This window comes from Streptomyces sp. NPDC059582 (assembly GCF_042735715.1).
Taxonomy (GTDB): Bacteria; Actinomycetota; Actinomycetes; order Streptomycetales; family Streptomycetaceae; genus Streptomyces.
The window spans coordinates 57,672-110,969 of the sequence record NZ_JBHWCC010000031.1; the positions used below are offsets into that span (position 1 = coordinate 57,672).

General features: G+C 69.5%; 41 protein-coding genes and 5 pseudogenes. 22 read left to right on the top strand and 24 right to left on the bottom strand.

All coding sequences use genetic code 11. The annotated features are described in order from the left end of the window. Positions 1-192 precede the first annotated feature (192 nt). Positions 193-369 (top strand): annotated as a pseudogene (locus ACFV0T_RS25055) (IS5/IS1182 family transposase); the annotation flags it as partial. A gap of 73 nt (positions 370-442) precedes the next feature. Here the strand turns inward: ACFV0T_RS25055 and ACFV0T_RS25060 are convergent. From ACFV0T_RS25060 to ACFV0T_RS25080, 5 genes are all read right to left on the bottom strand, one after another. Further along, positions 443-1,423 carry an alpha/beta fold hydrolase gene (locus ACFV0T_RS25060; protein WP_385783174.1) on the bottom strand — a complete coding sequence of 327 codons (981 nt, stop codon included), beginning with the start codon at positions 1,421-1,423 and terminating at the stop codon, positions 443-445. Between the two features lie 226 nt (positions 1,424-1,649). Then, positions 1,650-1,940: a hypothetical protein gene (locus ACFV0T_RS25065; protein ID WP_385783177.1), complete on the bottom strand. Its 291-nt coding sequence runs from the start codon at positions 1,938-1,940 to the stop codon at positions 1,650-1,652. Between the two features lie 169 nt (positions 1,941-2,109). After that, entirely contained in the window at positions 2,110-2,844 is a 735-nt protein-coding gene (locus ACFV0T_RS25070; RefSeq protein WP_385783180.1) for a hypothetical protein, read from the bottom strand. Further along, entirely contained in the window at positions 2,826-7,169 is a 4,344-nt protein-coding gene (locus ACFV0T_RS25075; RefSeq protein WP_385783183.1) for a protein kinase, read from the bottom strand. The genes ACFV0T_RS25070 and ACFV0T_RS25075 overlap by 19 nt, the downstream gene beginning before the upstream one ends. A 5-nt stretch (positions 7,170-7,174) precedes the next feature. Continuing rightward, a complete protein-coding gene (locus ACFV0T_RS25080; protein ID WP_385783186.1) occupies positions 7,175-7,837 on the bottom strand; it encodes a DUF7019 family protein in 663 nt (220 codons plus the stop codon). 671 nt (positions 7,838-8,508) lie between these two features. Between ACFV0T_RS25080 and ACFV0T_RS25085 the strand changes: the two genes are divergently transcribed. After that, the gene (locus ACFV0T_RS25085; RefSeq protein WP_385783189.1) at positions 8,509-9,207 is read left to right on the top strand and encodes a 2-phosphosulfolactate phosphatase; all 699 of its coding nucleotides are present in this window, start codon (positions 8,509-8,511) and stop codon (positions 9,205-9,207) included. A 290-nt stretch (positions 9,208-9,497) separates the two neighbouring features. On the opposite strand, the gene ACFV0T_RS25090 is transcribed toward ACFV0T_RS25085, so the two are convergent. Next, positions 9,498-10,361 (bottom strand): alpha/beta fold hydrolase, encoded by an 864-nt coding sequence (locus tag ACFV0T_RS25090; protein WP_385783192.1) that lies wholly within the window; start codon positions 10,359-10,361, stop codon positions 9,498-9,500. A 643-nt stretch (positions 10,362-11,004) separates the two neighbouring features. On the opposite strand from ACFV0T_RS25090, the gene ACFV0T_RS25095 reads away from it, so the two are divergent. Beyond that, positions 11,005-12,183, top strand: coding sequence for a N(5)-(carboxyethyl)ornithine synthase (locus tag ACFV0T_RS25095; protein WP_385783194.1), 1,179 nt, complete (start codon positions 11,005-11,007; stop codon positions 12,181-12,183). 108 nt (positions 12,184-12,291) lie between these two features. Continuing rightward, on the top strand, positions 12,292-12,648 hold the full coding sequence (locus ACFV0T_RS25100) for a hypothetical protein (protein WP_385783197.1): 357 nt from the start codon (positions 12,292-12,294) through the stop codon (positions 12,646-12,648). Between the two features lie 83 nt (positions 12,649-12,731). On the opposite strand, the gene ACFV0T_RS25105 is transcribed toward ACFV0T_RS25100, so the two are convergent. The 3 genes from ACFV0T_RS25105 to ACFV0T_RS25115 form a co-directional block, all read right to left on the bottom strand. After that, complete coding sequence (locus ACFV0T_RS25105) at positions 12,732-13,274, bottom strand: MOSC domain-containing protein (protein ID WP_385783199.1); 543 nt, start codon at positions 13,272-13,274, stop codon at positions 12,732-12,734. An 86-nt stretch (positions 13,275-13,360) separates the two neighbouring features. Then, positions 13,361-13,909 carry a GNAT family N-acetyltransferase gene (locus ACFV0T_RS25110; protein ID WP_385783201.1) on the bottom strand — a complete coding sequence of 183 codons (549 nt, stop codon included), beginning with the start codon at positions 13,907-13,909 and terminating at the stop codon, positions 13,361-13,363. Between the two features lie 25 nt (positions 13,910-13,934). Continuing rightward, positions 13,935-14,138 carry a hypothetical protein gene (locus ACFV0T_RS25115; RefSeq protein WP_385783291.1) on the bottom strand — a complete coding sequence of 68 codons (204 nt, stop codon included), beginning with the start codon at positions 14,136-14,138 and terminating at the stop codon, positions 13,935-13,937. Between ACFV0T_RS25115 and ACFV0T_RS25120 the strand changes: the two are divergent. Next, positions 14,122-14,214, top strand: a pseudogene (locus ACFV0T_RS25120) (IS5/IS1182 family transposase); the annotation flags it as partial. The gene ACFV0T_RS25115 and the pseudogene ACFV0T_RS25120 sit on opposite strands and share 17 nt — an antisense overlap. A 168-nt stretch (positions 14,215-14,382) precedes the next feature. Beyond that, a complete protein-coding gene (locus ACFV0T_RS25125; protein WP_385783204.1) occupies positions 14,383-15,129 on the top strand; it encodes a phosphotransferase family protein in 747 nt (248 codons plus the stop codon). Between the two features lie 149 nt (positions 15,130-15,278). On the opposite strand, the pseudogene ACFV0T_RS25130 reads toward ACFV0T_RS25125, so the two are convergent. After that, positions 15,279-15,458: pseudogene (locus ACFV0T_RS25130) on the bottom strand (hypothetical protein); the annotation flags it as partial. A 362-nt stretch (positions 15,459-15,820) separates the two neighbouring features. Between ACFV0T_RS25130 and ACFV0T_RS25135 the strand changes: the two are divergent. After that, the gene (locus tag ACFV0T_RS25135; RefSeq protein WP_385783206.1) at positions 15,821-16,051 is read left to right on the top strand and encodes a hypothetical protein; all 231 of its coding nucleotides are present in this window, start codon (positions 15,821-15,823) and stop codon (positions 16,049-16,051) included. 411 nt (positions 16,052-16,462) lie between these two features. Here ACFV0T_RS25135 and ACFV0T_RS25140 read toward each other — a convergent pair whose 3' ends face one another. The 8 genes from ACFV0T_RS25140 to ACFV0T_RS25175 all read right to left on the bottom strand — a co-directional run bounded on the left by ACFV0T_RS25140 (position 16,463) and on the right by ACFV0T_RS25175 (position 28,019). Beyond that, positions 16,463-16,963 carry a hypothetical protein gene (locus ACFV0T_RS25140; RefSeq protein ID WP_385783209.1) on the bottom strand — a complete coding sequence of 167 codons (501 nt, stop codon included), beginning with the start codon at positions 16,961-16,963 and terminating at the stop codon, positions 16,463-16,465. Positions 16,964-17,047: 84 nt separating this feature from the next. After that, entirely contained in the window at positions 17,048-17,893 is an 846-nt protein-coding gene (locus ACFV0T_RS25145; RefSeq protein WP_385783211.1) for a hypothetical protein, read from the bottom strand. An 845-nt stretch (positions 17,894-18,738) separates the two neighbouring features. Beyond that, positions 18,739-19,044 carry a protein NO VEIN domain-containing protein gene (locus ACFV0T_RS25150; RefSeq protein ID WP_385783214.1) on the bottom strand — a complete coding sequence of 102 codons (306 nt, stop codon included), beginning with the start codon at positions 19,042-19,044 and terminating at the stop codon, positions 18,739-18,741. A 97-nt stretch (positions 19,045-19,141) separates the two neighbouring features. Further along, complete coding sequence (locus ACFV0T_RS25155; RefSeq protein WP_385783217.1) at positions 19,142-22,528, bottom strand: S8 family serine peptidase; 3,387 nt, start codon at positions 22,526-22,528, stop codon at positions 19,142-19,144. Between the two features lie 993 nt (positions 22,529-23,521). Further along, complete coding sequence (locus ACFV0T_RS25160; protein ID WP_385783219.1) at positions 23,522-24,172, bottom strand: tetratricopeptide repeat protein; 651 nt, start codon at positions 24,170-24,172, stop codon at positions 23,522-23,524. A gap of 37 nt (positions 24,173-24,209) precedes the next feature. Further along, positions 24,210-24,539, bottom strand: coding sequence for a hypothetical protein (locus tag ACFV0T_RS25165; protein WP_385783221.1), 330 nt, complete (start codon positions 24,537-24,539; stop codon positions 24,210-24,212). 11 nt (positions 24,540-24,550) lie between these two features. Further along, on the bottom strand, positions 24,551-25,450 hold the full coding sequence (locus ACFV0T_RS25170; protein ID WP_385783224.1) for a PhzF family phenazine biosynthesis isomerase: 900 nt from the start codon (positions 25,448-25,450) through the stop codon (positions 24,551-24,553). Between the two features lie 460 nt (positions 25,451-25,910). Further along, positions 25,911-28,019, bottom strand: coding sequence for a SpoIIE family protein phosphatase (locus ACFV0T_RS25175; protein ID WP_385783227.1), 2,109 nt, complete (start codon positions 28,017-28,019; stop codon positions 25,911-25,913). A 1,185-nt stretch (positions 28,020-29,204) separates the two neighbouring features. Here ACFV0T_RS25175 and ACFV0T_RS25180 point away from each other — a divergent pair. Genes ACFV0T_RS25180 through ACFV0T_RS25190 form a run of 3 tightly spaced genes read left to right on the top strand, consistent with a single transcriptional unit; the run spans position 29,205 to position 32,007 of the window. Continuing rightward, complete coding sequence (locus ACFV0T_RS25180; protein ID WP_385783230.1) at positions 29,205-29,726, top strand: hypothetical protein; 522 nt, start codon at positions 29,205-29,207, stop codon at positions 29,724-29,726. A gap of 5 nt (positions 29,727-29,731) precedes the next feature. Then, positions 29,732-30,418 carry a DUF5987 family protein gene (locus ACFV0T_RS25185; RefSeq protein WP_385783233.1) on the top strand — a complete coding sequence of 229 codons (687 nt, stop codon included), beginning with the start codon at positions 29,732-29,734 and terminating at the stop codon, positions 30,416-30,418. Next, a complete protein-coding gene (locus ACFV0T_RS25190; RefSeq protein ID WP_385783236.1) occupies positions 30,415-32,007 on the top strand; it encodes a GMC family oxidoreductase N-terminal domain-containing protein in 1,593 nt (530 codons plus the stop codon). The genes ACFV0T_RS25185 and ACFV0T_RS25190 overlap by 4 nt, the downstream gene beginning before the upstream one ends. 208 nt (positions 32,008-32,215) lie before the next feature. On the opposite strand, the gene ACFV0T_RS25195 is transcribed toward ACFV0T_RS25190, so the two are convergent. Next, positions 32,216-33,979 carry a right-handed parallel beta-helix repeat-containing protein gene (locus tag ACFV0T_RS25195; protein WP_385783239.1) on the bottom strand — a complete coding sequence of 588 codons (1,764 nt, stop codon included), beginning with the start codon at positions 33,977-33,979 and terminating at the stop codon, positions 32,216-32,218. 465 nt (positions 33,980-34,444) lie between these two features. After that, positions 34,445-35,443, bottom strand: coding sequence for a LacI family DNA-binding transcriptional regulator (locus tag ACFV0T_RS25200; RefSeq protein WP_385783243.1), 999 nt, complete (start codon positions 35,441-35,443; stop codon positions 34,445-34,447). A 571-nt stretch (positions 35,444-36,014) separates the two neighbouring features. Here ACFV0T_RS25200 and ACFV0T_RS25205 point away from each other — a divergent pair. The 7 genes and pseudogenes from ACFV0T_RS25205 to ACFV0T_RS25235 form a co-directional block, all read left to right on the top strand. Next, complete coding sequence (locus ACFV0T_RS25205) at positions 36,015-37,997, top strand: hypothetical protein (RefSeq protein WP_385783245.1); 1,983 nt, start codon at positions 36,015-36,017, stop codon at positions 37,995-37,997. Between the two features lie 429 nt (positions 37,998-38,426). Continuing rightward, a complete protein-coding gene (locus tag ACFV0T_RS25210; RefSeq protein ID WP_385783248.1) occupies positions 38,427-40,037 on the top strand; it encodes an alkaline phosphatase D family protein in 1,611 nt (536 codons plus the stop codon). A 469-nt stretch (positions 40,038-40,506) separates the two neighbouring features. Continuing rightward, positions 40,507-41,175 (top strand): HAD family hydrolase, encoded by a 669-nt coding sequence (locus ACFV0T_RS25215; protein WP_385783251.1) that lies wholly within the window; start codon positions 40,507-40,509, stop codon positions 41,173-41,175. Between the two features lie 132 nt (positions 41,176-41,307). Further along, positions 41,308-42,471: a 4-hydroxybenzoate 3-monooxygenase gene (locus tag ACFV0T_RS25220; protein ID WP_385783286.1), complete on the top strand. Its 1,164-nt coding sequence runs from the start codon at positions 41,308-41,310 to the stop codon at positions 42,469-42,471. A 30-nt stretch (positions 42,472-42,501) separates the two neighbouring features. Beyond that, complete coding sequence (locus ACFV0T_RS25225; protein WP_385783255.1) at positions 42,502-42,804, top strand: methyltransferase; 303 nt, start codon at positions 42,502-42,504, stop codon at positions 42,802-42,804. Positions 42,805-43,225: 421 nt separating this feature from the next. After that, on the top strand, positions 43,226-43,822 hold the full coding sequence (gene thpR, locus ACFV0T_RS25230) for an RNA 2',3'-cyclic phosphodiesterase (RefSeq protein WP_385783258.1): 597 nt from the start codon (positions 43,226-43,228) through the stop codon (positions 43,820-43,822). A gap of 40 nt (positions 43,823-43,862) precedes the next feature. After that, a pseudogene (locus tag ACFV0T_RS25235) lies at positions 43,863-44,275 on the top strand (phosphotransferase); the annotation flags it as partial. Between the two features lie 178 nt (positions 44,276-44,453). On the opposite strand, the gene ACFV0T_RS25240 reads toward ACFV0T_RS25235, so the two are convergent. After that, entirely contained in the window at positions 44,454-45,476 is a 1,023-nt protein-coding gene (locus ACFV0T_RS25240; protein WP_385783261.1) for an ArsR/SmtB family transcription factor, read from the bottom strand. 121 nt (positions 45,477-45,597) lie between these two features. On the opposite strand from ACFV0T_RS25240, the gene ACFV0T_RS25245 reads away from it, so the two are divergent. From ACFV0T_RS25245 to ACFV0T_RS25255, 3 genes are all read left to right on the top strand, one after another. Then, positions 45,598-46,116, top strand: coding sequence for a DUF2690 domain-containing protein (locus ACFV0T_RS25245; protein ID WP_385783264.1), 519 nt, complete (start codon positions 45,598-45,600; stop codon positions 46,114-46,116). 561 nt (positions 46,117-46,677) lie between these two features. Then, positions 46,678-47,322, top strand: a complete 645-nt coding sequence (locus tag ACFV0T_RS25250; RefSeq protein ID WP_385783267.1) for a dihydrofolate reductase family protein — start codon at positions 46,678-46,680, stop codon at positions 47,320-47,322. Between the two features lie 923 nt (positions 47,323-48,245). Continuing rightward, positions 48,246-48,743 carry an Ohr family peroxiredoxin gene (locus tag ACFV0T_RS25255; protein ID WP_385783270.1) on the top strand — a complete coding sequence of 166 codons (498 nt, stop codon included), beginning with the start codon at positions 48,246-48,248 and terminating at the stop codon, positions 48,741-48,743. A 746-nt stretch (positions 48,744-49,489) separates the two neighbouring features. Here the strand turns inward: ACFV0T_RS25255 and ACFV0T_RS25260 are convergent. After that, positions 49,490-49,759 (bottom strand): WhiB family transcriptional regulator, encoded by a 270-nt coding sequence (locus ACFV0T_RS25260; RefSeq protein ID WP_385783288.1) that lies wholly within the window; start codon positions 49,757-49,759, stop codon positions 49,490-49,492. 627 nt (positions 49,760-50,386) lie between these two features. Here ACFV0T_RS25260 and ACFV0T_RS25265 point away from each other — a divergent pair. Further along, positions 50,387-51,307 carry a sigma-70 family RNA polymerase sigma factor gene (locus ACFV0T_RS25265; protein ID WP_385783272.1) on the top strand — a complete coding sequence of 307 codons (921 nt, stop codon included), beginning with the start codon at positions 50,387-50,389 and terminating at the stop codon, positions 51,305-51,307. Positions 51,308-51,331: 24 nt separating this feature from the next. Here the strand turns inward: ACFV0T_RS25265 and ACFV0T_RS25270 are convergent, their stop codons facing one another. After that, positions 51,332-52,201, bottom strand: coding sequence for an RNA polymerase subunit sigma (locus ACFV0T_RS25270; protein ID WP_385783275.1), 870 nt, complete (start codon positions 52,199-52,201; stop codon positions 51,332-51,334). Positions 52,202-52,574: 373 nt separating this feature from the next. After that, positions 52,575-52,859 (bottom strand): annotated as a pseudogene (locus ACFV0T_RS25275) (NAD(P)/FAD-dependent oxidoreductase); the annotation flags it as partial. Between the two features lie 231 nt (positions 52,860-53,090). On the opposite strand from ACFV0T_RS25275, the gene ACFV0T_RS25280 reads away from it, so the two are divergent. Then, on the top strand, positions 53,091-53,298 hold a 208-nt coding region (locus ACFV0T_RS25280), incomplete at its 3' end, for a transposase (RefSeq protein ID WP_385783278.1).

Below are 53,298 nucleotides of genomic sequence, written 5' to 3' on the forward strand. Positions count from 1 at the left end.
GGGGGCTGAAGGTAGAACCGTACGGTCCGGAGGTGAGCGCGCACGCTTCCCGTACGGGCTGCAGAGCCCAGTAGCCGAATGCGACCAGGGCCACGACCAGCAGGATGGTCAATGAGGGGCGGCGGGCTATCGGGGAAGGCATGACGTGATGCTATCGGCGCGTCACAAGCACCAGGTGAGCGCCAGGCGCGTGGCGTGGAGGCAGTGAGCCCTTCCCAACATCCGGTTGCGAAAGTGCGCGCATTGGTCGAACAAGCCATCGCCGGCCTCAAGACCTGGGAACTCCTCCGCAAGCTCAGCTGCTCGACCACCCGGTTCACGAGCACCGTCCAAGCCGTCCTCACCCACCATCTGGCCAGCCCGGACTGAGGATGGAAAAGGCTCCATGTCGGATGGCGCCGAGGTTCACGTGTTCGGCAGCCCCGGGCGACGCGCGAGCGCGTCAGCCGGGCAGCGCGGCAAGCCAGGCGGTCAGGAGGCGGTTGACCTCGTCGGGGCGTTCTTGCTGGATCCAGTGGCCGCAGCCGTCCAGGAGGTGGGAGGAGACCAGGCCCGGCAGCGTGACGGGGTACGCGTTGATCGCGTCGGCCAGCCATGTCGTGGAGGCGTCCAGGCTGCCGCCGATGAACAGGGACGGCTGGGTGATGGGAGCACCGTGGAAGGCGGCGAGGTCCTCCCAGTCGCGGTCCATGTTCCGGTAGCGGTTGAGCGCTGTGGTCAGGCCGGTGCGTTCGAACTCCCCGGCGTAGACGTCGAGGTCCCTCTCGCTGAGCCAATCGGGCAGCCGACCGCCGGGGAACCGGTCACGCAGTGTCGCGGCCCTGCTGACGAAGTGCGGATCGGGAGCGCCTGGGGCGGGCATGGTGTCGGCGGACAGTGCCGCGTAGAAGCCTGCGAGCCAGCCGCGTACATCGGGTTCGATCTCGGCCTCGGCGCGGCCCGGCTCCTGGAAGTACGAGACGTAGAACTCCTCGTCCCCTCCCATCTGGGCGAAGACGTCGCTGGGGCGGGGGCCACCGGGCGGGGTGTAGGGAACGCTCAGCAGTCCCACCGCGCGGAAGACTTCCGGCCTGAGCAGGGCGGAGTTCGCCGCGATGGTCGCGCCCCAGTCGTGCCCGATGACCACCGCCGAGTCCTCGCCCAGGGCGTGCACCACGGAGACGTTGTCCTCCACCAGGTCGAGCATCCGGTACGCGTCCGTCGCGGCCGGTTTCGAAGAACGGCCGTAGCCGCGGACATCGATGGCGACGGCGCGGTATCCCGCGGCCGCGAGTACCGGCAGTTGGTGGCGCCAGGAGTACCAGGACTCCGGGAAGCCGTGCACGAGCAGCACCAGCGGACCGGTTCCCTGCTCCGCAATGTGCGTCCGGCCTCCCGGCGAGGCAATCATCCGGTGTGCGATCTCGGCGATGTGCTGCGACATGCGTCTCCTTCGGGCCGTCGGTCCTGCTGTACGCCGGGACTGGCTGGCCCCGTACGCCGTTCCGTACGCTCAAGGCCGATCATGCGGAAGGCCTTGGCGGGAGGCGAGTCTGTTTGCCGATTCGGCAACCCCGTCCTGAGCGGTGACACCACAAGGTCGAGGACTCAACGACGTGGCGCGGGACGTCGAGCGTGGCAACACAGGTGACCAACGTGAAGTTTCTGGTTCAGCGGACGACGTTGTGAGTGAGAGCCGTCCTCAGCAGGGCGCGCAGGGGGGTGGTGTCGGGCGTGTCAGCGACGGCTGCGTCGAGGGCGTCGTCCATGCCCTTCTCCCACGCCTCGGGCAGGACGAGTCCCGGCTGCCCCGACCACGCGATGTCCGGGGTGGCGTGTCCGGCCTCGGCGAGGCGCAGGTGGACCATGCCCGCGAGCCCGTCGAAGATTCTGGGCCGGACCGGCGAGTTGCTTCGATCAGCTATCCGGTCGATCGGCAGCAGGATGCCGTCCAGGATCACGAACGCCTTACGCGGATCGTCCGCATCACCTCGGTGCGCATGCGAAGCTCCTGGCGCACACGGGTGGTCGTCGTCGAGAGCCCGTCCACCAGGTGCCTCGTCGTTGCGCAGGAACGTCCAACTTGCGGTCGGGCATCGGGATGTCGGAAAGCGTTCACGGTGGTCTTCCTCAGCCCGGTACTTCCACTTCGATACCGCCGATCCGGTGACTCAGTCGCCGGTCGGACCGGGTCCCGATCCTTCGGGCGCCTTTCAGGTTCTTCACAAAGGCCCTGCGCTGGGCCGGGCTCACGGAACGCCAGCTCAGCTCGAGGACCGGGCGCACCGGAGGGATGAGCCTCCGCACCCGCTCGTCGACCTGCGCGAGGCCGGTCTCGTAATCGTCGTCCGGGCGATAGACCAGATCGAGGTCGACCGACGGCTCGGTGCCGCCGGCCTGGTGGTGACAGGCCATGAGCCAGCGGGCGATCCAGTCGAGCGCGATCCGCACCGTGGAAGAGATCTGATCCTGCCACTCGCCGAGGTAAGGCGCGTTCACCGACTCCGCGGTCACTTCCTCCGGCATCACGATCAGCCCGCGGACGGCGGTGCCGAGCAGTTCGACGTGGATGCGCGGCCACCAGCCGCTCGCGTCGATCCGGAAGCGGGGAAAGCGCCCCGCCATGCCGATCCCCGTCCGCAGCTGAGCCCAGTTCATCGCGTCGACCGGTGGCCGGTCGGGCGTGTACGGCCCGGCGGTGCGATGCCCGAGCTGACTGGCGCGCATCATGAACACGGCCGCGAACTCGTCGCCTCGCAACGTCATGCTCACCGGGAAGAACGCCCCGATCTCCTCCATGAATACCTTGCCGGTGATCAGGGCTTCGACACTGGACCGACCCGGGATCATCGCCGCCTCCTCCATCGCCGCCGCGCCGGCTTCTCCGGCGCCGGCCTTCGCACGCTGTCCAGCTCGGTCTGGACGGCGAGCGTGTCGGGGTGGTCGTCGCCCAGCCACAGCCGCCGTTTCGCCAGCACCTCGCGCAGGACCGGCTCGGCGTCGCCGAGTCGCCCGAGTCGGTGGTGCACGCGCGCCAGCCCCAGCCGGGCGTCGAGCGTCCGGCCGTCGTCGCGGCCGAAGCGCTTCACGAGGCGGGGCAGCAGGTCGTCGTACATCCGTTCCGCTTCCGCCTGCTCGCCGCCGGCCGAGAGCAGGGACGCGAGCGCCGCGGTCGCCTCCAGGGTGGCCGGGTGGTCGGGCCCCAGGTCCTGTGCGCGCTCTCCGGTCACCGCCCGGACCAGCGCCAGGGCTTCCGGCTCCCGGTGCAGGTCGGTGAGGACCGCGGCCCAACCGAGCATCGCACCCTGGGTTTCGACATGCCCGGCGTCCCAGAGGTGGGAGCGGACGTCGACGACGAGTTGCCACGCGTGCTCGGCCGCGGCCAGTTCGCCCTCGCGGTGCAGGACCGGGGCGGCCTCGGCGAGCGTGACGAGGTCGTCCTGGAGCTGGTCGGCGAAGTAGCCTGCCCAGAACTCCTCGGACCGGTTCAGCTCTGTCTCCGGCCGCAGCAGCAGCGCGAGCCGTTCGGCCGTGCTCGGTATTTGTGTGGGCTCCCGGGTCGCCGCGTCCTCGGCCACAAAGTGCACGTACAGCCGATATCCGGTGTCGCTGCGCGAGAGGATCTTGTCCAGTTCGCCGGCGAGGTCCAGGGTGCGGGTGACCGCGTGCCGCTGCCGGTCGCCGAGGCGGGCGAACGCCTCGACGAGCGCCGGGCGGTTGTCTTCCCGGGAGGGCAGCGGGACGGCGACCTCGGCCCGTAGCTCGTCGAGCGCCGCCTCGGTCTCCGGCCGCAGGAAGCCGGCCGCCGAGCCGAAGTCGTACTCCCAGTCCAGGGCCCAGGTCAGCAGGCGCCCACTCTCGTCGCCGGCCAGGAGCAGGGCGCCGTCGGGGGCCAGCGCGACGTCCGTGACCGCGTCCGAGAAGCCGGTGAAGGCGCGCAGCTGCCGGCCCGTCGTGAGATCCCACAGCCGGACCTTCCGGTCCTCCCCGCCCGACGCCGCGAGCCGGAAGTCCGGTGTGACGGCCAGGCTCCGCACTATGCCGGTGTGCCCGGCCAGGACCTGGACGCAGCGAGCACCGGCGATGTCCCAGAGTCGTACGGTGCCGTCCACCGAGCAGGACAGCACCTGCCGCGCGTCCGGGCTCGGCAGGACGTCGACCACGGCGTCCGCGTGCCCGGTGAGCACCACCTCGCACTGCCCGTCGACGAGCCGCCAGACCCGCACGGTGGCGTCGGCGCCACCGGTGACCGCGAACAGGCCGTCGTCGCTCAGCCGCGCGGCACCGATCCACTCCTCGTGCCCGCCCAGCACCCAACGGAGCTCGCCGTCGCGCAGGTCCCAGATCTTCACGGTGACGTCTTGGCCGCGAGAGAGCCCGTAGCGGTGATCAGCGCCGACGGCCACGTCCAGCACCGCCCCCGGGTGGGCCTGCCAGCGCCCGATGGTGCGGCCGCTGCCGATGTCCCAGGCCGCGACCACGCCGTCGGCGGTTCCCGAGAGGGCTACTTGGCCGTCCTCGCTGACCGCGACGTAGTAGACGTGGTCGCGGGAGCTGGTGAACAGCTGGACGATCCGCCCGTCGCGCGGGCGCCAGGCGACGACCCGGCCGTCCTCGCCCCCGGACACCGCGAGCCGGCCGTCGGCGGTCATCGCCGCGGCGCTGATGTGGCCGGTATGCAGGCTGAGCGTGTGCAGCAGCTGCCCGGTCTCGACGTCGAAGACCCACACTTCGGCGGCGTTCCCGCCGCGGGCGAGCGCGCTGGGGCTGCGGCCGCTGAACTCCAGTGCCCACGACTGGTGGCGCTCGGGCACGATCCGGCCCGCGGACCAGGCGTCGGCGAGCTCGGTCCGGCGGCCGAGGGCGCCGAGCCGGCGCCACAGGCGCACCGGCTCCGCGTGGCGCCGGTGCCCGGGCAGGGCGCGGGCGGCGCGGATCCGGTCGGCCGCGTCGTCGAGCCGCCCGGTGCCGGCCAGCGTGGCTGCTTCCGCCAGCAACTCGGCCGCCCGGGCGGCGGTGGCGGCGACGTCCGGGGCTTCGTGCGGGCGGACGTAGCTCCAGGGGGCCGGCGGTCCGGCGGGCGGCAGGTGCCACACCCGCACGGACTTCCCCTCTGCGGTGACGGCGACCCGCCCGGCCGCGCTGAGGACGACCTCCTTGGTGTCGGGCGCCAGGTCCAGGGACAGGCGGCACCGGCCACTGTCCAGGTCCCACACCCGCGACGGCTCGTCGCGGCCGCCGCTGGAGAAGCCGACCGTGCCGTCCAGGTTGACGGCGATCCGGCCGAAGCCGGTCTTCAGCTCCCGCCGGGGTTCACCGGACCCGAGGTCGACCAGGCGGACGTCCGTGCTGCCGAGGCCGATCACCGCGAGGCGACCGTCGCCGCTGAACCCCGCCTGCATCAAGGTGCGGTCGAACCGGTGCACGAGCTCGCCCGTGCGGACGTCGTACACGGAATTCGTGTGGCGCTGGTGGTCGATGACGGAACACAGGGTGCCCCGGGCACCGAGGACGTCCGCCTTGCTCTCGAACTGCCGGACGTCCAGGGGTTCGCGCGTCTCGAGGTCCCAGGTGACGGTTTCCCCCTCGAAGCCGCTGGTGACCGCGTGCCGCTGGTCCGCCGTCAGCGCGACCAGGCCCACCCAGCTGGGGTGGCCGGGCAGCTCGAACCCGGCCGCGGCTCGAAGGTCGAGCACGAGCGCCCGCCCGATACCACCGCCGACGACCACGAGTTGCCCGTCGTCGCGCACCGCCACGGCCGAGGCGCTGTACTTCTCGAGCTCGAATCGTTGCCGGCACTCCTTCGCCGGGACGTCCCAGATCCGCAGCCCGCCGGAGCGGTCTGCCGAGACCGCGACCTGACCGTCCGGGGTCAGCGCGAGGGCGGCGATCCAGTCGTCGTGTTCGCCCGGCAGGACCGACTGCGCGGGGGCGGGCGCGGACTCGACCGACGCGAGCGCGGCGGCGGCCTGCGGGTCGCCGGGCGTCCGTGCGGCCGCGTCCCGCAGCAGCGCGGCCGCCGCGACCGGGTCGCCGCGTTCCCGGTGCACCAGCGCGAGCAGGTACTCCCCCACACCGTCAGCCGGATCCCCGAACCGCACGGATTCCAGTTCGTCGACCAGTTCGGCGTCGGTGATCACCCCGGTCCGCCACCGGTGCAGCCCGCGGTTGTAGCGGGCGTGCGGGTGGTGCGGATCCGCCCGCAGAGCCCGGGTCCACAGCTCCTCGGCACTGTCGCGGCGGCCGAGGTCCAGCATGGACAGTGCGTGGTTGGACAGGCCGTCGGCGAGTAGGGTGGCCGCCGCCGGGGCGCGCCGGGGGTACGGGCCGACTTCCCGCTCGTACACCCGGATCAGGCGCTCCGCGAGCGGCCCGAGCCGGCCGGGCCGCGCGGCCGGGTCCTCGGTGAAGCACTCACGCAGCACGTCGGCCACCTCGACCGGCACCGGCAGGACCGCGTCCGGGGTCCCGAAGCGGGCGAAGCCGTCGAGGACCCTGCCCGCCGCGGTCCCATCCGGGTCCGGTGGCCGGCCGAGGAACATCTCGAGGACGGTGACCGCCCAGGACCAGGTGTCCGTGGCCGTCGTGAGCCCGCCCGGCGACCGCGCCTGTTCGGGCGAGCAGTACGCGGGAGTCAGGCCGCCGCGGCTGACGAACGGATCCGCGTCCCCGGCGTCCTGCCCGGTGGCCATGCGGGCCCGGGCCATGCCGAAGTCGGTGACCTTGACCGTGCCGTCCCGGGTGAGCATCACGTTGGCGGGCTTGACGTCCTGGTGCACGACCCCGTTCTCGTGCGCGTGGTCGAGCCCCCACGCGGACTGGATCGCGACGTCCAGCAGCGAACCCAGGGGGTCGTTCCCGTAGAGGCTCCGGCTCCGGACGGCTTCGGCCAGGCTGCCGCCGTCCGCCCACTCCGCGAAGACCCGGGGCACGGCGTCGAGGGTGCGGACGTAGACGCAGTTCGCGATGTGCGGGTGCAGGCCCAGCCGGACCCACACCTCGGCTTCCCGTTCGAAGTCCCGGATCGCGTCCGGCGAACGGACCAGGGCCCTGCGCGGGGTCTTCACCGCCAGGTCGATGTCCCAGCCGCGGTGCCGGACCCGGTGCACCAGTCCCATGCCGCCGGTGCGCACCACGTCCAGGACCTCGTAGAGGCCGAGGATCAGGTCCCCGCGGTGCCAGGTCTCCATCGCCGTCAGTCGACGATGGCGACGTACACCGGCGTCCCTAGCAGCACCGATCTGGCCGTACCGTCCGGGCTGTCGCCGTGCAGCAGGCGCTTGGCCACGAACTCGACGTTCTGCGCCGGCCATCGCAGGCTCGCCACGGCGCCCTGCACCCGGGCGAGCGCGGCGCGATCGGCCCGGTCGAGGTCGCCGTCCACCGCGTCGGCGACGTACTCGTCCTCCAGGTCCGAGGTGACTCCCAGCCCGTCGAGCATCGACGACATCATCGAGCGCCCCACCCCGTGCGCCGCAGCGTCCGGCACGGAGTCGCACACGTGCTTGTACGAGCCGCCCAGCCCGACGACGGTACCCTCGCTCCGCCCGCCGAAGAACACCAGCGAGGACGTGGGATCGGCGGGGAACGCCCCCCAGCGCATCGGCAGCGATCCCCAGAAGAACTGACCGGGCTCGTCCACCGAGCCGAGATCACCGTGATCGCGCAGGTACTCGACGACGGTCTCCAGCCGGCCGATCCGGTCGTCCAACGGGCCCTCGGTCGTTCGCTTCGCCGACAGCACCGTGAGATTCACGCCCAGTTCCGTCGTGCGCTTCGCCCCGAACCTGGGGTCGATCTGCGGCAACAGCATGTTGATCTTGCTGTCGCTGACGTACACGTAGTAACTGAACGACATTGCCAGCTCCCTCCCAGGCATTGACCTGCCCCAGCGTAGCGATCACAGCCTCATGAGAGCCCTCAGATGCGTGGGGCGGGCACCGAGCGGTCGCGGCGCCCGCGCTCCGATCGAAATGGCGCGCACAGCGAGGGGACCAAGTCGCGATCACGCAAAGGCCCCTGGTCAACTGGCTGCGTTGGGCGCCGACTTCCGAGCTCGGGGGAACCGTCGTCACGGTGATCCCGATTGAACAGTCATGTGTGGTTTTGGTGTAGGTGGAGTCGGACATCGGCGAACGCTTTCCAGCATCCCGAAGCCGGCCGCGAGTTGGACGCTCCCGCGCAACGGCGAATCTCCTGGCGGACGGATTCTCGACCAAGATCACCCGTTTCCGCCAGGAGCTGCGCATGCTTGTCCACCCGTCCTCGATGGGTCTGTCCAGCCGAACCTTGCGGTTCCATACCGGTCAACTGGCCGCGTGGCAGGCGAAGATGCGGAACGGTGGCGACGCCTGACCGCCGGCCGCTCGGCTCTGCTCGCCCTCGCGCACCTCCGCCGCCCGTCAGTCCGACAGGCCGTCTGCCCGTCTGCCCGTCTGCCCGTCTGCCCGTCTGCCCGTCTGCCCGTCTGCCCGATGGTAGACAGACAAATCGGCCCTTCGTATGGTCCAGGGGCGTCAGAATGGTGCGATGGACCATCACTTCGTTGGCATCCCCGAGTTGACCGGCGTTCCTCGTGTTGCTGTCGTCATCGACGTCATGCGCGCCTTCACCGTGGCTGCCTGGGCCTTCTCGCGCGGCGTCGAGAGGATCGTCCTGGCCTCGACGGAGAGTGAGGCACTTGCCTTGAAGGAGAGCCACTCGGGTTGGCTGGCTCTGAAGGACGGAGCTCCAGCAGCGGGCTTCGACGCGGTGAACTCACCTGGCTTGCTCAGGTCATGCGATTTCTCCGGCCGCACGCTGGTGCAGAAGACGACGGCAGGGACCGTGGGCGCGCTGGCCGTCGCGAACGCGCCTCTGGTCTTGTGCGCGAGCTTCGTGGTGGCCGGCCCGACCGCGCGGTACCTGCAGACCAAGGCGTCCGGCCCGGTGACGTTCGTCGTCACCGGCGAGGGGGGCGAGGCCGACGAGGACCTGGCCTGCGCTGAATACATTGGCCGATCCATGGCCGGAGGCGATGTCGAGGCGGCCCCCTATCTCCACCGCGCGAGGACTTCTCGTGCCGCGGCCGATCTTGCGGGTGGGCTGCGGAGCGGATACCACCCAGACGATGTCGATCTCTGTGTGGAAATCGACAGGTTCCCCTTTGCGATGATGGCTCGCCAGGAAGAGTCTCTGACGGTGCTCCGTCCCGTTGCAGTGCCTGACTTGCCGTCCAGTATCCGCTGATCTGCTGGAACTTCGGACTTTCAGACGACAGAGCTCACCCGGGCAGGGCTGCCTGTGCCGCACTGGCCCGTCGTCCCGGAACAGAAGGACCACAAGGGCGCCCGCCGGCAACGGGGTTCCCGCGGCGGACCGCTTCCGGGTTTCGTCAAGGACCGTACAAAGATCGCAATACCGTGGAGCGGGCCATCGGCAAGCTCAAGCAGTTCAGAGCCGGCGCCACGCGACACGGCAAGCGAGGATACGTCTACCTGTGCACCGTCACCGGCGCCGCTCTCCCCATGCGGCTCCGATCATGACTCGGCAGGCAGGAGCGCGGCGATCTCACCCAGAAGCCGGGCCGCCGGTGCCGGGTCGACCAGCCACTTCAGGTGGCTGCTGGTGAGCGTACGGACGTCGTAGGGGGTCTGCGGCGTCAGCTCGTCGCCCTCGCGGATCATCCTGTCCTGCATGGCGAGCGGCACGCTGGTGTCCTCGGTCAGCCGGATGTACGTCTTGGGGATCCGCCCCCAGGTGTCGGCCTGCGCCCGGTCGTCGGGTGTGCCGACGTCGAGGTTTTCGTCGGGCTGGAAGGTGTTGAGGAAAACCATGAACTCCTCGTCCGTCCCGTCGGCGAGGAAAGCCGCCTTGAAGGCCGCGAGGACGCCGGGGTCGGCGGTGCGGAAGTTGGAGCGCAGCAACCCGAGTTCGGCAGGGTTCGCGACCATCGCGGACGCGATCCCCGTGGCGTCGACCGTGGCCATCTCGGGCTCGGCGTAGTAGGCGCTGACGTCGAGGCTGACGGGGCACCAGGCGGAGACGTAGACGATGCGGTCGATCAGGTCGGGCCGCTGGTTGGCAGCGACGGTGGCCGTCATGCCGCCGCGGCTGTGGGAGACGAGGATGACAGGACCGTTCCGCTTGGCCCGCTCCAGTATCCCGATGAGGTGCGCGGCGTTGTCGGCGAGCGTGACGCCCTTGATGGCCCCGGGCGCGGTGGCGAGCTCTTCGAAGTCCTGCGGCGCCTGGTAAGCGCGCGGGTACGTCGCGGCGAACCCGTGTCCCGGAAGGTCGACGGCGACGGAGCGGTGCCCGAGGAGGCCGAGTTCGGCTTGGAGCGGTGCGAAGGAGAAGGAGTTCGCGAAAGCTCCATGAACCAGTACGAACGTCGGTTGCATCTCTCTGCTCACTTTCTGGTCTCTGCGGCGTCGACGGCGCACGCGTCGCCCGTTCAGACGCAGCGGACACCTCACGGCCGAGGAACGAGTCGTCGCCCCGCGGCGCCCCCCCCATGGAGACGCCTTCGTGGAGGGCAAGCACCAGCGGTCAGCGCCGATTCCACGGGCGCAGCCTGCGAACAGCTGCCCATGGCTGGTGGTTCACAGTACTCAGTGAAAGATCAACCGCACTACTCGGACGAGCCCTTCCGTTTGTGCACGTCGCCACCCGTCCCCGCACGAATCTGACTTCGACAGACGGGCGTTCTCGTCACCGCTGTCGCGCCGGGACCAGTTCCACCATGGTCTGGCGTGCGGGAAATCCGGCATGACACCGGTGGAACCGGCCACGGCGATAGGGAAGCCCGACCACAACCTCGGAGGGGCGTCTGACGGTGCAGGTCATCAGCCAGACGGCCGGGTCATCGTCCCGCGCGACTGACGGGTCTCGCCGGTACTCCTGGAGTCCGGCACGGGCCAGGCGAGCTGAGAGGAAGCACCCGGTGCTGGACGATCTGCTGTGCGCCCGCGCCTGGCCCCGCCCGTCGCGACCCGCTCCCGGCTTGCCCCGGTGTGCTAAACAGAGAGCAACCAAAGGGGCATTTTGCAGCAGCTCACGCTCGGAATCATGTCGCAGACCCGCAAGGAAAACGAGCATCGTCTGCCCGTTCACCCCGCTCATTTCGACCGCATCGACGCCGGTCTCCGCGACCGTATCTACCTCCAGGAAAACTACGGAGAGTATTTCGGCGTCCCAGACAGCCGACTCGCCCCGCTCGTCGCGGGCTTCCGCACGCGCGAGGAACTCATCGCCGACTGCGATGTCATCCTGCTGGCCAAACCGCTCCACGACGATCTGGCGGAACTGCGCGAGGGCCAGACTTTGTGGGGCTGGCCGCACTGCGTCCAGGACGAGAAGGTCACCCAGACCGCGATCGACCGGCGGCTGACCCTGATCGCCTTCGAAGCGATGAATCACTGGACCCGCAGCGGCGCCTTCAACCTGCACGTCTTCCACAAGAACAACGAGCTGGCCGGGTACTCGTCGGTCCTGCACGCCATGCAGCTGACCGGCGTGACAGGGGACTACGGGCAGCGGCAGCGCGCGGTCGTCATCGGCTTCGGCGCGACCGCCCGCGGCGCGGTGACCGCGCTCAGCGCCTTGGGCGTGCACGATGTCGACGTACTCACCGCGCGTGGCGTCACCGCCGTCAGCTCCCCCATCCACTCCGCGCGGATCGTCCACTTCGACCACGACGAGGCGGACGACACGCTCGACCCGCGACGCAGTGTCGCGCTCACCGAGGACGGCCCGCTTCCGCTGGCCGAGTTCCTCGCCGAGCACACCATCATCGTCAACTGCGTGCTGCAGGACACCGATGCGCCGCTGATGTTCCTGATAGACGAGGACCTGCCCAAGCTGGCCCCCGGCACCCTGGTCATCGACGTCTCCTGCGACAAGGGCATGGGCTTCGACTGGGCCCGGCCCACCACCTTCACCGACCCGATGTTCACCGTCGGCGACCACGTCAGGTACTACGGGGTGGACCACAGCCCCTCGTACCTGTGGAACGCCGCGACCTGGGAGAACAGCGAGGCGCTCCTGCCGTATCTGGACGCCGTACTCCAGGGCCCCGACGGGTGGGACGCCGATGACACGATCCGGCGCGCCATCGAGATCCGCCAGGGCGTCATCCAGAACCCCAAGGTGCTCGCCTTCCAGCACCGCGCCGCGTCGTACCCACACGCCCACGAGGAGACCGGGGCGGTGTCGCAGCCGTAGCTGCGGAACATCCGGCGTTCATTCGTCCTCCCACCGCCGTCCCGAGTCACCGCGCTGCGGGCACCACCGGTCACCTTCCGTGCCCGGCCGCAGGACACACAACACACCATGCCGGAGTTCGCCGCACAGCGCGTGATCTCCAGGCACGTGCGGTTCAGCTCGGTGACGGCAGCGGCGGCCAGTCGATCCGGTCGCGGGCCGAGACACCGTCCGGCTCGACGACCTCCGGGCCGGCGCGGCGCGGAAACCCGGCCCGCGCCCGAACGGCACACGCCAATCCTCTCCCGCACCCTGCACAAACGGCGCACCGACGGCGTCACCGACCGCACGGTCCTGCCGGCCGAGAACCGCTCACGGATCCCGGCGGTAGGCCTCGTGCCTCTCATGCTCGTCTGGCTGAACGCGATGACGACCACCCGGCACCTGGGGGCAAAACCCGACAGCCGCCAGCGCCGGGTTACGTGACCGCTGACAGGAAGAAGCGGCACAGCGTCGTCACCCGGCCCTGGCCGTGTGCGTCGACACCTTCCGGCCTGCTCGGGAAAGGGTCAGACCCTGTCGAGGGGCCGATGCGGCTGGTCCGGGAGCTCCACTGTGATCGTGTCGCCGGGACGTACCACTCCGCCCACCTGGACGACGCTCATGATTCCGGCCTTGCGTACGATGTTCCCGCCCTCGTCACGGCCGACGACCTTCTTCAGCAGTCCGTCCTGGAAGTGGTCGATCTGCCGGCACGGATTACGCAGGCCGGTGACCTCCACGATCGCCTCCCTGCCGATGCGCAGCAGTGACCCGACGGGCAGGCCGAGCAGGTCGATGCCGCTGGTGGTGATGTTCTCGCCGAGTTCGCCGGGCGCTACGTCGAACCCCTCTTCGCCGAGCTCGGTGAAGAGCTCCTCGTGAATGAGGTGGACCTGGCGCAGGTTCGGTTGCGTGGGGTCCTGCGCGACACGCGAGCGGTGCTTGACCGTGGTGCCGGCGTGTACGTCTCCCTCCACACCGAGCCCGGTGAGCAACGTGATGCTGGCTCGGTTCGGCTTGGTGAAGGAGTACTCGCCGTTGCTGCTGACTGCCGTTACCGTCCCGCTCATCCCGCAAACCCCCGTTCGGTAGCGATGACCTGCCACGAGCTTAGCCCGCGGTCCTCCTGGAACAGCGCCCATAGATCAATCGCGAGTCAGGCAGTGACGGTCAAGAGAGTTGAGCGAGAGTCGACTCCAGGCACTGCCCGGCGCATGCTCGTCCGCGGCCACCTGTCCAGGCCGCGCGCTGCCTCGCGCTGGCGGATGTCACGCAGGCCGGGCGTGAGCTCGTTCTCGGTGAGGTGCTGGAAGCCGAGTCGAGCGTAATACGGGGCATTCCACGGGGTCTCGGTGAACGTGGTGAGCGTCAGGGCGGGAATTCCGGTGGTCCTGGCGTGCTCCGCCAGATGGTCGATCAGCAAGCGCCCGATGCCGCGTCGTGCACTGCCGGGATGCACCGAGACCTGCTCGATGTGGAGGTTGCCATCAACGTGGATTGCGACCAGGTAGGCCACTGGCGCGTCTGCTCGATCCACCGCGACCCAGGCCAGTCCCGCCTGGTGGTAGCGGTTCAGCTCGTTGAGTGGCAGAACGTCTCCGGTGGCAATCTCTGGCATGCCGACGTCGCGAAAGCTCGCGTCGGCAGCCTGCTCGATGTCCTGCAGCAGGGGCAGTTCGTCCACGTGTGCTGCTCGAATGCGCATGGACGCATTGTCCTGAGCCGGTGGCTCAGCGCCACCGAATTACCAGCACGTCATCGCCTGCCTGGGCTGCCACTTCGCCGAGGCCCGTGACATCAAGCGCACCTGCGACGACCGGTACAACCGCACGGGCGCCGCGAAGATCGTCAACGAGCACGCCACGACTTGCCACGCGCTGCCCCGCGACATCCCGGGACGCCCGGACGACGACGCCCAGCACCGCGTTCTTCACGCTCCGCATGCTCATCCGACGCTCGACGACCCGTTACCGCTGGGACGGCCGCCCCACGCCCCGACGCCTCAAGTGATCCATTTGCCAGTCGCTCTTAAGGACTCCTAACAAAAGTGGTGGGCTTGACCTGTTCAGGGGTCGGTGTCGTGCACGAGGCCGCCGGGTGGCGGGACGCGGTCAGCCGCGTAATCGCACGCGATAAACCCGGCGACGTCGGCGGCCATCCCCGGGATACTGGTCGCCCATGGATGAGGTCGAAGTCGTCGTCGCCCATTCCGAGCGCGCGACCCTGCGCGTCGGCGACGTGTTCCTGAAGGTGGACGCCGATCAGGCGCGCATCGACGCCGAGGTCGAGGCGATGGCCCTGGCGCCGGTCCCGACTCCGGAGGTCCTGTGGTGCAAGCCGCCCGTGCTCGCGACGGCCGCACTCCCGGGGACGACGCTTGGGCGCCTCGGCGGGCCGTCGACCGGGTCGCCGGCGGCGTGGGCCGCGGCGGGCGCCGCCATCCGAAAGCTGCACGAAGCGCCGTTGCCGGCCCGGCCCGGCAGAGCCGGCCGGAGCATCGTCGCGCTGGCGGCGGAACTCGACGACGAGTGCGAGTTGCTCGTGACGAACTGCCTCCTGCCCGCCGGCCTCGTCACCCGCAACCGCCAGGTCGCCGAGGCCGCGCTCCGACCTTGGACTCCGGCGTTCACGCACGGCGACCTGCAGATCGCGCACGTCTTCGTCGACGGTGACGAGGTCACGGGCATCATCGACTGGTCCGAGGCGGGCCAGGGTGATGCGCTGTACGACCTCGCCACCTTCACGCTCGGACACGAGGAGCGCCTCGCCGACGTCATAGCCGGCTATGGCACCGACGTCGACCTCGACGTGATCCACGCGTGGTGGTCGTTGCGAAGCCTGCTGGTGGTTCGCTGGCTGATCGAGCACGGCTTCGACCCGTCCGCGCCGGGCTGTGAGGTCGACGTGCTGAGATCCCGGATGTGAGTGCGCGGGCCCGACTACTGTGAGTGCGTTCTGACGCATCGAGCGCCTCCCTTACTCCCGACAAAGCGCGGTGCGCAGTCTTCGCCAGCAGATGACGGCGTAACCGAGGGTGACGAACGCGTGGTGGATGTCGTCGCGGATCTCCCAGCGATCTCGGTGTACAGCACGAACAGGATCCCGCACAGCCCCTTGCGACTCTCCAGACGCTTGCAACCTGGACGCCGCGGATTACGCGAAACAACCGGCAGCAGCGGCTCGATGCGCGCCCACAACTCGTCGTCGATCTCCTTCGGTTGGCAGCGGTTTTCCTCGTCTCGACCGGCTCGCACCCTCCTTCGGTCAGCATCAACGAGAACTGACGTCCCGTCGTTCCTGAAGGTCCAGAAACCTCATTTTGACCATCCGAAGGAGACCTTCAGCACGGGCATGGATGGCCATGGTTCCGACTCCCTGAGTGCGGCGACCGCTCACAGTAACCAGAGGGCCTCACGCAGCGCCGGACCAGATCGAGGAAGACCGCGCGCGGTATCCAGGTCCTGCGGGCCAGATCACCCAAGATCCTGGATCGCCCGGCGCCTCCATTGATCTGGCCCACGCAGGTCGCCGTCGCCCCCTAGACCAGATCGCCTGAGACGGAACATGGGAAACTCTCGCTTTGCCGAGAAATCGAACATGCGATCTAATTATGGGTATGGACGCCACCTCCTTCCCCAGTGATCTCGTCCAGGCTCAGACGGCCTGGTACGCCACATACCGGGCGCTCGCCAACGCGCCGACCGCCCACGGCACAGCCGCTCACCGGCGACGTCTGCAGGAGCTGTCCCGGCTCATCGCCGGACACTCCTACTGGCAGACTCCTGCCGGAACGCCGGCGGCCCGGATGGCGCTCAAGGAGCACGCGCGGCAGCAGGCGCACGCGTGACGCGGGGCCCGTCGGCGGTGAGCCACCGTCTGACGCGGATGCGGGCGGCGGGAGCCGAGGTGGCACCCGCGGGTCGCGCAGCCGGCCGTGTCCGCGCTGCGGCCCTCTGACGATTCGACGCCAGCGCCGCGTGACCCAGCGGGTCCGACGTCGTTAAACGGTGCACCCCCGAACCGGGCCCCGGGGATTCCTCACCCCGGGGCCCGTGTGATCCCCTGATCCCGTGGTCGCGCCTGCGGTCAGCATGGTGTCCGCGTCCATGTGCCGCTGCAGGTCGGTGAGGATGTGACCGAAGATCACCCAGGGCAAGCACCACACCCAAGTCCTGCTCTGCCTCGCAAGACGCAGGGCCGGCGTCCTCTTCGCGACGGAACCTCTACAAACCACAGCCGACCGGCTCAGTCACCTGGCCTACGGGTCTACGGGTCTACGGGTCTGCAGGCCTGCGAGGACAACGATTCGATCAACCTCGACGTCGAAGCCGAGCACCGAACGGCCGGAGCCGCCCTCGGGGTCCATCAGCACCGGCTTGCCCAACCGCCGTCCGATCCGCCGAAGGAAGCCGCAGAACACATCAAGTCGATCCTGGCCCTGCAACTCCCGCAGATCGACGTCGAAGTCGACTACATCGTCGGAACGAAAACGGAAGATCGCAAGCACCTCAGCAGTCGGCCAGACCCGCAGGTGCGGGCACTCAGCATCCGCCGGGCGGCGCAGCACGGCCTCAGCCCGAGGCATCGGAAGCACCCTCTCTCCCTCGGAGTACTGGCACTTCCAGCCCTTCTCCAGGACAAGATCGAGGATCGCCTGCCAGTCCTCCACCGAGGCATTCGGGACACGCACGTCCGGCAACGACCCCATCAAGTCCAGGTCGAAGAAGGACTTCACGTCATCCCACCGCAGGTCGGTCACCCCGCCATGCTGCCCGGATCGCCAACCCGACGCACCCCCCGTTTCCCTTGGCCAAGAACGTAGGGACACCCCCTGCCGCACCGGTCAGCCCGGGCGCTCAAAGAGCTGGATAACACCCGCGAGCGAGAAGCACAGAGCTCCCAACAGCGTCCCCCAGTTGGCGACGTCCGCATTGACCAGACTCGCTGTGGCCGGCCGGGTGAAAGCCGCGATCGCCGACGCCATGAACAGGAGGGAACCGAACTGGTTGACCGCGACGATCCACCAACCAAGGCTGTGCGGGAGCAGGCCCCGCCGTCCGTGGCCGATCTCGACGAACCCGAGGTGCCCGGAGTACAGGAACAGCACACAGCCGATGATGTCAGGTGTCCAGATCAGCCGGTTGACCTGCTGCACGCTCAGGCCCTTCAGGAAGGAGTCCAGCAGGTTCACGGCGAACACCAAGGTGCCCGCGAACAGCACGAGAGTGCTCAGCCAGTCCACGCGCATCGGCTCATAACTCCACCACCGCCACCGGTGGGTGACCAACGTCGCCTGGCCGCCGACGTCATGCCGGGGCGCGTTGACCACCTGCAGCAGCGAGACATAGCCGCCGATGCAGAAGAAGAGGCCGCCGATCGCGTAGATCGATGCGCTCGTGGTCGCGTCGCCGGACCCGAACTGGGCGACACCGGCACCGGCCGCGAAGAGCAAGCCCCCGAGGATGAAAGCCGTGGCGGCGACGACGTTCAACCGGCACAGCCGGCGGATCCCCTCCTGATCGGCGTTCGTACGCCGAACGGTCGCCGTTCCTGCCGGGGAGACCGCCAGCACGCCCCTGCGCCGCGCGAGGCGGGACTCCCACACCGCCGTGCCGCCGTCGGCAAGGCGCCAGGTGAGTCTGGTGGTGAATGGTCCCGCGCCCTCGGCGTGCTGTTCTACCTGTCCCACGGCCTCGAGCCTAGATCGCGGCATGGCCGTCATCGGTAGGCGAAACGCGGCACGCCGTACGGATCTGTCGGCGAGGAATGCTGGATCCGAAGCGGCGACTCCGGCGGCACGAGGGCGCAGCCCTCGACCGAGCCACGCCGGCCCTCGGTTCCCCCGGAGTTCAGAGCGTCCGCACGGCTTGGCCGAGGTCGCGACAGCAGGGCTTCCTGAACTCGGCCTGGTCGCGTCGCCGAACCACCGAGAGGTGAGCGGGCCCAGCCAGAGACGTCAAGTTCCCAGCTCGTCAAGTTGTGGACGTCAGCCTGAGGTATGTCCTGCCGCCCCACGGCGTGCACCCACCAGGGCCTGCCCATCTCCTTCGCCCTGACCGGAGCCAAGGCCGACGAGCGCGAGACCTGCTGTGACCTCCCGGCCGCCGCACCCGGGCCTTGCCGCTGCCCGGCCCGAACAGACGCTGATCGGCGACAAGAACAACTTCGGCCGCGACTTCGGCCAGAACTCGCCGAGCAGGGAATCCAATTGCTACGGCCGACCCACAAGGGCGAACAGCGGCGGCGTGGCGGATCCCAGTTCGAGCCGCTAGGCAGGTCATCAAGTCGGTCAACGAGACCTCGCCCCAAAAATCCCCGATCGTCAGCGGGGAAGACCCGCCGAAGGCGCCCGCCCTGGCATGTGAGAACACGCTGCCTGGGCGATCATCCGAGCAGGTCACTGTGCAAGCCAGTGCAGAACGCACACCAGCCCGTTGGACGGCAGGCCGATGGCGACGGCCGCGCGTCACACTCGTGCGGCCGGAAGCACTCCGGTGGTCGGCGGCCGCTGCCCGGTCTGCGGCCGCGCAGACGTCACGTGCTGCCGACCGTCTCGGCGAACCGTGACCAGTCGGTGAAGTCCCAGTCCCAGCGGCGGCAGACGCGCTCCTCGGGGAGGTCGTCCCGCGAGGGATCGAGCAGCATCTGCTGGGCGTGGCGGCCGTCGCCTACGACGATGGCAAGCAGGCAGCCGCCCGGTTCCGTCAGCATGAGGGACACCTCGTTGTTGGTCATGGCGAACCGTGCATCGGGCCTGTCCACCTTCTTGACCTCGATCCGTACAGGCTTGTCCTGCGGATCCGCCCCCTCGACGTCGTAGCCGACGTTCTGTCCTGGCACGCGGCTGCCGAGACCGGCTCCGAGCATCGCACCGGCGACGCACGGCGGACGGGGCCCGCCGGACGAATCCGGCGGGCCCCGCGTGCCTGGCCTCTCGCTACTTGAGGAGGTAGGCCCTGATGACGGTCTCCTTGAAGGAGTTGCCCGCCGCGTCCACGACGTGGGCGCGCAGGCTGACCGAGCCGCCCGCGGCACGTCGCGGACTGTCCACTGTCACGGTGTGCTGCAGGCCGGATCCCTTGACCCTCACCGACTGCCACGTCCTGCCCTCGTCGTAGGAGACGTCGACGGTGAGGGTGCGGATGGGCGATACGGCGGCGCCGGCCGTGCGCTGGATCAGCACCGGGACGTCGAGGGCGCGCCCGGCCTTGGCACGGTTCCACTCGTCCAGTTCCGGCGACATGCGCACCGCGTACATCGGCAGGGCCTGGCGTGTCGCCGTGGTCTGCGACCGGAACCGCCATTCGGCCCGAAGGCTCGTGGAGACGGAGCTGGGGCCGAGGTCACGGTCGTGCTCGACCGTCAGACGGTAGTCGGCGGGGGTGGCGTCGGCCGGTACGTCGCTCATGCTCCAGTCCTCGGAGACCAGTTCGCCGTTGCGCCGCAGTTCCACCTTGGGCAGGCCGGACGTCGTGTCGGCCACCAGGTCGAGGTTTCCGTTCGCGGCCGACTGGAAGGAACGGAACATGGTGTCGCCCTCGCGGAAGGCCCACACCTCGGGCGAGAGACCAACGGCCTGGACCCCGCCGTTCCAGCGCTCCTCGACCTCGGCGCCGGCCTTGTAGCCGTGCAGAACACCGAGGTAGCTCTGACCACGGGTGTCCGGGTCGAAGATGTTGTTCTGGTCGAAGGCCGTCTGCCAGCGCAGGCCGTCGGCCGCCGAGAAGTAGTCGACGCGCCGCGTCGGAACCGGAAGCCCCAGCAGGGCCCGACCGCCGAAGCGGACGTTGTCGACATACATCCAGACGAGGCGGGCGGCGACGGTGCCCGGCGTGGTGGCCGCGAACGTGGTGTTCACCTTGGCCAGCTCCGACTTGCGGGGGTTGTAGCCGGGGTCGGCCGGGATGGCGCCGTGCACCGGACGAGCGAGGTAATAGACCGACGAGGGGTTCCCGTCCGCGCCGGTGGGGTCACCCCAGACGGTGCTGACGAGATAGGTGAACTTCGAGTCCGTGTACCGCGCCGTCGGTGTTGCGTACACGCCCTCGATGTGGTCGTCGCCGACCGCGTTGTTCATGGTGACGGACAGAAGCTCGTCGTCCAGGCTGATGGTGCCGATCTCGGCCGAGATGATGCGCGCCGAGCGGCTCGGCGCCGAGACCGTGACGGGCTTGGCCTTACGGGCGTCGATGGCGACCTGCCGGTCGGCACTCATCACGACCTTCGGCACGCCGACGATGATGCCCTCGGTGAAGGACGCGTCGAAGAAGAAGCCGCTCACCGAGTAGGTGTCCTTCGGCACCCGCACCACGGTGCTGCTCTTGCTGAGCGCTTCCACCTCGTAGGCCTTGCCGTCGGCCGAGTTGACCAGCAGGTAGGCGATGTCGGGGGCCGTACCCGTGCGGCTCTTCAGGTCGATGCGCAGGTCGTAGGACGGCTGCTCGACGTCCATGCCGAACGGCACGCGCACCGATACCTGGTTGTCCGTGGTGGCCGCGGTCACCACGCCGCTGTAGGCGGCGTAGTTCGTGGTGGTTGCCGGGGCCGCGGTGAGGGTGACGTCCGCCGTTCCGTGCGCGGGCACGGTGACCGTGTCGGCGTTGAGACGGAACAGGCCCTCGGGGGCGGGCTCGTTCGTCTTGCCGCGGACCGCCTTCTGCTTCAGGTGGAGGGTGACCGGCTCGCCGCCCGGGTTGCGGTAGGTGACCGTCTTCTTCACCGGCGGCCGAGCGCCGTCCGTCCAGCGGGCGAGCCCGAAGTCCAGTCCGGCGGGCTCGGCGGTGACCTCCTGGTCGACGGCCCGGGCGATGTCGACGCGCCCGGAGCCCTGGGTGTAGGCGCCGCGCTCCTTGGCGCCGGTCGCCGACTGCACCAGCTGGCGCTTCACCTGCTCGGCCGTCCAGTCGGGGTGCTGCTGGAACAGGATGGCGGCGGCTCCGGCCACGTGCGGTGTGGCCATGGACGTGCCGCTCATCCCGACGTAGCCGTCGTCGGCGGTGGTGCCGCCCGCTCTGGCGGCGACGACGTTGACTCCGGGGGCGATGAGGTCCGGCTTGAGGCCGGAGTCGCCCACGCGCGGGCCGACCGAGCTGAAGGCCGCGAGGTCCTCGTCGGCCTCGGCGGCGCCGACGGCCAGCGCCTGGTCGGCGGAGGCGGGCGAGGAGACCTTGCCGGGGCCGCTGTTGCCGGCCGCGGCCACGACCAGGGAGCCGTAGTCGCGGGTGACGGTGTCGACCATGGCCTCGACGGCGTCGGTCTCCGGCGTGTCGACATCGCCCAGGCTGAGGTTGATCACCTTGGCGCCGTGCTGGGCAGCCCAGGCCAGGCCCTCGATGATGTCGGAGTTGTCGCAGTTGCCGTCCGCGGTGCACACCTTGCCGGTCAGGATCCGCGCACCGGGCGCGACGCCCTTGTACCGGCCGTCGGACGCTGCGCCGGAACCGGCGATGGTCGAGGTCACGTGGGTGCCGTGCCCCATCAGGTCGTCGGTGTTCGGCTCGGTGGTGAAGTTCGCCGACTCGGTGACGAGGCCCTTCAGGTCCGGGTGGTTCGGGTCGTAACCGGTGTCGAGCACCGCGACCTTGACGCCGGTGCCGGTGTAGCCCTTCTCCCAGGCGTGGGGGGCTCCGATGCGCGGCACTGTCTTGTCGAGCTGGACCTTGGCGTGGCCGTCCAGCCAGACCCGGCGCACGCCCGCGCCGAATGCGGTGGCGCCCGCGCGGCTGGGGGCGATGCCCTGCCAGAATCCCGCGGCGTCCTCGCGGTGTTCGCCAAGGGTCGCGAAGGAGGTTCCGGAGATGGAGTGGACCTTGTCGGCCCCCGCCGCGGTGAGCCGGCGCTCAGCGGTGTCCGCGTCACCCGCGTACTGGACGATCAGCGGCAGACTCGATCGTTCGGCGTACTTTCCCTGGACCAGCGCGGAAACGTTGAACAGCGTCTTGTCGAGACGGCCCGTCGCGAGCAGAGGGAGAGCGTCTGCGGGTATGACCGTCCAGTCCCCGCCGTCCTGGCGCTTGATGAACGTGAGACGCTCGCGGCCTTCGGCGGGCTCGACCGAGACACTCTGCTTGCCCGAGGTGTCCGTCTCCAGCGTGACGCGGTCGCCGGTGATCAGGGTGACCTGGTGCCGGGCGATCATCGGTGACCGGGCCGCCCCGGCCCGCGCGGAGACGCCCGCCCGTCCGGTGTCCGAGCCGAGGTCCTGGGCGGCACCGGGAGCGGCCGTCAGACCGGCCAGGAGCGCCACGAGGACGGCGGTCGCCGCCGCACGCCGCTGCCGAGGGAGGTGGCCCCCGGGGCTCCACTTGTGGTTCTCATGTCTCATGGGAGGACACAGTGGTACCGCGAAGGGTCGAGGTCAGCCCTCTGACCTGTCCACTAGACGTCAAGTCACCTTTACGACAACGTCTATTCTTCGCAAAGATGCCTAAACGACAGAGGTACCGCGGGTAAACGGCCCGGTTCGCCGACACGTACGGAGCGGCCGCCGCGTCCGACGGAGGCCCGCGCCCGAACTCGCCGGCAGGCGGCGATCAGCACCGGACGGCCCCCAGGGGCAGGCTCGACGTCGGTGCCGGTGCCGTGCCCCCGCTCCAGTGCCGCGGTCGACTTCACAACGTCCACGATCTCACCGGTTTCGATGGTTTCACCGCCACGGCCGCCCGCAGCCGAACGGACGAACACGGTCGGAAACCCGACGAGGCGCCAGGCAGGTCAGCACTCGAGCGGCAAGACTCTCCGGACGGGCTCGGCCCTCCCTCGACACCATCGCCCACTTCGGAAGAAGGCCCCAGTGTCGACGACGCCTGAATAGTTGAGATGGCCCGACACCTGGAAGAGATCGCCGCGCGCCGCGACTTGGGCCCGCAGGCCGCACTCGACCTTTCCGGCCGCACTCGACCTTCCCGGCCGCACTCGACCTTCCCGGCCGCACTACTCCCGCCCCACCACCCCGACCGCACCTCGACAATCTTTCGCCGACGGCACCGCCGGTGCTCGACTCCACCCGCACGTGGACCCGAAGCGGACTGGTTCCTGGAATCCTGGCGGAGGCGAGGCAGGGACCCGCTGGACTGCCGAGTTCCTGAGTCGGCTGCTGCGACGGGTTCAGTGACTTCGCAACGCGCGTAGGAGGGGTGTCCGGCGAATCATGAGTGCTTCCGCCGGTGCGCGGGGAGGTCGGCCGACCTCCTCTCGGCTGTGCCCGCCACCGTACGGCCGGTGGCGGTCCCCGGCGCAGCCGCCGCCTCGATGACCGGCGGCTCTCGTCCGCTCCCTGCTCAACGGATTGCCGGGAGAGTCCGAGCGCCACACGCTGTTACTGCAAGTCGAGCCTCTCGCGGGCCTCCGCCACCCAGCCCAGGACGCCGTCGGAATCGGTACTCTCGGCCAGCCCCCTGGCCTCCTCGAGCAACGTCGCAGCATCGTCCCGCTGATTCCGTTCGACGGCCAGCTGCGCGAGTGCGATCAGGTTTGCCGCCACCCCCGGCAGGAACCCGAGCGTGCGGCGCAAGCGGGTGGACTCCTCGAAGTGCGCTCGTGCCGCGTCCAGCCGTCCGGCCATGTGCTCAGCGAAGCCAAGGTGGCGAAGGGCGTAGGACATGGTCAGCTGGTCATCGGCCCCGGTGGCGAGATCGAGGGCGCGTGTGAAGGCAGGCAAGGCTGTCTGCGTGTCGTCGCGGACCACCTGGTGAAAGGTGCCGACCCAGAACAGCGCCTCGCCCTCTCCCCGGACATCGTCGATCCGCCTGTACAGCTCTGCTGCGCGCTCGAAGAGCTCCAGCTCGCGTGCGTCTTCGACGCGCTCGTCCAGGAAACGAGCATGGATCAGGCGGCCACGGGCCAGGGCGAGGTCCGCCTCGACCGCATCGAGCCCCATGTCAGCGGTGACCAGTGCGGCGCTGTCCCCGCCGAAGACAGCTCTCTCGTAAAGGACTTCAGCCTGCTTGATTCGCGCGTCCGCAGTCATGGGGCGATCGTACGATCACCAGCGCAGGCTATGACGGTCAATTGTGACGGCCCCCTCCGTCACCGCAGCGACCTGCAACGCCCCGATCGGGACAACACTGTTCCTCCGGGTCGTGACTGTCGAACCACCGGAGGCCTTGCGACATCGTGCGCAGTCCCTGGGCGAGTTCGTGGAGTGTGACGTCGCGTCTCATCACGACGGGCTCCCCGTCATACGGGCGGCGCTTCGCCGCGGTGATCAGGATTCCGAGCAGCGCCGCCAAATCGGGCGGGCCGTAGGCGTTGTCGGCCCGGCGGGTGACCTGCAGCAGGTCGCGCCCAGCAGGGCGGGGTGCCGGCAGCAACGGCAGCAACGGCAGCAACGGCAAACGATTCTCCGTCAGGCGTTCAGCTGAGCGCGGAAGGCTATCGCGGCGTCACCGGTGACAGACACTACGAGTTCGCCGGGGGTCGTGGCGTCGACGCGCACGTGGGCCTCACCGGGCCGCCCCATCGCCGCTCCCTGACGCCCGGTGAAGGTCAGCCGTCCTCCGGGGGCCGCAACGATGCCGTGGTGCACGAGGTACGCGCCGAGGGGCCCGTGCCCGTTGCCGGTGACCGGATCCTCCGGGATGCCGATCGCGGGCGCGAACATCCGGGACCATGTGAGCAAGCTGGGGTCGCGGGTGGCACGGGTGAAGACGAAGAATCCGTTGCTGCTCACCTCCCGGCTGAGCTCGGTCAACGCGGCGGAATCCGGGCGCAGTCCGTCCACCGCTGCCCGGTCGCGCAGCTCGACGAGCACTTTGGAGTGCCCGGTCGACACGATCTGGACCGGACCGCTGCCCGTGAGATCGCCGGCCAGGACGCCCAGCGCTTCCCGCAGTCGGTCGACCTGGTGGCGGTCCAGTTCCGGGCCGAAGTCGGCGGCGCCCTGATGGACACCGATCCGTACGTGGTCGCCGTCGCGCTGGATCTCCACCCGCTGGAGCAGTCCACCGCCAGTCTTCTGCACGAACGAGCACGAGGGCAGTCCGTACTCGACCGCGCGCGCGAAGTGCGCCCCCACGGTGGCGTGCCCGCAGGCCGGAACCTCCGTGGTCGGGGTGAAGAAGCGGACCCGCACGTCATGGTCGGGGCCGTCGGCAGGCAGGACGAAGGCGGTCTCGGAGTTGTTCAGTTCGCGTGCGACCGCGAGCATGGCCGCGTCCGTCATGCCCTCCGCATCGAGCACCACGCCTGCTGGGTTGCCGGTGAAGGGCACACGCGTGAAGGAGTCGATTTGGTAGAGGGTCCTCACGGCCGCCCCGCCTCCTGTTGTTCGTTGATCCGCCAGGCGACGGCATCTGCCGCCACCTTAGATCCGTAGTGAAGTCCCGCCACCTGGAGTGCCATACGCATCCCGAAGGAACCGGGCCCACCTGCGACGCCGAGGCACCCGCGGCACCCCATCCCGGACCAGGCCGACCTGACCCGCCATCGCGAGAACTCGGCTCTCGCGGTGGCTGCCCCACCGAAGTTCGACCCGCAGTACTACAAGGCGCGGCACCGGGGTTGAGTGCGGTATCAACCGCCCCAGAAACACCGCGCAGTGGCGACGAGGTACGACAAGCTCGCGGTCCGCTACGAGGTAACCGTCCTCCTCGCCGCCATCAACAAGTGGTTGCGATTCCCCGTGTCTGCCCGCTTCAGCTGATCAGAGGCAGTACGCGCGGCCCTGTGTTCGTCACCCTGTCCCACCGCACTCGTCGGGTCACTAGTCACGTGGAGTGCACCAGCAGCATGGCCATGTCGTCGGTGCCGGGGACGTTGTGCCGGGCGTGGGCGAGGAGGGCATCAGCGGTGGCCTCCATATCCTCGTCGCGCGTTCGGGCGAGCTGGTCGGCAAGAGCGGTGATGGCATGGTCGATGTCGACGCCGGGGGCTTCGACCAGGCCGTCGGTGTACAGGGCGAGAGTGGTGCGCGGGGGCAGTTCGATCTCAACGGCGGGGTAGTCGGCGTCCGCGCTGATGCCAAGAAGCGGGCCTGGGGGAACGCTGAGTACTTCGGTACGGCTGTCGGGGTGGCGGAGCAGAGGTGGCAGGTGTCCGGCTGTGGCCAGGCGGGCGCGGCGGTTGGCCAGATCGAGGTGGATGCAGAGACAGCTGGCGAACAGTCCCGGATTGAAGTCGCACACCACGCGGTTGGCGTGGGCCAGGAGTTCGTCTGGATGTGTGCCGGCCGCGGCATGCGTGTGAATGGCAGTGCGCAGTTGGCCCATCAGGGCTGCGGCCTGGACGTTGTGACCTTCAACGTCACCGATGACGGCTGCGGCGCTGGTGGTGGAGCAGCGGATGAGGTCGTAGAAGTCTCCGCCGATGTCCATGCCGTGTATCGCGGGCAGGTAGCGTGCGGCAGCTTGCAGGCCGTCGATGGCAGGCAGTTCTTTGGGCAGGAGAGCGGTCTGCAGCGTCCGGGCGAGATTGTCCTTGGCCTCGTAGAGGCAGGCCCTGTCCAGGGCCTGGGCGATCAGTCCCGCGGTCGAGACGAGGAGGTTGCGCTCCGCTGGGGGGAAACACCGAGCCTGGTTGTAGGACAGCGCCAGGATCCCGATGGGGCGGCTGCGGATGACGAGCGGCAGGAAGGCCCATGCGTTCCTGCCGCTATAACGGACAGCGTCAGGGTAGGCGTGGCGGAACTGGGCGAAGCTGGTGAAGAAGAGGGGCGTGTGACTGGTCAGGGCTCGCACGGCCGGGGTAGCGGAGCCCAGGGACTGGCCGTCGAAGCGGTCCATGAATGCTCGGCTGTATCCGCGGTGACCGATGACTCGCAGCCGTCCTTCGTCGGCCGTCATCATGGCCAGGCCTGTGGCACCGAAACCAGGCATGAGCTGGTCGGCGACCGTGTCGGCCACATCTTCCACTCGCACCGCCTCTGCGAGGCTCGCCGCCAGGTGCATCAGGTGATAGAGCGGCCTGGCTTCGGTGCGCTGCGCGAGAGTGGGGACCGGTTGCTCCGGACCGGCGGACGGCGCATCCGGAAGGGGAACCACATGGATGCTGACGCCGGAGGCGTCGGGGTAGAGCTCGAAGGACAGCCACAGATCAGGTGAGCGCCGGGCAGCGAAGCGAGCCGGACGGTGGCTGACGACCGTGGCCCGGAACAGGTCCTCGAAGGTGGAATCGCCAAGCCATGGCAGGCACTCCCACGGGTGTGCGCCCAGCAAGTCGGCAGCGGGTGCTCCGAGCAGGTCGAGCGACGCCTCACTGACGAAAACGATCCGTCCGTCCAGGTCCAGGGACACCGCCCCCGGCAAGCGGATGGCGAAGTCATGAGCCGCCAGGGCTTCGGCCCGGTCCGGGGTGCGCGAGCGCACCGTCTCGAGCACCACCGGTCGGGCCCCGGGCAGCCACGGGTGACCGCTCTGCGCCGCTCGCTGCAGCGAGAGACCTGCCTGGTCACAGAACGTGTCGATCGCCTCGATCTCCTGCCGGCTCATTCCCTGGGGATGCCAGGAGGGCCACAGGAGGCACACAGCGCCGAGCACAGCGTCACTGGTGGTGATCGGGGCGGCCGCCACCGCGTGGTCGGAGACCTCCAGAGCGAGCCTTGGATAGTGCAACGCCATGTCCTCGGGAGTGCCGACCCAGATCAGCCGCCTTTCCCTGACCGCTTCAGCCGCCGGGATCGCCTCCTCCAACCGAATACGGGCCCACGGGGCGGCGACGGGCCGCACAGACCCGTACACCATCGACAGGTGCAGCACCTCCTCCCGCTGCGGCAGGAGGAAGAGCATGCCGCCGGAGGCGCCCGCGTCCCGTACCAGGCAGCGGAAGGAAGCGGCCAGACCATCCCAGTCCCAGGCGGGGCTGGAGGCGGCAGACCCCACGCACGTTCACCGACCTTTCAAGACTTTGGCCGGCCTCGGCTGCCGTGCACCCGAGGCCGTCACAGCCGGCACCAGGCTTGTCGCCCTTCCATCCGACCTCACTGCCGGCGCCCGCTGTAGACACGCGCTCAGACCGCACCGACACCGAGCAGCACCGCCTTGTGCCGATCGTCGGGGGCACCGGGCGGCGGTCGGCCTGTTCGAGAGCCGTAGCCCACACCTGCGGTACCGGATGTTCACCTGACGGCGCCAGGGCCGTCGAAGCACCGGTATCGGCGGTACGTCACCGCATCAATTACATCGGCAAGCACACAAGAAGAATAGCTATAAATAGGCGTATAGACATGCACATCCCCTACCGCTCCGTCGGCCGCCGGCATCGACTGAACGCCTTCCGGGCTTGCCCGGAGCGCAGGCCGACAGGGAGCCTCCCAGTTGAGGCAGGCCGATACCCAGCCGGTGATCACTCAGAAGGCCACCGCGCAGCCGCGTGCGACGACCGCCTCGGCGGCGCCACACTGTGGGGCGGGGCCTGGCCGTCAGGCAGGCCCTGCTCCCCCGCATGCGCGGTGATGGTCCCCGGTGAGGTTCCAGGTGGAAGGGTCCGGACCCTCCCCACACCCGTGGGGATGCGTGAGTCGAGATTCGTGAGGTGACCTCGCCTGTTCCGGGCACCCATGGGGACGTTTCCACGGGGTCAGCAGCAGCCGGCATCTCCACTGTGGCGACCCTTCGGGACGGTGGCCGAGCTGATGCCGTTCCCACGGCGACACACTTGCTCCGCACCGTCAGCTGGACGGAACCGAACTTCCGCTGACAGGCGAGGGATTGAGCTCGACCACGGCACGAGAGACATCCACGCGACAGGACAGCGACCGCTCCCGCCCTCACATGTGCACTACTGCCCCGTGCGCCTCGGACGCCTCCTTGGAAGCAGATGTACGGTGACTCAGTGGAAGAGCCACTCACCCACCTCTTTACTGAGGCGTAGTCATGCCTCACTCTTTGGGTGTGCCGGACCGCGCCGCGGCCCGGTCCATCGGCCGTCGCCGCGAGTAAGGCAGGAATCCCTTGACTCGTTCGTCTCACTTCCGCAAAGTTGGCATGTACCTGGCAATTGCTGGGTCGTTGTGCGTCACCGCTCTCGTACCGGGAACCGCATCGGCGGTTCCGCGTTCCCCCGCGGTGTCCGAGACCACGCTCACCGAGTCCCGGACCGGGCCGTTCACCGAACCCTCCTTCGCCGCCACCTGCGACTGGCACCGGTTCGGCGAGGGGGAGACTCCACCGTGGTGGCTCATGTTCCGCGACCCGCTGTGCGTCGAGTACAGCAAGCGTGACATCACGTTCGACAACGGCGGCGCCCTGCGCTTCCTCGTCGCCGAACCCTCACGCTTCGCCCTCGCCATGATCACGTGCCGCTACTACCAGAAGGACCACTGGAGCGTGCAGACCACCACCGGCTCCACGCCCTGGGTGACCTGGGACGGCCAGTACTGGTGGGACAAGTCCGGGGGGCTGGCTGGAGCGAGGCTGAGCGGCTTCCGCATACACGGCCAGAGCGTCGGCATCGGAGACGCCGTCGCCGCTCTGCGCCCTGTGTACCCGGAGCTGGCCGACGCCTTGGACGATTACGGCACGGAGGCCGGGGAGTCGGGCCTGACCACGCCCCTCCCGTACTCGCCCATCTGCGCCGCGATCGGGTGAGCACCGTGTCCTCGATCGATCGAAGGGCAGTCCTCAGGGCGCTCGTCGCCACCTCGGGAGCCCTGTCCGCGCTGCAGTTCCCCGCAGTCGCCCGCGCGGAGGCCGCCGACGCCGCTCCCGCCGCTTCCGCCGCTTCCGCCGCTTCCGCCGGCTGGACCGTCCAGACGATGGAGGCGTTCGCCGACACCCTGATCCCGGGTGAGCGCCGCTTCGCCGGCGACCTGGCCATCGCGGGCGCCGTCACAGGACCGGGCGCCGTGCAGGCCGGAGTGATCAGTACCCTCACCTCGCCCGACCTGCCGCTGGCCCCCGTACTGCCGGAGATCGCGGCCCTGCTCAACGCCCGCGCCATCGCCTACGCCGCCACCCACCTCATCCTGCTTCCCCTCACCAGCCCGGCCTTCGTGGGTCTGTCCTTCGGCCACCGCACCGCGCTGGTCCGCGGACTCTTCGGCCCGGAAGACCCCGACCGCGCCATCTGGCAGGTGCTCAGCCTGCTCACCGGCCTCGCCTTCGACACCGCGGCGCACCTCGACACACGCCAGGCCCTCACCACAGGCCATCCCGGACTGGCCTGGCTGGACTTCCCCCAGCCCGACCCCGACGGTCTGTGGCGCTTCCCCACCTACTCCTACGGCAGAGCCCTCGCCGCCCCGCACCCCGCGACCACCGCGTCAGGGAGCCCCGCATGAGCGTGCAGACCACAGATGTCCTCGTGGCCGGAAGCGGCTTCGGCGGGGCGATCCCCGCCTACTACCTCGCCGCCGGGGGCGCACGGGTCACCGTCCTCGAACGCGGTCCCCGCCTGGCGGCGGACGACTTCGTCCACTCGATGCGACTGGGAACCTACAACCGCATCGTCGACGTCGTGCGCGGCGACGGCATCGCCGTCGTCGCCGGCAACTGCGTCGGCGGCGGCAGTGTCTCCTACTTCGCCGCCTCGCTGCGCGCCCCCGCCTTCGTCTTCGAACGCCGCGGCAGCATCGGCCGGCGCATCTGGCCGGCCGCTCTCACCCGCGCCGCGCTCGACCCCTGGTACGACCGGGTCGAGGAGGCCATCCCGGTCACCCGAACCGGCTGGCCGGACGTCTCCTACGCCGGCGGTGTACTGGCCGCCGCCTGCCAACGCGCCGGCCACACCTGCAATCCCGTACCGGTGGCCGTCGACACCGAACGGTGCACCAACTGCAACTGGATGCTGTCCGGCTGTCGTTTCGACGCCAAACGCTCGATGCTGCTCAACTACCTGCCGGCGGCGGAAGCGCACGGCGCGACGATCCGGCCGCTGCACGAAGTACAGACCATCGCGCCATCACTCGAACCGGGCTACCGGTACGCCGTCACCTACACGGTGCTCGACCCCGACGACTACACGTGCACCCTCCAGATCGGGACCATCCATGCCCGGACGGTCGTCCTCGCCGCCGGGGCTGTCGGCACTCCCGTCGTCCTCCAGCGCTCCGCCCCGCTGCTCGGCGGCATCCCGTCGGCGGTGGGACGGTACTTCTCGGGCAACGGCGACCGGGTGAGCGTCGCTGACGTGAACGAGACCAAGGTGCGCTCCCTTCTGGGTCTGTCCCGTCCCGACGGCGTCCCATACGAGGGCCTGCCGATCGGCCGCCCCATCACAGCGGCGACATACGACTTCCTGGACGCCACACAGCCCGAGTTCAGCCGCTTCATGCTCCAGCAGATCTACTTCCCGCCCCTCACCAATGTGCTGGCCCAGGCCACCGACGCGCCGAACTGGTTCGGCATACCGGGTCGTGCTCTGCGCTCACGCTGGAAGTCCTGGCTCACCCTGCTCGCCATGACCGAGGACGACAACGAGGGCGTCTTCGCAGCCACTCCCCCGCCCACCGGCAGCTTCATCCGTCTCGCTCCCGGGCTCGGACTGGGCACGATGACCTATCACCCCACCGACCGCACCCGCGACGGCTGGCGCAAGGCCGACGAGGCGCTGCGCGGCATTCTCGAGAAGGACGGGCTGTCCCGGGTCCGGCCCTGGCAGGAGGACGTCGCCGGAACCGTGACCGCCCACCCCATCAGCTCGGCCCGCATGGGTGACACTCCCTCCACCAGCGCCCTCACCGACAGCAACGAACTGCGCGGCCACCAGGGCCTGTTCGTCACCGACGGGTCCGCGGTCCCGACCTCCCTGACCGTCAACCCGTCCCTCACCATCGCCGCTCTCGCCGAACGGGCCGCGCCCGCCATCGCCGAGCGCCTGGCCGAGACGGGGATCTCGGTCCGCTACGGGGCACCAGTGCCCGTGCCGTAAGTCCGCCCAGGTGAGGGCGTGCTGTGCGACTGCGGCAACCTGGTCCGGCTCACGCCCGTCGAACAGGCTTCAGGCAACCCGATCCGGTCCACGACTTCGACCCGGGCGAAGCCGGGCTTGCGCCGGGCGAGCCCCTCCGTGCGGTGAACGCAGGCGCGGTGGGACGGCGGCGCCCGAGACTTCTTCAGGTCGCGCGGGCGCCGTCGAGTCAGTCCGTGACCACGGAGGTGTTCAGGCCCTTGTCGTAGTGATTGCGCGTGATCCGGATGTCTGAACTGCCGTGGAAGACGAACAGCGGGGAGGTGTACGGCGGGTGATCCGCTCCGTCCAGCCGCCGGACGGTGTTTCCGGTAAAAGCGAACCCGCCGACGCTTTTCGCGTTGACGACGGTGACGTCACCGATGTCGAACGAGTTGTGCTCGACCGAGATGTTGTGATGCACCGGGGCCGCCGGGTCGATGACCTGATTGGTCGGCTCCACGAAGATGACCGGTCCGCTGGGCCGCGTGAAGGAGTTCCCTCGGATCGTGAGGTCGGCGACCGGCCCGGACTCGTACCACTGGTAGGCGTCGGCGGAGACGTAGATGCTGGCCATGGACATCCCGTCGAACCGGTTGCCGGTGATCAGGACGGGTTTGCGGGTGGTGACCAGCACACCGCGGGTCGGCACGTTGCGGAACACGTTGTGGGATATGACGACCGCCGGGGTGGCCGTGACGTTCTCGACGACCGTGCCGCCGATCTCGACCCCGGCAGTAACCGGACGGTCGAAGGTGACGGTCATCGTGGTCAGCGGCTTCGTATGGTCCATCCCGCTCGGCCCGTCGACCGCGGTGACCACCGCGTGCGCGTCCCCCAGCGGGGTCATCGTGCGCTTGGTGGCGAACTCGACCTCGTCACCCCGGGCGAATTGCGGAAATCCGGCGGTCTGCGGGTGTTCGTAGGCGAGGGTGAGGGTGGACGGCCCGGGTTTCCCGACGACCTCGAGATAGGTGCCGTGGATGTTGATCGGGTCGTCGTGCGGCCCGTCGAAGACATTCCCGGTGATCGAGACTTTCCCTTTGACGCCGGACATCTGCACGAAGTCCGCGAACGAGGCTGTCGACCGGCCGGATGCCGGATCGGGGGCGAAGTTCACTTTGTCGATGGAGATGTTCTCGCTGAACTGCCCCACCACACCGAAGGACTGCAGGTAGTAGGCGTTCATCGAGCGCATCGTGACGTTCTTGGATTCCCAGATGAAAGCGCCCGGTTCCGTTCGTTCGATGAGGCGCATCTGGTACACGAGCCCGGCGTCCGCCGGCCGTGCCGCAGTGGTGTAGTCGATCCGGATCCGGCGGCCGCCGAGGTCGGTGACCGCGGCGACGTCGTTGAACATCGGGTTGTCGCCGCGCCAGGACCGTTGCCCTTTGGGGTCGTGGATCTGTGTGTACTGCAGTCCGTCGACACCCGACCAGTACGGCTGCCCGGTGGCCGGACTGGTCTCGCCGAGCCAGGTGATGTGCGTGCCGCTTACCCGGTACGGGCTGCCGGCAGGGATCGACAGGACACGGTAGGCGTGCCCGTCGGCGACACCGGTGTCGGCGACGGTCGCGTCGATGACCTCGGGGGCCGCGTAGTCGAAGGAGAAGTTCGTGAAGGTCACATCGGTCGAACGGATTGACGCGAACGCCGTCTGAAGGCCGTGGTAGACGAGTCTGGCCCCGCCGCCGTCGATGGTGACGTCGTGCATGTCTTCCACGAGCAGCCCGATCTTCTTGTCCCGGTAACGCTGGTCGGCGCCGACGGTGTTGGACACGTACAGCTCACGCGTCTCGGCCCGTTCGGGGAAGAGCTGGTAGGTGCCCTTGGAGAAGACAACCCGGACCGGCCGATCGTCGCTCTTGGCGTGCCGCAGCGCCGCGGCGACAGCGGGCGTCGAGTCCGTCCGGCCCGTGGGGTCGGCGCCGTAGGCGTCCACTGCGACCACCACCGGTGTCACCCTCGACGCCGCGACGGCAGGACTGCTGACACCTCCGAGCAACGCGAGTGCCACCCCAAGAAGCGCGAACCTGGACATAGCCCCTCCGAAGTATCCGCCGACCACGAAACATCCAATGAATATGCGGTGTTGCCTCTACTTTCCCGGCATGATCTCCGTGCAGAGTCTCTATAGATCCGACCTCTAGGTCAATGGTGTGGACGAGCAATTGCAACTGATACCGAGGGCCGACAGCTCTCCAACTTCGTTTTCGGCTGGAGCAGTTCAGTGCGCATGGGCCGGAGACACCGTCGACGGCCGCGACGGAAGGCGCAAACACGGCGCTCCGCACTCGTTGACATCGCTGCGCCCGATACCACGTCGGAGTGGGCGATCAGCCTCACCGGCGACACCCTCGTCCGGCGTCGCGGGTACTCCGCGACACCGAGGCCGGTGCCCGGGAGGTCTCCCGCCGCCTCACTCCGTCCTCGGTGCCGCCGTGCTCGCGCGGATCACCAGTTCAGGGTCGAAGAGGAGTTCACCGACGGGGACGTCACGATTGCCGACCAGGGCGAGAATGCTGCGGGCCACCTCCGAGGCCAGGCGGTCGGCCGGCTGGCGGACCGTGGTGAGCGGGGGATCGACGAAGTCCATGATCATGGCGCCGTCGTAGCCGACGACCGACACGTCGCCCGGGACGTCGTATCCCTGGCGGCGCGCGCCCCGGATCGCACCCAGGGCCATGTAGTCGCTGGCGGCGACGATGGCCGTGGCGCCGCGGCCGAGGAGTGAGATCGCTGCGGACTGGCCGCCCTCGACGGTGTAGGACTGCCGGACCACCCACTGCTCCGGGTCCTCGACACCGCGTCTGGCGAGCGAGGAGACGAAGCCGCTGACGCGGCGGTCGGCCGGGCGGTTGCCGACCGGGCCCGATGCCATGCCGATGCGGCGGTGACCGAGCCGGTGAAGGTGGTCGACGGCGAGTTCGGCCGCCAGCAGGTCGTCGGTGGAGAAGACCGGCGCCTCTTCTCCGCCCTCGAACTGGCCGTTGACCCCGACGAACGGGATCCTGCGGGAGCGCAGGAGTTCGTACGCCTCCGGGTCCGCGCCCTCGATCGTGTTGCTGGCCGAGAGGAAGACGACGGCGGCGACGCCCCGGTCGGCGAGGGAGGTCACGAAGTCCAGCTCCTGCACTCCGCCGGGGAAGCACGGGCACAGGACCGTCTTCAGGCCGTGTGGGGCGAGGGTGGACTCGATCCGTTCGCAGACGTCGGCGAAGAACGGGTTGGAGACGAACTCGGTGATGACCGCGATGAGCTGACCTCGCGTCTGCCGCTCGTAGCCCAGGTCGGCCATCGCCTGCTCGACCGCCTCGCGGGTCTTGCGCGACACGCCTTGGCGCCGGTTGATGACGCGACTGACCGTGGCCTCGCTCACCTGCGCCCGGTCCGCTACCTCGGTGATGCCGACCTTCATGCGGTTCCTCCCGTCACCCGTAGTGCGACCAGCCCCGAGCGAGGTACGGACACGATGTGCAGCCCCGGTCCCGGCGACCGTTCGCAGTCGTCGATGATACGTCCACGCCCGTCACGGACGATCATGCGAAACGGGCGCTGCCCGCCGGTCACCTCGATCACAAGACGGTCCGACGCCGTGCAGTTGCCCGGGGTGATGTCGTCGTACGCGGTGGTGCAGACCACGAACGGCAAAGCGGAGTTGCACATGATGACGGCCTGTAGGCACCGGGCCGCTCCAGGCCGACCAACATCTGGCGGTGGCTGGTTCAGGGGCGGGGCGTCCATGGCTGCTCCGGAGGTCCGGCGGGTGCGCGGCTTTTGTGGCGCCACTGGAAGCTAACAAGCGACTTTTCATACTTGCAAGGCATGCCTGAAAACTTTCTGCCTGACCATCTGCTCTGCGCGGCAGTCAGGTTGCACATCTTGCACGTTCCTTGCGCATGGCCATTGAATCTCCTCTTCAGCCCCTGTTAGCTTTCCGCCACCACTCGGCCGCTCCGCCCCGCCGTCACCGAAGACCGGGAGACCCGATGAAGCCCTCAAGGCTCATGCTGCTCACCGCTGTTGCCCTGCTCGCGCCGATGGCCCCCGCGCTGTCGGCCACGGCGGCGCCGGGAGACGGCGTGGCTCCCGCGTCGGACACCCGCCCTCAACTCACGCTCGGCGACCCGGGCTTCGAGAACGGCGGCACGGGCTGGACCTTCGGCGCAGGCACCGGGGTCGGCACCGGCAACTCTCACGGCGGTGCCCGCTTCCTCTACCTCGACGCCGGCGCCGGCAAGAGCGCCGAGCTGACCCTCGTCGCGCCCCGGAACGGCAGCTACGACTTCTCCGCGTGGGTCGGAAGCGCCGGCACCGGCGGCACGTACACGGTCCGGCGCAACGGCGAGACCGTCGGCACGGTCGCCCTGCCGCAGCGCGCCACGTACGCCCGGTACACCGTCAGCCGCGTCGAGTTGAAGGCCGGTGACCGGCTGGAGATCTCCTTCGGCTCCGGCAGCGGCTGGGTCAACGCCGACGACCTGATGGTCTCCCCCGCCGCGCCCGCCGACCCCAAGGTCACCTCGTCCGACCCCGAGGTCGTCGAGATGTTCGGCTGGGCCAAGAAGAAGGCCAACAGCTGGGTGCAGCTGCCTGGCACGACGGGCCCGATCAACGTCGACGAGTACCAGACCGGCGGCACCGGCACCGCGCCGTACGCGGCCGGCTACTGGGCCGGATACGCCAACCGCAGCGCCTACTACTCCCGCGACACGACCCACCAGCTCGCCGGCGCCCACATCCTCGGCCTCGACGCCGAGAACAAGACGATGCTCCGCTCGTACGCGTCGTCGGCCACCGCCGCACACAAGTACTTCCCGGTGTGGTCCGTCAACTTCGACGCCAAGACCTACCTGAGCATCGACTACAAGAGCCCGGACGACTTCGTGCGCGAGGTGCCGGCCGTCTTCGAACTCGTCGAGAAGGCAGGCCAGGCGTACCTCTGGACCGGCGACCGGAGCTACGTGGACGACCCGACGCTGTGGGACTTCTACCGGCACTCCACCGAGGAGTTCATCGACCTGCACAACACCGCCAAGCCCAACGGCAAGGTCAAGGTCGCCGAGGGCACGGGCAACGGCATCTTCGCCGGCGCCGCCAGCTACAACGAGCAGGACGGCGACGGTCTCGCCGAGGCCGGGGACGGCATCGCCGCGCAGTACCAGGCGTATCTGGCGATGGCCACGCTCGCGCGCGGCAAGGGCGACACGACGCTGGCCAGGACATACGACCGGCGTGCCGCCGATCTCAAGGCGTACTTCAACGACGACTGGAGCGGCGGCGGAAACGGAGCCGACTTGGTCCGCGCGTACACCACGTCAGGCACCCCGGTCACCGGCTGGGGCAAGGAGAACAGCGTGTTCATGCCGATGAAGCAGATCATCGGTCCCGGCCCGCGCAACGACGCCTATCTCGACTACATCGAGGCGCAGGAGCTGGGTCCGGAGGGGTCGACCAACATCGAGTCGACGACGTACCTGCCCGACATGTTCTTCAAGAACAACCGCAACGACACCGCCTGGACGTGGATGAAGAAGATCTACGGCCAGCGGGAAGTGCAGCACGTCAACTCCAGTCAGGGCCCCAACGGCGACTACCCCGAGGTGTCGTTCACTCTGGTCAGCCAGACCGTCGAGGGCCTGATGGGTATCGCACCGGACGCGGCGAACCAGAGGGTGACCACGCAGTCGCGGCTGCCGTCCGGCATGAAGTGGCTCCAGGCGGCGGACGTACCCATCGGCAGGAGCACGATCACCGTGCGGCACGACGGCGCGACGAAGACCAGGCTGACGAACAACGCGCGCAGCGGCGCCTACCGCTGGGAGGCCCGCTTCCCCGGGGTCCACAAGAAGATCAAGGTCAACGGGGTCCCGCAGCGCGTGCGCACCAAGACGGTCGACGGCGTGACGTACACGTACGCGACGCCGACGGTGCGGGCGGGGGCGACGGCGGTGGTGCAGGTGGCCGACTGACGCGACGGCTGCTTCCTGGCCCGCGCGTCGTCGTTCGCACCCCCGCCGATGCGCCTGGCACCCGGTCGCCCACCAGCGGGGTCTGCCGGTCCTGATACCTACGCCGGACAGCGACATCAGGAGCTTCGACAGAGGGCGGCCTCCGGCGTCCGCCGTCGGTCCAGGACGGCGGCGAGCCGGCGGGGTAGATCCGGGTGAGCGGGACGCGTAGCCGGTCGGCGACACGGGCGGCCTCACCCGCGAGGTCGCCGTCGAAGCGCGGGATCTGCGGCCCGTGCGTGCGCGTCGCCCAGGTGAACTCGACACCTGCGCAGTTGCGCGAGTTCGCGTGATCGCCATCCCATGATCCACTTTCCGCCGGGACATGGACACACCCTCACCTCACGATCCATCCGACCGTCAACTCCCTTTACGGACTGGGTGGAACTCATGGACCTCAGTAGACGCCGCCTGCTCGGCAGGGCCGGCGCAGGCGCGGCCGCCCTCGGATTGTTCAGCGCGGGCTTCAGCTCGGCCGGCGCCTGGGCGGCGCCTCGTTTCCCGGACGACCCCTTCCGGCTCGGTGTGGCATCCGGCGACCCGTCGCCCGACGGCTTCGTGATGTGGACGCGGCTGGCTCCGGACCCGCTGGCCGTGGACAGCAGGGGCGGCATGCCCGAGCGCAAGGTTGCGGTGCAGTGGCAGGTGGCCACCGACGAGCGGTTCCGCCACGTCGTTCGGTCCGGGACCGCGACAGCCGTCCCGGAACTCGCCCACTCCGTCCACCCGGAGGTGCGCGGGCTGCGGCCCGGCACGGAGTACTTCTACCGGTTCCGGGCCGCGGGCGCGCTCAGCCCCGCGGGCCGCGCCCGGACCGCACCCTCCCGGTTCGGCCGAGGCGGCGACCGGCTTTCGCTGGCGTTCGTTTCCTGCCAGTGCTGGTACGAGGGCTACTACACGGCGTACCGCCACATCGCCGACCGCGACCACGACCTGGTCGTACACCTCGGGGACTACCTGTACGAGAACGGCGTGGGCGCTACCGCCGGCGTCCGTGCCATGCCCGAACTCGACGACCAGTACCGGCGCGAGACCTACACCCTCGCCGAGTACCGCAACCGGTACGCGCTCACCAAGCTCGACAATGACCTCCAGGCGGCCCACGCCTCCACCGCCTGGGCGTTGACCTGGGACGATCACGAGGTCGAGAACAACTGGGCCGGCGATGTGGCCCAGATCGACACCGACGGCTTCCCGGACGCCGATCCGGTGGCCTTCCGCGCCCGCAAGGCCGCCGCCATGCAGGCGTACTACGAGCACCTGCCCCTGCGGCTGCCGCAGAAGCCGAACGGCGCGAAGGCCCGCATGTTCCGCCGGATGTCCTTCGGGCGCCTCATGGACCTGCACATGCTCGATTCCCGCTCCTACCGCGACGACCAGGTCGGCGGCGACGGCACCAAGGCCGGCTTCGACGCCGAACGCCGCGCCCCGGGGCGCCAGATGCTGGGCGCCGAGCAGGAGGCATGGCTGCTCGACGGCTGCGCCCGCTCCGACGCCACGTGGAACGTGCTGGGCAACCAGACGCTGATCGCCCAGGTAGACCAAGACCCGAACCCGGCGGTCCTCTCCTCGGGACTCGACATGTGGGACGGCTACGTCGATGCCCGCACGCGCCTGCTGAACGGCCTGTACCAGCGGAACGTGCGCAATACGGTCGTCCTCACCGGCGACATCCACCGCAGTGTCGTCGCCGACCTGAAGCTCGACTTCGACAACCCGTCGTCGGAGGTCGTCGCGACCGAGTTCGCCGGTACCTCCGTCACCTCCGGCAAGGACGGCGCCGCGATGGACCAAGTCGGCGTCAACTGGCTCACCGAGGGCGTCAACCCGCACTTGAAGTGGCACAACGCGCAGCGCGGCTACACCACGCTGCACCTGTCCCACCACGAACTGCGGGCCGAGTACCACGTCACGGACTTCGTCACGAAGCCCGGCTCGCCCGTCTCCACCGCCGGCACCTTCGTCGTCTCCCCGCGTCGCCCCGGAGCCCAACAGACCTGAGCCGCCACTCATGTCGCGGTGCACCGCCCGTCCCGGTGCGCCTCGCGTGCCGGGGTGGGGCGACTACGCACCGGACACGCCGCCGTACGTAGTTCCCCGGCTGCCGGGCCCCGCAGTGGTTCAGGGCCCCGCAAGCCAGGGGCGGCGTGCCGGGCGAAGCGGTCGGACGCCGGGCGGAGGTGTGGGCGTCGTCGATGCGAAGGCGACGACGCCCCCTCACCACGACACGGCGTGGGCGACGCCCTGGTAGGCGGGGCGAGTTCCACGATGGAGGGCTTCCTCGCCGGCCACGCCGGCCCGGGCGGTGTCGATGAGGACCGAGTGAGGCCGCATCAGCCGCAGCACCGGTCAGGCCGTCGGTCCGCTCGGCGGCCGGCACATGGACCGACACCACGTCGCAGCCGGACAGCGGCTCGGCTCAGGACCGTCCCGCACATGGTCGGCAGGGCCTGCCTGGCATGATCACAGCGTGAGCAGTGAACTCGTGCAGTCCAGCCCCGGGAAGTGCGTCCTCTTCGATGTCGACGGAACGTTGATCGACGCCGTGGGCAACCAGCGCCGGGTCTGGGCGACATGGGCGGGGCGATACGGACTGGACGTGGCTGAGGTCTACCGGGTGGCGCTGCGGACACGGCCGATGGAGACCTTCGCGAAGGTGGCTCCGGACCAGGATCCGAGGAGGTGCCTGGCGGCGCTGCACGAGCTGGAGGACGAGGACGTCCGCTCCGGCGAATACACGGCCTTCGACGGTGCGTCGGATCTGCTGGGCTCTCTGCCGTCGGGGGCGTGGGCGCTCGTGACCTCCAATTATGAGCACCGGGTGCGCGGACGATTCGCTCGGACCGGCCTGCCGGTCCCACGCGTCGTCGTGGACGCTGCCGCAGTGAAGGAAGGCAAACCCTCGCCCGTGCCCTACCTGCTGGCCGCCGAGCAGCTCGGGACCCGGCCCGAGGAGTGCCTGGTCATCGAGGACGCCCCGTCCGGAGTCGCGGCAGGACTGCGGGCCGGCATGACGGTGTGGGGCGTCAACACCCCGGCCGCGGTGGCCGGCGTGCACCGTCACTTCGCGAGCCTGCGTGAAGCGGTCCCCGACATCCTCGCCTTCGCCCAGCCGAAGGGGACAGCCGGCCTGTCCTGAGCGGTGATCAATTTGCCGCGAGAACCGCACATTCAGGTGATTTCGGTGCGACCGCAGATTTTGGGCTACTTAGTATCTGATCCTGTGACAGACGGCAAGAGTCGGCTGCGACCGGCCGACAACACGACCGGTGTGGTCGTCCTCGGAGCCGGGCCGGCCGGGCTCGTGCTCGGCAACATCCTCCTGGACCGGGGGATCGACTGCGTCGTCCTGGAGCGGGCCGAGCGCACCCATGTGCAGACGCGGGCACGTGCCGGGTTCCTGGCCGCCAGCACCGTGCGGACCCTGCAACGACACGGTCTCGCCGACGGGCTGCACCGGCACGGGCAGCTCCACAGCACCCGCGAGTTCCGTACCGAGGACGGCCGGTTCCGGCTGGACTACAGCGGGCTCGGGCAGGGAGAGCGGCACACCGTCTACCCGCAACAGAACCTGGTGACCGACCTGTTGACGCGGTTCCTGGAACGCGGCGGACAGATCCGGTTCGGCACCGAGGCCGTGGCCGTGCGCGACGCCGACAGCGAGCGGCCCGCGGTGGCCGTGCGCGAGACCGACGGTCGGCCCGGCCTGTGGCGGGCGCGGTACGTGGCCGGCTGCGACGGGCGTCACGGCGCGGCCCGGCGTTCCCTGCCGGCCGGCACGGTCCGCCACCACCGCGACCACGGCGTGACCTGGCTCGGTCTGCTCGCCGAGGCGCCGCCCAGCCTGGACGCCGTCGGGTACGCGGTGCACGAGCGCGGGTTCGCCGGGCACATGGCCCGTACCAGCGAGGTCACCCGTTACTACCTGCAGTGCGAGCGCGGCACCCCGGCCGGCGCCTGGTCCGAGGAGCAAATCTGGGACGAGCTGGAACTGCGGATGCGGGCGCGGGAGTACGGCCCGCTGCACCGCGGGCGCGTCGTGCAGCGTTCCGTCGTCGACCTGGAGTCCGACGTGCTCGAACCGCTGCGCCACGGCGCGCTGTTCCTCGTGGGCGACGCCGCCGGCCTGATCAGCCCGTCCGCCGCGAAGGGCGCCAATCTCGCGGTCCTCGAAGCGGCGTTCCTGGCCCGCGCCCTGATCGAAGACCTCACTGTCGGGAACTCCGAAGGCCTCGACACCTATTCGGCGCGGTGTCTGACGCACATCTGGCGCGCGCAGGAGTTCTCGCACTGGATGATCGGGCTGCTGCACGGCCCGTCCGGCGCGGACGGCGAGTCGCTGTTCCACAACTCCCTGCGCCGCTCGCGCCTCACCTCGCTGCGCACCTCGCGCAGCCAGCAGGACTGGTTCGCCGAGCACTACGTCGGCGTATAGATCGTCCACCCCCGGGCGGGCTTCACACCCGTGTCCGTCCCTACGCACCCATCCGAGATCCTGCGCCACTGCGCCCGCGCGATGCCCGACACCGCCGATCTGCTCGTCGTCGAACGCGTCCTGCCCGCCGACGGCTCGGCCTCACTGGCCACGGCCTGGAACCTGCACATGATGTGCAACGTCGGTGGCCGCGAACGGCGCGCCGACCACTACGCCCGGCTGTTCGCCGACGCGGGCCTCACCCTGGTGGGTCAGGCACCGCTCCCCCTGGACGGCAGCGTGCTGCACGTCCGCAGGACCGGGCCGGCGAACACCGGATGCAGGCCTTACTAGTACTCCGCCGGACTTCTGCATCTTTTTCCTGGTCAACGGCTTGGGTGTGAGGGGTGCAGCGGGGTGCAGCGGGGTGCGGTTGGATGCGGGACGGCCTTGGCGGGCCGTCCCCCGAAGGCGTGGCCGCGTCGCACGCCGTGAGCTCGGTCAGAGTGGTCACCGAGCGGCCGGCGGCCCATCAGCTCCATGAGGTCGTGCCGTGCACGGGGAACGCCGCACCGAACCCCACGTCCCCCTCCCCGTCCCCCTTTGCCTGCGGCCTCAGCCGCAGGCGGCGGCCCGAGAAGCGCCGATCATGATCGTGCGTACGAGCTCTCAGGGCTGGGGCCGCCTCGATTCCCACACTCCACGACCGCGGGCGCCTCTCCCGCAGTATCCGGGGTCGTCGCACCCGCTGCCCGGGTGCGGTAAGAAGTCCGGTGTGAACGATCAGACAAAACCCGCCACCGTTCGCGTGTTCATCGCCCTCGCCCCGCCCGACCACGCGAAGGAAGAACTGGCCCGCGAGCTGCGCCCTGCCTACGGCACGCACCCTCACATGCGGTGGAACCGCATAGAAGACTGGCACATCACCCTGGCGTTCCTCGGAGAGCTACCGGCCGAGACAGCTTCGCTCCTGCGAGCGCCCCTCGCCGACCTCGCAGCCCACCACCCAGCACTCCGGCTGGCACTACGCGGCAGCGGAATCTTCGACGACCGGGTGCTGTGGAGCGGCGTCGACGGGGACCTCGACGAGCTGCACATGCTCGCCGCCGATGTGCGTACCACCGTCAAGAGCTGCGGGATCGCCTTCGAGGACCGACCCCTGCGCCCCCATCTGACGCTGGCCCGCGCCCGCCGAGGAGATCGGTCCTCGGCGGAAGAGATAGCCCAAGGGTTCGCCGGATTCACCGGCGTCCGCTGGCCCGCCGAACGTCTGCACCTGGTCGGCAGCAACGTCGGCCGTAGCCGCGGACCGATCCACTACCGCGACATCGAGTCGTGGGTCCTCGGCAGCGCCCACACCACCGGCTCTTGAACGAACCGACTTGGCCAAGTGCCATCGATGGTCAAGTGAGATCGTGGACAGCTTCAATATCGACAACGGTTTGGTGCGCTCCCTGGTACGAGAACAGCGTCCGGACCTTGCGGGGTTGGGCCTGCGCCCCGAGGTGGCCGGCGGTTGGGACAACCTACTGTGCGCCTCGGAGAAGAGCCGGCTGTGCGGATGCCGCGCACGGAGCGCGCGCCATCCCTCCTGCGCAAAGAGCACCGGTGGCTGCCGACCCTGGCCCCGCGCCTTCCGCTGCCCGTCCCGACCCCCCTGCGGATCGGTGAACCGTCCGCCCGCTTCCCGCGGCCATGGACCATCGCGACCTGGGTTCCCGGCGAACCAGCGGACCGCGCCCCCATCAGCCACGACCACGCGGCCGACACCTCGGCGGGTTTCCTCAAGGCGCTCCATCCCTCCCCGGTGGCAAGCCGGCGTGGGGACCCGCAGGCCGGGCCGCGCTCGAACACGTTCTGACTTCAGCTCAGGAGATGATCGGGTAACGGGTGAAGACGAACGGCCGAGCCCATGGCCGCGCTCGTCGACGCGCATTCGGTGCGTGCCGACGCGACGGTGCCGGCTGGTGCCGCCGCCGGCGTCCGTGGGATGCGGCGCTCGGTCAGGGGGCAAGCGCGGGTGGGCCCGGAGCAGGCCGGGGGCCACGTCCCGCCTCACGCAGCAGCGCCGCCCCCAGGGGGGTGAGCGTGTGCAGCACGTGGGCGGCCACGCGCTCGCTCGCGATGAGCCCCGCGTCGCGCAGGGCGCGGGTGTGGAAGCTGACGGTGGTCGGTGACACCCCGGCCGCCCTGGCGGCCTCGGTCGAGGTCACGCCGTGGGCGGAGGCGAGCAGAACCGCCGTACGAGTGCGTCCCAGCAGCGCGTCGAGCGCGGGTGGCCCGCCGCCGCGCGCCGGGTCGGGCGGGGCTTTGTGGAGCAGGGGATACACCAGGACCGGGGGGAGGCCCGGGTCCGCCAGGGTCACCGGGCTGTGCCAGATGAAGTAGGACGGGAGGAGGACCAGGCCGCGGCCGTTCAGATGCAGGTCACCGCCCACCATGTGGTGCTCCACCTCCAGCACTGGCGGCCGCCAGTTCATGCGCGGCGCGAGGCTGGAGAGCAGGCCGTCGGTACCGCCGTCGAGGAAGGCGCGGGCCCGTACGGCCCGGTCGGCGTCGATGCGGGCCTGCATCTGCTCCTCGTACGGCTTTATGGCCGTGTCGTGGTACGCCCGCAGGGCGTCGGTCAGCGTCCTGCGCTGCTCCGGCTCGGCGAGGCGCGGCAGCCAGGGGTGGTGGCGACCGGCATCGACGACCAGCGCCACCTCGCGCAGCACCCGGTCCCGGGGCGTCGCCAGGATCGCCTCCAGGCCGGCCGTGAGGCCCTCCTGCGACTCCGGGGGTGTGAGGAAGTCGGGGTAGTACGCCGCGCGCGGGAAGGCGGGCAGCAGCAGGGACCTCACCGTGGGCGCGAGGCCGGACTCAGTCAGCCGGTGGACCGCCGACTGGTACCAGCCGGAGTACGCCCACCTGCCGCGGCGGGTCTGGAAACGGTGCAGACTCGATGCGATCTCCCACAACGGGTCGGGCCGGGACGCCAGGCGCGTCCGGGCCAGGTCGACCTCGGTGAAGTGGATCCGGAGCAACGAATACCTCCCTCGCGGCCTGCGCACTTCGAGCCTGTTCGCAGAGTCTGGGGCCCGCCGGGACCGGCTGACAAGATGGCCGCGTTCGCATCCGCGGATGATGACAGAAGGGGGCAATTCTGTGCAGCGAGTGCGTGTCAAGTCGCTGGTGAGCGCGCTGACCCTGACGGCGGCGACCGGCGTCGCGTGGCTCGGTCTGGCGACACCCGCCCAGGCGGCCACCTGCTCCTGGTATTCCGGGCAGACCGGAACCTCGTCCAACTGCGACAACAAGGACCCCGACGTCCTCGCCGCCTCATGCGGCGACGACGGCCGGACGATCCAGTCCGCGCGTCTTAAGCGCAGTTACGACGGCGTCGCGGACGGTCCGTTGCTCGAGCTGCGCTACAGCCCGAGCTGCCGCACCGTCTGGGCGCGCCTGACCGGCGCCTGGGGCACCGACCATGACCAGGCCGGCTGCACCGTCACCGTCCACCGCAACTCGGATGGCCAGGAGTACTCGCGTAAACCCGCGTTCGGTGCCACGAACGCCACCGTGTGGTCGAACACCGTCTACGACGCGGGCGTGAGCGCGTATGTCAAGGCGAACTGCGACACGGGCCCTGGGTACCAGTACAGCGGGCAGACCGCGAGTTACTGAGAAGCCGCCCCTCAACCGGCGTTGGAACGTGGGGATCGAAACGGGTGCCGGATCGGGGGATGTTCCAGCGCTCCAGGCTCCGTGCTCGCCTCGTCGGGGGTGGTGGGCGTTGGCTCCGGTGGATGCGCGGAGTGAAGCAAAGGCCCAGAAGTGTCCGGCATGGTCGAGCCGGTCGTTCTTCACCCACCGCCGCGTGAGAGCCGGCTCCTCGCCGCAAGCCCTGGGCTTCGGCGAGGAGCCGGGTGGCGGGGACTCCGCCACCGCCCGCACCCCGCCGGTCCTGGCCGACCGGAGCGCCGCAGTCCGTCCCTGAGCAGGCAGGCTCTCACCGCTGGCGTGCGGACGATCGACGAGACGCGCCAAGGACTTGATCAAAGCGGCAACCCTGCTGCCCGAGCCTGCTGCCGGGCGACGCAAGGACCCTGACCGCGGGGGGTGGTGGCCAACGCGCCGGGCGGCGCGGGAGACGACCACGAAGCTGGGCGCCGTCGCAGCGATGAGTCTGCCACCCACCACAGGTCTACCTCCCAACCGAGCCAACCAACTCACCGGGAGCAAGGCATGGGACTCATCCACATCGAGCTGTTCGCAACGCTCGACCTGGTCGGGCAGTCGCCCGGCGGCCCCGAAGAGGATCCGGTGGAGTTCCCGTTCGGCGGCTGGCAGGCGCCCCTGTTCGACCAGGTCGCCGGGGCGCAGGTCGGTGCCGCGTACAAGGACACGGACGCTCTCCTGCTCGGCCGACGGACCTATGACATCTTCGCCGCCTACTGGCCCTACCAGGAGGGCGGCGAGGACAACGAGATCGCCACGCTGTTCAACAGCGTCCCGAAGTACGTGGCCTCCCGCGGCAGGCCCGACCTCTCGTGGGCCGGGTCCACACAGCTCGGCTCGGATCTGGCCGGCGCGGTGCGCGAGATCCGTGAGCGGCACGAGCACGTGAAGGTCGTCGGGAGTCTGAACCTGGTGCAGACCCTCCTGCGCGAGAAGCTCTTCGACCGTCTCGACCTCTGGGTGCACCCGGTCGTGCTCGGCGTCGGGAAAAAGGTGTTCGACGGCGGTGCGGTTCCCACGAACGTCACGCTCCTCGAACCGCCGGTAGCCAGTCCGACGGGCACCGTGTACCTGCGCTACGGGCTCACCGACGGCACGCCCGGGACGGGGGACATGAGCGCACCCGATCGCGGTGCCGGGCGCGACGACTGAATCCGCCCCGCGATCGACCTGACCCGGTCCGCAGGGATGCGCGAGACCCATGAGGTCGCGCGGAAAGGCACATTGGAGGACCCCTGCTGCAAAACGCGCACCGGTCCGCAGCCACCGCGACGAGTGGATACGACCGGGCGCCCAACCTGATCCGGCGGTCCTGGACGACGCACGGCCGGGACGAACGCCCGAACCGCCGACCATGACCACACGCCTGTTGTCTGCGCACGGCTCCTTACCGCAACCCGACGGCCGCGATGACGCCCCTCGCAGCCGTTCAGTCCGGCCAGGTCCACAAGGTGTACGGACGGCCTCTGCACAGCCTCCACCGGCCGCGAGACACGGTTGACCTGAACGTCGAGCCCGTCGCCAGGGCCCGTTCCACACCTACTAGGACATGGTCGTCCCGCCCCGAGCGCCAGCGGGCCGAAGCCCCACCCCGTGGGCCGAAGCCAGCGGCAGGCCGGCGGTGCTCGTCTCGCCTCGTTCGGAGGAAACGCCGTGGCCCCGCTGTCCGTCGACGTCCGCGCGGAGCTGTCGGCCGGATCAGGTGGGGTGATGAACCCGGCAAAGCTGTCGAAGCTGTCGTCCTGCGCCGCGTCGCTGGGCGACCGACCGGCTGTCCGTCTCCGCGCGACCGACAGGCTGCCGGGCGGTCCCGCCCGACGTCACCGCGCAGGCGTCACAGGAACGGTTGCTCGTCGGTCATCCAGTGGTCCACATCCCGGACTTCCACCGAGCGAAGGACAGACGACGTGACGTGCGTGGTGTGGTGCCGCCCGCCCCTGAGGAGCGCCGCTCCGGTCCCCGCGGGCGGACGCCCGCCATGACCGTCACCGTCCTCCGCGCCCCCAGTTCCCCGCGTACGTGCTCCCTGACGTCGTCTGCCGGAGTACGTACCGTGACGACATCGGAGTCATGCCATGACCGAGCGGATCCAGCCGCCCCCGCTGTCGACCGAGAAGGACTTCGACGGGGACTCGTTCTCGCCCATCTACACGACCACCGTGACCGTCAACGGCGGTGTGGCCGCTCACGGGCGGGCTTCCGGAAGGGCACGCTCGTCCGACGGTGTCCTGGACCTTGATCTGCGTATGCCCACCGAGCTGGGTGGTGACGGCCGTGGAACCAATCCCGAGCAGCTGTTCGCGGCCGGTTTCGCGGCGTGCTTCCACGGCGCGCTGAGCCTGGTGGCACGGCAGGAGGCGCTCGACCCGGCCGTCATCTCGGTGGCGGCAACCGTGGCCTTCGGACGGGATCCGGAAGACGGGGGCTATCTGCTGCACGTCGATCTGGTGGTGGACTGGCCCGGTGTCGACCCGAGGGTGGCCACCGCCCTGATGCAGAAGGCCGACTCGCTGTGTCCTTACGCGCGTATGGCCTGGAAGGGCACGCCGACGACCATCACACTCACCTCCTGACCGGCGAGTCTCCTCACCCAGCGGTCGGCACTGCGCGCGGCGGACGTTCCCCCCTGACCGACAGCGACAGCGGCTGGTCAGGACAGGAACCACAGGTCCGCGACGGCGGCCTCCTCCTTGCCGACGGTGCACGCGGAGATCGGCTTGTTGGGGAGGCTTCGCGGGGGCAGGGCGACGACCAGGGGATGATCTCGGTCCGTGGCACGAGGTGCGGGCTGTCCCCGGGAAGGCGGGTCGAAGTCCTCCGCGTTGGTTGACGGGTGTGGCCCAGCGCCGGGGAAGGTCGTCCTCGTGGACGGCGGCCTCGACGGGGCGGAGGGGCTCGCAGGCATGGCCGTCGACGCACTCCGAGGGGTTGATGCGGAAGGTCCGCGCGCCCGCGTAGATGCCGTCCACGGGGCATGCGGCCACACAGGCCCGGTCCATGACGCCGACGCAAGGCTGCGCGAGGACGTACGTCATCCTCTCCTCCTCACCGTCGTGCGAGACATCACGGAGCCGGCTCGTACGTGGCGTCCGGCTCGTCCCCTAAGACCAGGCGGCCCGCTCGGTTGTGACATTCGCGGTCCCATCGGCGGAGCCGGTGAAAACGCCTACGTCCAGCGGTGAAAGTCCTGGCCACCACGATCGCTGTGCGGTGCCGCGCGCGGGCATCGTCGCGTCGCCCCTGGTCGGTGTGTCCCTCACTGTGTCGCGGTGACAGTCCGGCACGTCCTGACCCGTGCGTCGTCAGCGGGAGCCAGGGCTCACGCGGCGTTCTCCGTCGCGTTCCGGGACTCGCGCGACACGCAGCGTCGCATGGCGCGACGTTCCCCTTCCGACGTGCCGCCCCATATGCCCTCGACGGGTTCAGCGCTGAGGGCCAAGGCCAAGCACCGCTCCGTCACGGTGCAGCGACGGCAAACCGCCTTCGCCTCGTCCGTCTGTATCAGCACCAGACCACTGTTGATGGCGCCTATCGGGAAGAAGAGGTCAGGGTCTTCGCGTCGGCAGAGCGCCAGTTCGCGCCAGTCCAGGTCCATGGGACACCTCCTGCGGTGCGGGCCGATTTGGTCTTGGGGGGGCTCATGATGTGCGGAACGGCCCGACGGAGACACATCGCGGTTCGTCGCACATTGAGACCGGACCGGAAGCGTAGATGTGACACACCCCCGGTTTGCCGACCGCCGAGTGCGGCCACGCCTCGGACGCCCGGCTCGCACCTGCCGGCATGCTGCCGCCAGGTGCCCTGATGCCACCTTGTGCCAGGTCGTGCGGTAGCGTGCAGCGACGTTGTGAAGACGCAAGACATAGTGTGAATCAACGTTGGGACTCGGTCCCGCGCACGACCGTTCCCCCTGTGCTGGAATCGTCAGTACGGGTATCGACGGGCCTGGAAAGGACCAAATGTGCCTGCTCTCCCTTCCGAGAGGGTCCCCGCACCCAGAACGAGGCAGACCCCCGGGGGCACGGGAGGCGGAATCACCGCGCAAAAGTGTCACGAAACGGTGCCACCGTCGGTCCTTGGAAGCGGAGACGATCAGAGCAGCCCAGAGGCCGCACCCCCAGTTCGCCGGACCACCTGCCCGGCGGTCGGCGGGGGCGGCCACATGATCGCGTCCCGCGCCAGCATCGACGACCGGCGGAACGGAGACAGCAGGACCATGCATCCAGAGGCGGCCCCCACAGAGCGCGACCTGAACGAGGCCGTATCCGTCTTCGTGAAGATCCGGCCGCGTCTCTTCGGCATCGCCTACCGGGTGCTGGGAAGCACGACGGAGGCGGAGGACGTCGTCCAGGAGGTGTGGCTACGCTGGCAGAAAACCGATCGTTCCGTCGTGGTGAATCCCGTGGCCTTCCTGTCGAGCACCACCACGCGGCTGGCCATCAACGTGGCGCAGTCCGCCCGTGTCCGCCGCGAGACCTACATCGGTCCGTGGCTTCCCGAGCCCGTCGACACCAGTGACGACCCGCAGGTCGGCGCCGAGCGGGCGGAAGCCCTGGAACTCGCCCTCCTCCTGGTGCTGGAGAAGCTGACCCCGACCGAGCGGGCCGCGTACGTCCTGAGGGAAGCCTTCGACTACGCCTATGCCGAGATCGCGGAGATCCTGCGGCTCACCCCCGTCAACATCAGGAAGATCGTGAGCAGGGCACGCAAACACCTGACGGACGACCAGCGGGACAGCGTGGACACGGCCGAGCACCGTCGGCTGCTGAACGCCTTCGTCGCGGCTGCCCAACAGGGGGACATCGCCTCCCTCGAGGCACTGCTCACCCCGGACACGGTCAGCCTGTCCGACGGTGACGGCCTGCGAGGGGTGGCTCGCGTGCCCGTCCTGGGACGTGCCCAGGTGGCGAACCTGTCGACCGGTTACCCGCGGTTCTGGCCGACGGCCGAGGTCAGACCGGTCGAGGCCAACGGGCGAAGCGGGGTCCTGCTGTACCGGGACGGCCGGCCCACCGTCTTCATGACCATCGCGGCCACACGCAAGGGCATCCACCAGGTGTTGTGGGTATTCGATCCGCGCAAGATCGCCGCCTTTGTCGATTCCGGCTCCCGCTACGCGACCGCCCTCGGCACCTGAGGCGACCGGCCCCGAGCGACGGCGTCACGGGAAGGGGCGGTTCCAGGCACGCAGCTTGTCAGGATTGAGAATCACCCAGACCTGTACGACCCGGGAGCCGGCGATGTCCAGAGTGATGACCGCGGCGACCTGGTCGTCGTAGCGGGCGACGAGGCCGGTGCGTCCGTTGACGGAGTGGGTGTGCAAGGTGGTGCGGGGATGCCGGGCGAGCAGGGTCAGCAGGCTGCGGGCGATCTGTTCGCTGCCGTGGACGGGCCGGGTCAGCGCCCGGATCCTGCCCCCGCCGTCGAAGGACGCGGTCGCGTCGGGGGCCAGCAGGGACGTGAGAAGGCCGGCGTCCTCGTCGGCGCACGCCCGTCGTACCGCGTGGGCGATCTCGTCCTGCCGACATGGCGACGTGGGCTCAGCGCGGCAGTCCCTGAGGCTCTGCCGGGCCCGCTCCGCCAGCTCGGCGCACTCCGGCTCGGGCTCTCCGACGATGCCCGCGGCCGCGCGCGGCGCCATCCCGAACACGTCGTTGAGCACGAACGCCGCCCTCTCGGCCGGTGACAGCGAATCCAGTGTCCGCAACAGCACCGCACGGACCTCCCTCTCCAGCCTCGCTCCACGATCGGGCGTGCCCAGTGCTGGGCTCTGTGCGCCCTCGTGCCCGTCCCCGTAGGGCAGCGCCAGCCTCGCCAGGCAGATTCCACCGACGGTGTGTGTCAGCCATGCCCGGGGGGCCACCACTCGCGCCCGCTCCGGATCGGAGAGGCCGTACCACCGCCTGTACGCCTCGTTGATGACTCGCTCGGCCGCGATGCGATCGCCCAGCATCCAGCGGGCGACCTCCAGTAGATGCCGCCGCTCGTCGAGCAACTCGGCGAGCGGCACAGCGTCACCCACTTGATCCATACCGCGTCCCCCTCTCGACCGGGCCTCCGGCGCCACCGCCGCCGCCCCGGCAAACGCACCGGAACGTTCCCCACGGTGTGCGGGAACGCCGCATCCAGCTCTCGGGGAACGGGTCGGTCTCCTCGTGTCCTGCCGGCTTTGTCAGCTAGACCGGACAGGTGAGGAAGTTGTGACACCATCCCCGCGGCACAGAGCCTTCCGGTGGCCCGTCGAAGGACGCTGCCTCAGGGCAACACAGTGTGTTCCGACAGAAGCCATCGGACGCGGAGTGCCCGTTCAGCTCATCCCACCTGTGTCGGCCCGGCAACAGTGCCCGGGCGGCGGGTTACCTCGAGCGGGCACCTGCCGCTCCGTCGCTGTCAGGGCCGGTTCAGAAGCCCTTGATGACCAGGCGCCGGTACTGGAAGATGCCGCGGCCCAGTCCCAGCGTGGCCACCAACCCCAGGCTGTGGTGCGCATAGGCGTTGCCAGGCCGGCCGCGCAGGGCCGCCAGGATGTTCTTCGCCAGACGCTCGCCCTGCCTCACCGCGTGCTGGGCGTTGGGGACCGCGTGCGCACCCGGTCGCCCGGACGCGAGGTCGGGTACCGAGGCATCGTCGCCCGCCGCCCACACGTCCGTCACCACCTGCGTGTCCGTACCGACGCGAAGATCCGGCGGTGTCCTCAGTTCTTCTCGACTTCACACTATGACCGGCCGGTACGACCCGGCGTGACACGGTCGAGGCGGGGCCGTGACGCTGTCGGCCCGTTCTGCGCCCCCGATGGGCCACCGCGCCGGCCGAGACCGGTCTGGGAGTGGCCCGCCAGGACGATCGGGCCGTCGATGCCGGCCAGGACGTCCTTGAGTTAGACACCGTTTCTTATGGCGTGATCGTTCGTTGAGCCGTGCATGACGGATCTGGTTGAGCGGCTGGTGCCCGATGAGTTGTGGGTGCTGTTCCGGCGGGTAGTACCTCCGATAGAAGTGAACCGTCCGCAGGGTGGCGGTCGGCGCCGGGCGGATGACCGTGAATGCCTGGCAGCGATCATCTTCGTGGCGACCTCGGGCTGCACCTGGCGGCAGTTGCCGCCGGTGTTCGGCCCGGCCTGGCCCACCG

What these genes read in the sequence shown, in the direction of transcription:
- ACFV0T_RS25100 (WP_385783197.1), top strand. Translation starts at nt 12,292, where the DNA reads ATGCCGGAGTTCGCCGCACAGCGCGTGATCTCCAGGCACGTGCGGTTC.
- ACFV0T_RS25270 (WP_385783275.1), bottom strand. Translation starts at nt 52,201, where the DNA reads ATGGATCAAGTGGGTGACGCTGTGCCGCTCGCCGAGTTGCTCGACGAG.
- ACFV0T_RS25200 (WP_385783243.1), bottom strand. Translation starts at nt 35,443, where the DNA reads ATGAAGGTCGGCATCACCGAGGTAGCGGACCGGGCGCAGGTGAGCGAG.
- ACFV0T_RS25105 (WP_385783199.1), bottom strand. Translation starts at nt 13,274, where the DNA reads ATGAGCGGGACGGTAACGGCAGTCAGCAGCAACGGCGAGTACTCCTTC.
- ACFV0T_RS25250 (WP_385783267.1), top strand. Translation starts at nt 46,678, where the DNA reads ATGGGACTCATCCACATCGAGCTGTTCGCAACGCTCGACCTGGTCGGG.
- ACFV0T_RS25265 (WP_385783272.1), top strand. Translation starts at nt 50,387, where the DNA reads ATGCATCCAGAGGCGGCCCCCACAGAGCGCGACCTGAACGAGGCCGTA.
- ACFV0T_RS25075 (WP_385783183.1), bottom strand. Translation starts at nt 7,169, where the DNA reads ATGGAGACCTGGCACCGCGGGGACCTGATCCTCGGCCTCTACGAGGTC.
- ACFV0T_RS25080 (WP_385783186.1), bottom strand. Translation starts at nt 7,837, where the DNA reads ATGTCGTTCAGTTACTACGTGTACGTCAGCGACAGCAAGATCAACATG.
- ACFV0T_RS25135 (WP_385783206.1), top strand. Translation starts at nt 15,821, where the DNA reads ATGGACGCCACCTCCTTCCCCAGTGATCTCGTCCAGGCTCAGACGGCC.
- ACFV0T_RS25090 (WP_385783192.1), bottom strand. Translation starts at nt 10,361, where the DNA reads ATGCAACCGACGTTCGTACTGGTTCATGGAGCTTTCGCGAACTCCTTC.
- ACFV0T_RS25125 (WP_385783204.1), top strand. Translation starts at nt 14,383, where the DNA reads ATGGATGAGGTCGAAGTCGTCGTCGCCCATTCCGAGCGCGCGACCCTG.
- ACFV0T_RS25155 (WP_385783217.1), bottom strand. Translation starts at nt 22,528, where the DNA reads ATGAGACATGAGAACCACAAGTGGAGCCCCGGGGGCCACCTCCCTCGG.
- ACFV0T_RS25210 (WP_385783248.1), top strand. Translation starts at nt 38,427, where the DNA reads ATGGACCTCAGTAGACGCCGCCTGCTCGGCAGGGCCGGCGCAGGCGCG.
- ACFV0T_RS25255 (WP_385783270.1), top strand. Translation starts at nt 48,246, where the DNA reads ATGACCGAGCGGATCCAGCCGCCCCCGCTGTCGACCGAGAAGGACTTC.
- ACFV0T_RS25060 (WP_385783174.1), bottom strand. Translation starts at nt 1,423, where the DNA reads ATGTCGCAGCACATCGCCGAGATCGCACACCGGATGATTGCCTCGCCG.
- ACFV0T_RS25160 (WP_385783219.1), bottom strand. Translation starts at nt 24,172, where the DNA reads ATGACTGCGGACGCGCGAATCAAGCAGGCTGAAGTCCTTTACGAGAGA.
- ACFV0T_RS25205 (WP_385783245.1), top strand. Translation starts at nt 36,015, where the DNA reads ATGAAGCCCTCAAGGCTCATGCTGCTCACCGCTGTTGCCCTGCTCGCG.
- ACFV0T_RS25085 (WP_385783189.1), top strand. Translation starts at nt 8,509, where the DNA reads ATGGACCATCACTTCGTTGGCATCCCCGAGTTGACCGGCGTTCCTCGT.
- ACFV0T_RS25190 (WP_385783236.1), top strand. Translation starts at nt 30,415, where the DNA reads ATGAGCGTGCAGACCACAGATGTCCTCGTGGCCGGAAGCGGCTTCGGC.
- ACFV0T_RS25110 (WP_385783201.1), bottom strand. Translation starts at nt 13,909, where the DNA reads ATGCGCATTCGAGCAGCACACGTGGACGAACTGCCCCTGCTGCAGGAC.
- ACFV0T_RS25070 (WP_385783180.1), bottom strand. Translation starts at nt 2,844, where the DNA reads ATGGAGGAGGCGGCGATGATCCCGGGTCGGTCCAGTGTCGAAGCCCTG.